The sequence below is a fragment of the Streptomyces sp. NPDC050423 genome, assembly GCF_040655445.1.
GTDB lineage: Bacteria > Actinomycetota > Actinomycetes > Streptomycetales > Streptomycetaceae > Streptomyces.
In genome coordinates this window covers 49,675-94,684 of the sequence record NZ_JBFAJY010000033.1, presented here as the reverse complement: position 1 = coordinate 94,684, position 45,010 = coordinate 49,675, and the positions used below count along the sequence as shown (strand labels likewise).

Here is a 45,010-nt window from a genome sequence, read left to right as displayed (position 1 = left end):
CCTTTGTACTCACCCGCAGAACATTCTCTGAGGCTTTCCTCCGGGCGCTTCCCTTCGGTCTTGCGTTTCCGACTCTATCAGACTCTTTCGTGTCCAATTCCCGGTCGAAGCGGGATTGCTTTCATTGCCTTCGGGGAATTTCGCTTTCGCGCTTTTCCCTTTCGGCGAGTCCGACTCTATCAGGCCTCTCCGGCCCGATTGACCAGCCCCAGCAGACATGCCGGTGCCGACCTCGGGTTAGGGTTTGGGCTTGATAGTCGCCGCCGACCCCCGACTCAATGTCGCGTTGGGGTCAGGCAGAAGTACGACAGTACAGGCTGCCGAGAGGCGAGGCAAATCGTTTCCGGTGCACCCCTAGGTCCTCGAACCGCCAGGACTCAGGCGGAACCGGGACTTCCCATGACTTACGCTGCTGAGCAGTACGCCGCCCTCCTACCAAAGCCCTGGCGGCGCCATAGAAGCTCCACTCTGGGAGGCTCCCCATGACCACTGTGACGTCCCCTCTTGCCGGACGCGCCATCGGGCTCGCCGCGGTGCCCGACCCGGTCTTCTCCGGCGCGATGGTCGGTCCCGGTACCGCCATCGACCCCGTACGCGAGCCGTCGGAGGCCGTGTCGCCGGTCGACGGAATCGTCGTCTCCCTCCACCCGCACGCCTTTGTGGTCGTGGACGGCGAGGGACACGGGGTTCTGACCCACCTCGGTATCGACACCGTCCAGCTCAATGGTGAGGGCTTCGAGCTCCTGGTGAACAAGGGTGACACCGTCACGCGCGGCCAGAGCATCGTTCGTTGGGACCCGGTCGCCGTAGAGGCGGCCGGCAAGTCCCCGATCTGCCCCGTCGTGGCGCTGGAGGCAACTCCCGATTCCCTCTCCGACGTCGTCGAGGACGGCGACGTGAAGGTCGGCGACGCATTGTTCGGCTGGCAGTAACGCGTTCGGCGCAGTGACAGCCGGCCGGATATCCATCGCGGGGACATCGTCCACCGCACAATCGGAGACAGGTGAAATGGAGACAACGCTGCGGGGCGTAGGCGTGAGCCACGGTGTGGCGATCGGCGAGGTACGGCACATGGGCACGGCAGTGCTCGAACCGCCGGCCAAGCAGATCCCTGCGGAGGAGGCGGAGCGCGAACAGGGGCGGGCGCGGCAGGCCGTGGAAGCTGTGGCGGCCGACCTCGTCGCACGCGGCAACCTGGCCGGCGGCGAGGCCCAGCACGTGCTGGAGGCCCAGGCCATGATGGCCCAGGACCCCGAGCTCATGGCTGATGTCGACCGGCGCATCGCTGTCGGCAGCACCGCCGAGCGGGGCGTGTACGACGCGTTCGCTTCGTACCGGGCGCTGCTGGCCAGTGCCGGGGAGTACCTCGCGGGCCGTGTCGCCGACCTCGACGATGTGCGCAATCGGATCGTGGCCCGGCTGCTCGGTGTGCCGATGCCGGGTGTGCCCGACAGCGACGAGCCGTATGTACTGATCGCGCGGGACCTGGCTCCCGCCGACACGGCGCTGCTCGACCCCACGCTGGTGCTCGGCTTCGTCACCGAGGAGGGCGGACCGACCAGCCACAGCGCCATTCTGGCGCGGGCGCTCGGGGTGCCCGCCGTCGTGGCGCTCCCCGGCGCCGGGGAGCTGGCCGAGGGCACGGTGATCGCGGTGGACGGCAGCACCGGCGAGATCTTCGTCGAGCCGAGCGCCGAGAAGCGGGCGGAGATGGAGAGCGCCGCGGCCGCGCGGAAGGCCGCGTTGTCCACGTCGACCGGTCCCGGTGCGACGTCCGACGGCCACAAGGTGCCGCTGCTCGCCAACGTCGGCGGGCCCGGCGATGTGCCGGCGGCCATCGAGGCGGGTGCCGAGGGTGTGGGGCTGTTCCGCACCGAGTTCCTCTTCCTCGACGACAGCAAGCAGGCGCCGTCCGAGGAGAAGCAGATCGCGGCGTACCGCGCCGTGCTTGAGGCGTTCCCCGAGGGGCGTGTCGTGGTGCGGGTGCTGGATGCCGGTGCGGACAAGCCGCTGGACTTCCTGACTCCGGCGGACGAGCCGAACCCGGCGCTGGGTGTGCGCGGGCTGCGCAGTCTGCTGGATCACCCCGATGTGCTACGGACCCAGCTGACCGCGCTGTCGAAGGCGGCCGAGGGGCTGCCCGTGTACCTGGAGGTCATGGCGCCCATGGTCGCGGACCGTGCGGACGCCAAGGCGTTCGCCGACGCGTGCCGCGAGGCCGGGCTGAACGCGAAGTTCGGTGCGATGGTCGAGATTCCGTCGGCCGCGCTGCGCGCCCGTTCGGTGCTTCAGGAGGTGGAGTTCCTGTCGCTGGGCACCAACGACCTGGCGCAGTACACCTTCGCGGCGGACCGTCAGGTGGGTGCGGTGTCCCGGCTGCAGGATCCGTGGCAGCCGGCGCTGCTGGATCTGGTGGCGATGTCGGCCGATGCGGCCAAGGCCGAGGGCAAGAGCTGTGGTGTCTGTGGTGAGGCTGCCGCCGATCCGCTGCTCGCCTGTGTCCTGACCGGCTTGGGAGTGACGTCGCTGTCGATGGGCGCCGCTTCCATTCCTTATGTGCGCACCACGTTGGCGAAGTACACGCTCGCGCAGTGCGAGCGGGCGGCGTCCGCCGCGCGTGCGGCGGACTCCGCCGAGGAGGCGCGGGTCGCCGCTCAGGAGGTGCTTTCGGGCGAGTAGGGCCGCAGCGCCCGGACGCTGAGGAGAAGGGGCTTCCCGCCGATGGTGGCGGGGAGCCCCTTCGGCTTGTCAGTGGTGGGGTTCCGGCTCGTCGGCGCCGATGTCGAAGCCCGCGCAGTACTCCACGCCGGACTCCGGGGAGACCGGTTCCCCGGTGTCGGCATCGGTGCAGTAGGCGCTGAAGACCTCGCCCGCGGTGAGCGGGGTGAGGCCGCCGCGGATCAGCCGCCAGCCGTGCACCCGGTCCGGGATGCCGGGTGCGCTCGTCCGCAGGACGACTCCCCCGCGGCTTTCGAGGGCGATGCCGACGGCCAGCACGGTCACGAATTCGGCTCCTTCCGCCGAGTCGAGGCCGGCCGGCCCGCTCATGTCCCGTTCGGTGTGCAGGGCGGCGAGCAGTTGCTCGTTCTCCGTGGGGGTGCTGCAGACCAGGTGGTGGGTGCCGGGGCCCGCTGTCTCAAGGGTGCGCAGCAGGAGGTGGGACGCCCGGTCGAACGCCGCGCGGCCGACGTCCTGGCCGCAGTCGGCGCACTCCCCCAGACCGGCCAGGTGCATCGTGGCGTACTCCCAGGTGGCCCGGCGTACCGCCCGGGAGACGAGGAGCGGGATCAGGGTGTCGAGTGGCTGTCCGGTGTAGGTGACGGTGGCTCCGATCGCCGCGATCTCGGCGGTGAAGCGGCTGCGGCTCGCCGGGGAGTCGGCCGCGATGTCCGATTCGGCGCAGAACTCCGCGTACTCCTCCGGGTCGAAGAGGGCGACCGTTGTGTGCATGCCCTGCGCGGCGAATGTTTTGAGCAGGCCTTCCACCTGCTGGAGGTAGACGCAGTGGTCGTCGAAGGCGAACGTGGCGTAGTGCCGCATCACCGCGAAGTCCTGTTCATCGGTCAGGAGGCCGATGGTGCTCGGTGCTTCGCGGCGCAGCGTGCGTCGCATGGTGGCGCCGGTCCGGCCGTGGATCGTGGCCCGCTTGCTCCTGGTCTGCTTGTTTCCGGTCTTCCTGTTTCCGGCCTGCTTGTTCCTGGTCTGCGCCATGATTCCCCCAGTGCGCTGTCGATCATTGCTCACTCAGCGTAATCACGGGTACTGACAGTGCCGTCCGTCAGCGGCGCCTGCGCGCCAGCTCCTCGTAGAAGTGGAGGAGTTCCAGGTTGTCGATCGAGCCGGGGTTGACGGCCTTGGCCAGGGCCGTTCCCTGGAGCAGGCGCTTGACCGGAACCTCGATGCGCTTGCCGGTCAGGGTGTGCGGGATGCCGGGGACCTCGATGACCTCGTCCGGGACGTGGCGCGGGGAGAGGTTCTCGCGGATGGTGCGCTTGATGGCGGCGCGCAGTTCGTCGTCGAGCGCGGCGCCCTCGGCGAGGTGGACGAAGAGGGGCATCCAGTAGCCGCCGTCGGGCTCCTCCAGTCCGATGACGAGCGATTCACGAATCTGCGGGAGGCGCTCGACCGCTTCGTAGATGTCGGCGGAACCCATGCGTACACCCTGGCGGTTGAGGGTGGAGTCGGAGCGGCCGTGGATGATGACGGAGCCGCGGTCGGTGATCGTGATCCAGTCCCCGTGGCGCCAGACCCCGGGGTACATGTCGAAGTAGCTGTCGTGGTAACGGCTGCCGTCGGGGTCGTTCCAGAAGCGGATCGGCATGGACGGCATGGGCTTGGTGACGACGAGTTCACCGACCTCACCGGTCAGCGGGTTGCCCGCCGGGTCCCAGGACTGGAGGTCCGTGCCGAGGCCGGGGGCCTGGAGCTCACCGATGTGGACGGGGAGGGTGGGGACCGCTCCGGCGAAGCAGCTGCAGACGTCGGTGCCGCCGCTGACGGACGCGATCCACAGCTCGTCGGCCACTTCGTCGTGGAGCCAGCGGAACCCGTCGGGCGGGAGCGGGGAACCGGTGGTGGCGACGCACTGGACACGGGAGAGGTCGAAGTCGCGCCCCGGGTGGATGCCGGCCTTGCGGCAGGCCATGACGTAGGCGGCGGAGGTGCCGAACAGCGTGGCGCCCGCCTGTTCCGCGACGCGCCACTGGGCGCTGATGTCCGGGTAACCGGGGCTTCCGTCGTACAGCACGAGTGTGGTGCCGGTGAGGAGGCCGGAGACGAGGAAGTTCCACATCATCCAGCCGGTGGAGGTGTACCAGAAGAAGCGGTCCTCGGGGCCGAGGTCGCAGTGGAGGCCGATCTGCTTGAAGTGTTCGAGCAGGATGCCGCCCTGGGACTGGACGATGGCCTTGGGGAGGCCGGTGGTGCCGGAGGAGTAGAGCACCCACAGCGGATGGTCGAAGGGGACCTGCTCGAAGACGGGCTCGGTGTCCGCGGCGATGAGGGCGGACCATTCGAGGGCGCCTTCGGGTGCGTCGGTGCCCAGCAACGGGATGTGGACGACGGCGCGCAGGGTGGGGAGTTCGCGGCGCAGCTCGGCGACGGTGTCGGCGCGGTGGTGTTCCTTGCCGCCGTACCGGTAGCCGTCGACGGTGAACAGGACCACGGGCTCGACCTGCTGGAAGCGGTCGAGGACGCTGCGGGCGCCGAAGTCGGGGGCGCAGGAGGTCCAGACGGCTCCGACGGCGGCGGTGGCGAGGAAGGCGACGACCGCTTCCGGGATGTTGGGAAGGTAGCCGCTGACCCGGTCGCCGGGGGTGACGCCGAGTGCGCGGAGCTCGGCGGCGAGCGAGCCGACCCGGCGGCGGAGCTCGGACCAGGAGGTGGGGTTCTGGGTGTGGGCCTCGTCCACGTGGAGCAGCGCGGGCGCGTCGGCGCGCAGGGGGTTCTCGGCGGTGCGCAGCGCGTGTTCGGCGTAGTTGAGGGTGGCGCCGGGGAACCACTGGGCGCCGGGCATGGTGCGGTCGCCGAGGACGTTCTCGTACGGCGTGGAGAACCGTACGTCGAACCACTCGGCGACGGCCTGCCAGAAGGTGTCCAGTTCGTCGACCGACCAGCGGTGCAGCGCTGCGTATCCGCCCTCGGCCGGTGCTCCGTGGCGCTCGGCCGCCCAGTTCTGGAAGCGGGTGACGGCCGCGGTCGCGATGCGGTCCGGGCCGGGCTGCCAGAGGGGGGCTTCGTCGGCTGCTGAGGTCATGGGTCGGCTCCTGGCTGTACGGGTACGCCGGTCGGCGTGGGGTCGCGCGCACGTGCTGGGGTGTGCGCGTGAGGCGGCTTTCACGGACGATGCCATGTGATCGTCTTTCGCACCAGGGCCGCCCGCCCATGACCGCGTGTCCGGATATGTGGTCCGGCCACGTCCGGCCGGATCCGGCCGTATCCGGCCCGTGGGTGAACGGAAGTTGAACAGAACCCGTTCCCCTCTCGCCGGATGGCAGGGTGAGCCGCATGAACGGTCGTGACCTGGTGCGCTCGGTGAAGTCGGTGGGTTCGAAGCAGGGACTGCGTACGGTGCGCTCGGCGTGGCGGCGCTCGCGGGCGGATGCGCGGGCGTTGCCGTCGCGCGGCCCGGAGCGGGCAAGGGTACCGGGGACCGTGGTGGGGGCGGAGCCGGGGCCGGGCGGTGGTGTGGTGCGGTTCGCGCGTTCGGAGCTGAGTGTCCGGGTGGCTGCGGGGGGTGCGGTCTTCTGGGGGTGGGACGGGGCGGAGCCGCTGCCGTCGTACGCCCTGCCGGGGCCGGCTCCCGACGCGGATCCGCGGGCCGTTCTGGAGCCGGACAAGGACGGCGGATGGCAGGTGGTGTCGGAGCGGCTGACCGTCGCGGTGTCCCGGCACGGGGCGGTGGAGCTGCGCACTCCGGGCGGCGTGGTGCTCCGGCGTGAGCTGCCGCCCCGGTGGTGGGAGCCGGTGGCCGGCGGGTCGGCGCGCTGGGTTCAGCGGTCGGAGGTCCCGGCCGACGCGCGGTTCTTCGGGCTCGGCGGGCGAGCGGGCGGGCCTCGGCTCCGGGACGGCGTGTACGGGTTGTGGAACACCGATCCGGGCGGACGGTTCGGGCCGGACGACGACCCCCTGTACCTGACGATGCCGGTCCAGCTGGTGGTCTCGGACGCGGGGACGCATCTGGTCTTCCACGACAACTCCTGGGCGGGCCGGGTGACGCTGCGCGAGGGGGCGGAGGGCGCCGGTTCCGGTCACGACCGTCCGGGGATGTCCGAGGTCCGGATGGACGGCGGGCCGCTGCGCTGCTGGGTGGTGGCGGGCACGCCGGCCCGGGTGCTCCAGGGCTGGACGGCCCTGACGGGCGCGCCGGCGCTGCCGCCGTCCTGGGCGCTGGGTCCGCAGCACGCCCGCTGGGGCTTCGGGAGCGGGCGGGAGGTGCGGCGGATCGTGTCCGGGTACCGGGAGCGTGGGCTGCCGTTGTCCGTGCTGCATCTGGACATAGACCACTACGACGCGCACCGGGTGTTCACGGTGGATCAGGAGCGGTTCCCCGATCTTCCGGGGCTGGCCGAGGAGTTGCGCGGGGACGGGGTGCGGCTGGTGTCGATCGTGGACCCGGCGGTGCCCGCCGCGCCGGGGAACGCGGTGTTCGACGGCGGCAGGGCGGTGGGGGCCTCGGGTGCGTTCGTGCGGGACGCCCGGGGCCGGATCGTGCGCGGGGAGGTGTGGCCGGGTGAGTGCGTGTATCCGGACTTCACCGATCCGCGGGTGCGCGAGTGGTGGGGCGGGCTGTACGGGGAGCGGCTGGCGCAGGGGTTCTCCGGTGTCTGGCACGACATGAACGAGCCGGTGTCGTTCGCGGCGTTCGGTGACCCGACGCTGCCCCGTTCGGCGCGCCACTCGCTGGAGGGGCGCGGCGGCGATCACCGGGAGGCGCACAACGTGTACGGCCTCGCCATGGCGCGCGCCGGGTACGAGGGGTTGTGCCGGCTGCGCCCGGACGAGCGGCCGTTCCTGTTCTCGCGGTCCGGGTGGGCGGGGATGCAGCGGTACGGGGGCACCTGGTCCGGTGATGTGTCGACGGGCTGGCCGGGGCTGCGGGCCTCGTTGGCGCTGGTGCTGGGTCTCGGGCTGTGCGGGGTGCCGTACTCGGGCCCGGACGTGGGCGGGTTCGACGGGTCGCCGTCGCCGGAGATGTATCTGAGGTGGTTCCAGCTGGGGGCGTACCTGCCGTTGTTCCGTACGCATTCGGCGATCGACGCGGGCCGGCGGGAGCCGTGGGAGTTCGGGCCCCGGGTGCTCGACGCGGCCCGGGAGGTGCTGCTGGAGCGGGAGCGGCTGCGCCCGTACTGGGTGACGCTGGCGGAGCTGGCCCGGCTGACGGGTGCGCCGTACGCGCGTCCGTTGTGGTGGGGTGCGCCGGGCGACCGGGCGCTGCGGGAGTGCGAGGACGCGTTCCTGCTGGGGGACGCGTTGCTGGTGGCGCCGGTGCTGGGGCCGGGGGTGGGTGAACGGGCGGTGCGGCTGCCGCCGGGGCGCTGGTACGACACGGTGACCGGTGCGGTGTACGAGGGGCCGGGTCAGGTGGTGGTCGAGGCGCCGTTGTCGCGGGTGCCGGTGCTGGCGCGGGCCGGCTCTGTGATTCCGGTGCGGGGTGCGGACGGTGGGCTGGAGCTGGAGGTCTGGGCCCCGGTGGAGGGGCGCGGCGGTGGCGGTTTCGTGGTCCGTGACGCGGGGGACGGCTGGGAGCCGGCGGTGGTCGAGCGGTACACGACGCGGCTGGCGGGCGGGCGGGTCGTGGTGGAGCGGGACGGTGAGGAGGGGCTGGTGGACTGCCCGGTGCGGGTCCGGGGGCTGTGAGCGCGCTCAGCGGTAGCGGCCGGCGAACCAGGAGCGGACGGCCTCGGTGTGCAGGGGGAAGGCCAGTTCCTCGGGGGCGTGCAGGACTTCGTGTCCGGAGGTCTCGTCGGTGGGTGCGGACGGCGGGAGGGCGGCGGCCGGCCGGGGCGGGAGCAGGCCGAACAGGAGCAGATGGCCGTCCGGTGAGCTGAGGGCATCGGCGAGCCGGACGTCGTCGCGGTGGGCCTCGATGCCGGTCTCCTCGTGGAGTTCGCGCACGACCGCGTGCTTCCAGTCCTCGGCGTGGTCGACGAAGCCGCCGGGGAGGGCGCGTCCGCCGAGGCAGGGTTCGATGGTGCGGGTGATGACGACCAGTCCGGTGCCGTCCCGGTCGGTGACGGGGAGCAGGGCGACGGCGACCGGGAGCGGGTTGCGGTAGGCGGTGGCGCCGCAGACGGTGCAGGTGCGGGGCCAGGCGTCCGGGAACGCCAGGGCGGTGTGCGGGGCTCCGCAGCTGTCGCAGTGGGAGTTCTTCACGTGCTTCTCGCGCTTCTCGGGCTTCTCGGGCTTCTCGGGCTTCTCGGGACTTCTATTCGTCTCGGACACGCGCGGACTGTATCCGATCACCTGACCGGTGCCGCCGGAGTGATGGACGATGTGCTCATGACAGGTCTTGCTTCCGCTCTCCGTGTCCTGGCAGCCGCTGCCGCCACCCTGCTCGCCGTCACCGCCGCCGCCCCGGTGGCGCAGGCGAGGCCCGAGCCCAGGGCTCCCGCCGAGTTCGTCGCGCTGCGTGCGGTGGATCCCACGATCATCCAGGAGATGCGCTATCCCACCGGGCACGACTTCATGGGCGAACCGGTGGACGGTTACCGCGAGTCCCTCTGCATCCTGACCCGGCCCGCCGCCCAGGCCCTGCACCGGGCCCAGCTCCGGCTGCTGCGCCAGGGCTACTCGCTGAAGGTGTACGACTGCTACCGGCCCCAGCGGGCCGTGGACCACTTCGTACGGTGGGCGAAGGATCTCGACGACGAGACCATGAAGGGCGAGTTCTATCCGCGGGTCGACAAGACCCGGCTGTTCGCCGACGGTTACATCGCGGAGAAGTCCGGACACAGCCGGGGCAGCACCGTGGACCTGACGCTGGTGAGGCTGCCGGCCCGGCCGGCCCCGCCCTACCGGCCGGGTCAGGAGCTGGTCCCCTGCTACGCACCGCAGGCCGAGCGTTTCCCGGACGACTCGATCGACATGGGCACCGGATTCGACTGCTTCGACACGCTCTCGCACACGGACGATCCGCGGATCCAGGGCGTGCAGCGCGCCAACCGGCAGTTCCTGAAGAAGACGCTCACCGACGCCGGATTCGTCAATCTGGCCGAGGAGTGGTGGCACTACACCTTCAGGCCGGAGCTGTTCCCCGACACCTATTTCGACTTCCCGGTGGCCCGTCGGTCCGTCGCCGGTCGCTGAGACCGAGGAGGAGAAACGGGTGACTGGGACCACCCCCGTGGGTTCCGGCCACCCGTTCTCCTTCTCGGACGCGAATCGGCCGTATCCGGTTGCCGTTCCAGCCATTACGGTGCCCGTATGTCACAGCAGACGTTCGATTCGTACGAGGAATTCTGGCCCTATTACGTCGCGATGCACTCCAGGGCGGCGACCCGCTGGGTCCATCTGACCGGCACCCTGACCGGGCTCGCGGTCACCGCCTACGGCCTGGCGCGCGGCCGCAAGCGGTATGCGGCGGCGCTGCCGCTGATCGGGTACGGGACCGCCTGGCCCGCCCACTTCCTGATCGAGGGGAACAACCCGGCCTCCTTCGGCCATCCGGCCTGGTCATTGCGCGGCGACGTGCAGATGATCCGGATGATGCTGGCCGGCCGCGACCGGGAGCTCGCGGAGACCGCTGCCAAGTGGCTCGCCGACAACAGCTGACCGTGGCACACTTCTGACGTTCCGTCAGATTCAGTGCTGGGGAGGAACTTTGCCGCGCAAGCACATACCCGTGGTGGCCGGGTGGTTCACCGAGGACGGCACCGATGAGGACTTCCGGCTGCTGGGCACCCGCTGTCCGCTCTGCTCGTCGGTCTTCTTCCCCCGTCAGGACGGCTTCTGCCGCAATCCGGGCTGTACCGGCGGCGAACCGGTCGAGGTCCCGCTGTCCCGGAGCGGCACGGTCTGGTCGTACACCGATGGCCGCTACCGGCCGCCCGCCCCCTACCCCTCGGACCCGGACGTGCCCTGGGAGCCGTACACGCTGGTGGCCGTGGAGCTCGCGGCCGAGCGGATGGTGGTGCTCGGACAGGCCGCGCCGGGGGTCGGCGTGGCGGATCTCGCGGTCGGGATGACGGTCGAGGTCGTGCCCGGGGTCCTCGGTCCGCGATCCGGCGACGGCACGGAGGACGGCGCGGTGTGGACGACCTGGCACTGGCGGCCCGTGAACACCGGCTCCGGGGACGGGGACGGGGACGGTGTGCGATGAGCGGCGACGTGGCGGTTCTCGGGGCCGGGATGCACCCGTGGGGCAAGTGGGGGCGCAGCTTCGTGGAGTACGGCAGGGTGGCGGCCCGCAACGCGCTCGCCGATGCGGGCGTCGGCTGGCCGGACGTGCAGTCCGTGGTCGGTGCGGACACCGTGCGAGGCGGATACCCGGGGTACGTGGCCGGGGCGACGTTCGCGCAGGCGCTGGGCTGGCAGGGCGCCCGGGTCACCAGCGTGTACGCGGCGTGCGCGTCGGGCGCCCAGGCCGTCAACACCGCCAGGGCGCAGATCCTGGCCGGTATGGCGGACGTGGTGCTCGTGGTGGGGGCGGACGCGGCGCCCAAGGGGTTCTTCGCCCCGGCGGGCGGCGAGCGGCCCGACGATCCGGACTGGCTGCGGTTCCGGGTGCTCGGCGCGACGAACCCCGCGTACTTCGCCCTCTACGCCCGTCGCCGGATGGCCGTCCACGGGGACACCCCGGAGGACTTCGCGCTGGTCAAGGTGAAGAACGCGGCGGCCGGCGCGCTGAACCCCAATGCCCGCTACCGGGCGACCGTGAGCGCCGAGCAGGTCGCGGCGTCCGCGGTGGTCGCCGATCCGCTGCGGCTGCTCGACATCTGCGCCACGTCCGACGGCGCGGCGGCGCTGGTGCTGTCGAGCATGGAGTTCGCCCGGCGTCACGGGGCCGCGGACCCGGTCCGCATCCGTGCCGTGTCGACCGTGACGCCGACGTACCCGAAGGCGGTGCTCGATCTGCCGGACATCGCCACTGATTCGGCGGTCGCCGCAGAACCGGCGAGCGGGAGTTTCCGCGCCTCGATCGCACGGGCGGCGTACGAGGAGGCGGGTATCGGGCCCTCGGACCTCTCGCTGGCCGAGGTGTACGACCTGTCCACGGCACTGGAGCTGGAGTGGTACGAGGACATCGGGCTGTGCCCGGCCGGTGACGGCGCGGCCCTCGTCCGGGAGGGGGCGACGGCGCTCGGCGGGCGCATCCCGGTGAACCCGAGCGGCGGGCTGGCGTCCTTCGGCGAGGCCGTGCCCGCGCAGGCGATCGCCCAGGTCTGCGAACTGACCTGGCAGTTGCGCGGCACGGCGGGGGAGCGTCAGGTTCCGGGGGCGCGTGCCGGGATCACCGCGAACCAGGGGCTGTTCGGCCACGGCTCGGCGGTGGTCGCGGTCCGCTGACGGGCCGTGCCCTCAGCGCTTCGTGGACGCACGACGCGCGGCACGTCCCCTGTGGGCGGGGGTACGTGCCGCGTGCTGCCGCCGGCCGCAGGTGCCACCCGGCCGGCTCAGGGGCGGACTACGTCGTGGCCGGTTCGCGCGGCGCGTCCGCGCGGGCCAGCGCGTGTTCGACGACGGCCACCAGTACGTCCCGTACGGACGACCGGTCCCGCGCGTCGCACACGAGCACCGGTACCTCCGGATCCAGGTCCAGCGCCGCCTGCACCGTCCCGGTGGGGAACCGGTCGGCGCCCTCGAAACAGTTGACGGCGACGGCGAAGGGGATCGCCCGGCGTTCGAAGTAGTCGACCGCCGCGAAGCAGTCCTCCAGGCGCCGGGTGTCCGCGAGGACGACCGCCCCCAGCGCACCCTGGGCGAGTTCGTCCCAGAGGAACCAGAACCGGTCCTGCCCCGGGGTGCCGAAGAGGTACAGCACCAGGTCCTCGCGGAGCGTGATCCGCCCGAAGTCCATAGCCACCGTCGTGGTGGTCTTCGCCTCGACACCCTCCAGGTCGTCCACGGGACGTCCCGCCTCGGTCAGCCTCTCCTCGGTGCGCAGCGGCCTGATCTCACTGACCGCTCCCACCATGGTCGTCTTGCCCACGCCGAAGCCGCCCGCCACCAGGATTTTCAGGGTAACGGGCTCCACGGGCCGCCTGCTGCGGCTAGAGCGCCCGAAGGCCATTGATCACCTCGCGAAGAATGTTCACGTCCGGCAGCTCGGCCGGCGGAACGGGACGGGTCACATGCACCAGCTCGTCCTCGACGAGATCACCGACCAGCACCCGGACCACCCCGACGGGGAGGTCCAGACCGGCCGCGAGCTCGGCGATCGACTGGGGCATGCCGCTGCACAGTTCGACGATCTCCACGTGTTCCGGGGAGAGCATCTGGTCCCGGCCGGGATCGTCGGCCGCGGGTTCGGGGACGACGATCGCGATCAGGTCGAGACGGTGACGGGACGCGCTGCTGGTACGTCCCCGCGTCATCGCGTACGGACGGACGACCGGCCCCGCGTCGGCGTCGTACCAGCGCGAGGACTGCGGACCGCCGGGGGCGGCCGGGGAACGGGAGGAGTCGGCGCTCATGCCATCCACTCACCCTCCGGAGGGCAGACCGGTCGACCTGGGGGAGCTGGCCAGGTGGGCGCCCACACGCTTGACCATCAGCGTCATCTCGTACGCCACCTGCCCGACGTCCGAGTCGGAGTCGGCGAGCACGGCCAGACAGCTGCCGTCACCGGCCGCGGTGACGAACAGGAACGCCTCGTCGAGCTCGACGACGGTCTGGCGGACCCGGCCGGCGTCGAAGTGCCGCCCGACCCCCTTGGCGAGGCTGTGGAACCCTGAGGCCACGGCCGCCAGGTGCTCACCGTCCTCCCGGGTCAGGTCCTTGGACGCGCCGGTGGGGAGACCGTCGCTGGAGAGAACCAGCGCCTTGCGGATACTGGCGACGCGCTCGACGAGTTCGTCGAGGAGCCAGTTGAGTTCGCCGGACCCCTGGCGTACTGAGTTGAGTGCTGCGGCGTTCGGTGCGGTCATGGACCGTCCCCTCCCGGAGTGGTTCCTTGTGCTGTGTCACCGGGGCCGGTCACGTCCTCGGCGTTCTGGAGGCGGCCGCGCTGCCAGCCGCGCTGGAGCGACGCCATGCGGCTGCGTACCTCGTCGGCGTCGCGTTCGATGTCCTCCACCGTCTCCACCGGGTCCGGCTCGGCGGTGCGGCCGACGGATCCCTCGCGGAGCTGCGGGGCGAGACTGGCCTGCCGGACCCTGCGGGGCAGCCCGCCGACCGTCTCGGGAGCGGGCGCCGGGGTCCGCGCGGGTGTCGACGGACGGGGCGCCGGCACCGAGGGCCTGGCCGCCGGGGACATGGCGTGCTCAGTACGGGTCCGCGAGCCGTTGGGGTGCCCGGGTTCGGTGGGCCGGCCGCGGTCCGCGGACCGGACGGGTCCGGGCGCCGGGCGCGTGCGGTCCGGGTCGGCGGCCGTGGGATGGGCCCGGCCCGCCTCGTCGATCCGGCGGCCCCGGTCGGTGACCAGGGTCGGCGGTGTGCGGCGGGGCAGCGGCCGGACGCCGTCCGGGCGCAGCTCCCGGACGCCGTCCGGGTCCTCGCTCTGGTCGGCGGCCTGCTGGTGCTGATCGCGGTCGCCGTCGCGGCGGAGCTCACGGGCCCGGAAGATGCCGCCTCGTTCGCTCTCGGTGTCCTCCAGGTCGGACACACCGTCGAGCACCGGGTCGAGCCCCGGTCCGGCGACGGCTTCGAGTACGGGGTCGTGGGTGAAGTCCAGTGGGCCGACCGGTCCTTCGAGCTCCACCGGACCGTCGAGCAGCGCCGGGTCCGCCAGTCCGGTGGGCACCGGCGAGAGGCCGGCGGGCCTGCTGCTCCGCGGACGGCCGCCGTCCTTGCCCGAGTCCTTGCCGCTGCCCGCCGCGTCGCCGCCCGGCCTGCTGCTGGCGATCGCCCTCTCCGACCTGCGGTCGAGGCGGAATCCGGTGCCGTGTGCCTCCGGGGCGTCGGTGAGCAGCGCCGCCGGGATGAAGACGACCGCGGTGGTACCGCCGTAGGGGGAGGTCTGGAGCGAGACCCTGACGTTCTGCCGCTGGGCCAGCCGGCTGACGACGAAGAGGCCGAGCCGGTCGGTGTCGGACAGCTCGAACTCGGGTGTCTCGGCGAGTCGGAGGTTGGCGTCCAGGAGGAGTTCCGCGGGCATGCCGAGCCCGCGGTCATGGATTTCGAGGGTGAACCCGTTGGCGACGCGCTCGCCGTGCACCTGGACCGCGGTGTGCGGGGGCGAGAACACCGTGGCGTTCTCCAGGAGCTCCGCGATCAGGTGGGTGAGGTCGGCGACGGCCGGGCCGCCCACACCGATCCTCGGCAGCCGGCGGACCTCGATCCGTTCGTAGTCCTCCACCTCGGCGACCGCGGCGCGCACCACGTCCATCAGCTGGATGGGCTTGCGCCACTGCCGTGACGGTGCGGCTCCCGAGAGGATCACCAGGCCCTCGGCGTGGCGCCGCATGCGCGTGGTGAGGTGGTCGAGACGGAACAGGTCGGCGAGTTCCTCGGTGTTCTCGGTGCGGCGCTCCATGGTGTCCAGGAGCGTCAGCTGGCGGTGCAGCAGCACCTGGTTGCGGCGGGCGAGGTTGACGAACACCTCGGACACCCCGCGACGCATGTCGGCCTGCCTGACGGCGGCCTCGACGGCGGCCCGTTGCAGGATATTGAGTGCCTGCCCGACCTGGCCGATCTCGTCCCGCTCGTAGTGGAGGTGCGGGGACTCGGTCTCGACGTCGATGTGTTCGCCCGCCGCGAGACGCCGCATCACACTCGGCAGGCGTACCCCGGAGACCTCGTGGGCGTCCTTGCGCAGGCGTGAGAGGTCGCGGATGAGTTCGCGGCCGATGCGCACGGAGACGAACACCGAGACGAGCAGGGCCAGGAATCCCAGTACGCCGGCGACACCCGCCTTGATCAGGACGCCGTAGCCGGCGGGCCTGCCGCGGTCCTGGAAGCGGTTGTTCATCTCGGTCGAATCGTTGGCCAGCCGGTCCAGGACCGGCGGGGCCACCTCCTGCCAGCGTGCGACATCCACCTCGCGGGGGTCCTGGGTGGGCCCCTGGGCGATGAGCTTGCCCTCGGCGGAGCGCAGCGGCTCACTGTCCGGGCTCGCCCAGTACTGCTCGACACGGCGGCGCTCCGAGGCGGGAAGCGCTTCGAGGTTGATCTCGTACAGCAGTCCGCGCTTGGCGATGAGGTCGGAGATCTGCCGGAGTTCGGGGGCCGTCAGCCGTCCTGCGAGGAGCCCCGACGCGACGAGCGCGTCTTCCCGGGAGAGCATTTCGCGGGCGCGCGAGATGCCCGTCAGGGCACGGACCTGCTTGTCCATCGACACGTTCTCCATGACGTGGAGGCCGGTCAGAAAGCGGTAGCAGGGGTCGATGAGGCCGTTGTAGTACTCCATCGCCCTGGCCCGGTCGATGGTGCGCTTGTCGACGGAGTCGCGGAGCGACTGCAGCCCCTCGACCGCGCCCAGGATCGAGCTGAGCTGGGTCGCGGCGTCGGGGCGCAGGGCGTCGCGGATGTCCTTGTGCCCCGCGCTGCTGTTGACCTGCTTCACGACCCGGTCGGTGGCGGCACGCTGGCGGCGCAGGACCGGCAGGGCGTCGGAGGCGCGCGGGTCCGCGAGGAAGACGAGGGTCTGCCGGCGCTCGTTCTGGACGGCCCGGACGGTGTCCTCCAGGGGGTGGCCGATCTTCTCCACCACGGTGCTCGCGCTCATCAGCTGGGCGGCCTCCCGGCCGGTCAGATAAGTGGCGAAGCCCCACAGTGCGGTGAGGGAGACGAGCGGCACCAGAAGCAACGCCACGATCTTCCGGCGGATGGACTTTCCGCGAAAGCGCATGGCCTCCCCCAGCTCGGCACCGCAGGGCGGTGATGGTGTTCCGTCAACAAACGGCGCGAGCCTACTACCGACACACAGACAACTCGAAGGCACGTCCGGACGATTTTCGGCCGCCTTACTGGGAGTTGACCATGAGTTGTCCCGGTATTCCTGGAGATGAAATTCGTGAAAGCGACAGAAGAGACCAGCCAGAGCCCCACATTCCTCCCCGCGCCAGTTGGCTGGAATTATTCGTTCCGTGACGGTTCGGGGGAATCTTCACAGCCCGGCACTCGTCTGTCTGTACGGGGGCAGGGGGACTGCAGGGGCGCATCCGGCAGGATGGGACGGCCCGTCCGCGTAGAAACCGCTCATGCCGGGCAGCAACCCTGAAGTCGGACAGCGGTGGGGAGTTGAAAGTCGTTGGACACGGAAGAGCGTCATGGCGCCGCGGAGTCGGTGCGGGTCCGGGCGGCGAGGGGTGCGGCGCCCGCGGGGGCGGGCCGTCCGGTGATTCCGCGGCAGCAGCTCTGGGTCGAGGAGCCCGCGCTGCGGCGGCGGATGCCGGACCCGGTACGCACCGCGGCCGTGCGGGCCGTTCTGATCATGTCGCTGACGATCATCCAGGCGATGGTGGCCTTCCTGGCCACGGTGACAGGGTCCTGGCTGGCCTTCCCGATGGTGCTGAGCAGCGTGGCCAGCACGGTGGGCGCGACATGGTCGGTACTGGATGTGTGGGTCACCCGGCAGGTGTGGAATCAGCGCAACGGCGTCGTGTCGATTCCGAGCAGTTCCGCCCGGCGGCTGCGCCGCGAGAGGCGCCGGGCGAGGCGGGCCGCCCGGACCGGGCAGCGGGACGGTACGCGAATACGCCGCCGCTCCGCGGGCCGCAGGCTGTCCCGGGCCTGAACCCCGCCGTGGCGGCCACGCCGGGAGGGGACGGGCCCACACCCAGGTGACCGCACCTGCGGTCTCAGCCGGTGCTCTCGTCCGTGCTTTCCGCCTCGGTCCGTGCCGGAAGCGCGTCGGGCGCCGGCGCGGTGCGCTTGAACATCCGGGTGGCGGTGATCTCCCCGTGGACCGTCTCGACACCGGGGTCCTGCTGCGGCAGTCCGGGGCGCAGATGCTCCTCGACGCTGATGTACTTCAGCCCGGCCCGCAGGTCCGCGTCATTGCGCAACCTGATCACCAGCGGGAATTCGGCGAGCGCCGTCGTGTCGAACAGCCCCGTGGTGTAGAGCAGTTGTACGCCGAGCGCGTCCGACACCGCACGCTGGAGCTCCAGCAGATAGGTGGCGTTGGCGCGACCGATGGGGTTGTCGAGGAAGAGCGTGCCCGCGTGCTGGGGCTGGTGCCGGTCACGGCCCCGGTCGTTGCTGCGCAGTGCGGCCATCGTGCAGTACAGGGCGATGGCCGCGGTCAGCAGCTGACCGCCGGAGAAGACGTCGCCCATCTGCCCGACCGGTACGCGCTCGGCGCGCAGCACCGCGTCCGGCTTGAGGATCTCCACGGCGATGCCCTTGGGCTCCAGTGCCGCCTGTACACCTCGCAGCAGCAGGGACATGCCGTCCCGGCGCAGGTCGGAGTTCTTCTTCAGGGCCGCCTTGGTGGCCTCGTCGACGACCTCGCCGAGCCGTTCGGTCAGGGTGGCCTGGTCGGGTTCCTCGAAGCGGATCCGGAGGAACTCCTGGCCGGACCACTCCCCCAGGCCCTCGGGGAGCCGGGAGAGCCGCTGGGCGGAGCGGAGCGTGGTGAGCGCGGAGTCCACGAGGCCGCGCAGCCGGTCGACGATGGAGTCGCGGTTGCGCTCCAGCTGGGTCAGTTCATCGGTGAGGACCCGCAGCCTGGGGGCGAAGGCGATGGCCCACTTCTCCGCGTGATCGGGCAGCGCGGCAGCCGGGAGTTCACGGATCTGCTGGCGGGCCGGGGTGCGGACCTGTTCGTAACGGGTCGAGTTGGCGTGCCGGACCAGCACATCGCTCGTCTCCCGGACAGCCGCTTCCGAGGTGGACAGGTCGGCGGCGCAGCCGCGCAGTGAACGGCGTGCATCGGCGGCGGACTGCCGGGCCTCGTCGAGGCTGCCGGGGTACGGCTCGGGGGTCTCGGGCTCGTCGTCGCCGTGGTCCCTGAGGAGGTCGCGCAGGAGGGCGGCGGTCTCGTCGAAGCCGCCTGCCGAGTCCTCGGCCGTGCGATGGGCGTGCAGCAGCTCGGCGTGGGCGGCCCTGGCGGTGTCCAGGGCCGCGGTGGCGGAGGTGAGTTCGCCCGTGGCGGTGCGCAGGAGGACCTGGGCCTGTCCGGCGTCGGCGGGGACCTGCTCGTCGGGGAGTTCGGTGTGGAGGCTCTCGCCGTCGGCGGGGGCCAGCCGTTCGGCCTCGCCGCGCAGCCTGCCCAGTTGCTCGCTGGCGGCCGACGCCCGGGTCTCCAGGAGCTGGACCAGGGACTCGGCGCGGGCGGCCGCCGCCTGCCGGGATGGGCCGTCGGCGCCGTCCGTTCCCTCCAGGAGCTGGGCGGCCCGGGTGCGGACCTTGTTGGTGAGCCGGTCCAGCTCGGCCAGTGCGGCGCTCTCGTCGCTCTCGGCGCGGGCCTGTTCGGCGCGCAGGTCGGCACCGACGCCCACCTTCTCGTAGAGCTGGGACGCCGCCCGGTAGGCCTCGCGCAGGGCGGGCAGCGCGTGGCGCGGGGCGTCCGGCGCGGGCTCCGGGATGTGCTCGGGCGCGCCGGCGATCTCGGCCCGTTCGGCGCGCAGGGCGCGGGCGGTGCGGCGGGCGTCGTCGGCGGCGCGCTGGGCGGCCCTGCGGTCCTCGTCGGCGGCTCTGGCACGGTCAAGGCAGACGGTGGCGCGGCCCTCGGACTCCGCCGCCTCGTCGACCAGTTCGCGCAGCTTCACCTGCCATCCCGCCCGTTCGCGGAGGCGGAAGGCGAGTCCGGCGAGTGCGTCGGCGGCCCGGCGGGCGCGCTGGGCGGCCTCCTGGCGCTCGTCGCGGACGCGGGCGGTGTCCGCGGCGGCCTCGTCGGCCTCGGCCCGCACGGTACGGGCCTCGGCGAGCGCGGCCTCGGCCCCCTCGACGGCCGTACGGGCGGTGCCGGCCGCTTCCGCCAGTTCGGCGAGTGTGCCGGGCGGGCAGTCCAGGCGCCAGGAGCCGATCCGGGCGGCGAGCGCGCGGTCCGCGGCGAGCCGGGCCGCGAGGGTGCGGATGTCCTCGTCGCGGGCGGCCGTGCGGCCCCTGAGCGCGTGCCGCTCCTCGTCGGCGGCGTGTTCGTCGTGCATGGCCGGGTTCGGCGGGACGAGGAACACCCCGTCGCCGTTCCCGGCGGAGCCTGTGCCGGGCTCCGGAACGGGCGCCAGCAGGGCGGCGGCGGTGCCGACGGCCACGGCCGAGCGCGGCAGCAGGGCGGCGGCGCCGAGGACCTCACGGGCGCGGGCGTGCGCGTCCGGGTCGGTGATCACTACGCCGTCGACGAGTTCGGGCCGGGCCGCGAGCACGGCCGCGTGGTCGGCGGGGTCGACGGCCTGGGCGAGGTAGCGCCAGCCGGGCAGGGCCGGGATGCCGTGCTCGCCGAGATACTCCACGGTGGCCAGGACGTCGGGGCCGGGCGGCAGCAGTCCGCCGTCGCCGAGCGCGCCCAGGATGCGGGAGTCGTCGGCGGCCGCGGTGCGCAGCTCGAAGAGGCGTCGCTCGGCGGCGCTGACGCCCTGGTCGAGGAGCTCACGCAGCTCTTCGGCGTTGCGGTCGAACTCGGCTGCGGTGAGCGGCTGTTCGGCCGGACGGGGCTGCCGGGCCGTGACGGTGTGGGTGCTGTGCGCGGCCGGTTCGGTCCCGTCGGCGCCGGAGGCGCCCCCCTCCGCGTCCGGGGCTTCCTGCCGCGGTCCCTGGTCCTCGGCACCCGCCTCCGCCCCGGATTCGGGTCCGGTGGCGCCCCGCCGCGGCCGGGGTACGCCGCCGGCCTGCGCCGTGGGCAGGCCGAGCAGATCGGCGAGGCGGTGCTCGGCGGCGATCGACTCGGCGGCCCTGAGCTCGGCCTCGTAGGCCTGTTCGGCGGCCCACGCGCCGTCGGCGGCCCGCGCCGCGGCGAGTTCGGCGCGGCTCTCGGTGGCCGCCGCCTGCCTGGACCGGTCCGCCGCTGCCCCGGCGGCCTCGCGCGCGGTGTCCCAGGCGGCCACCGCGGACTGTTCGGCGTCGTTCGCCGCGAGGGCCGCGCGGGCGGGGTCCGCGTTCGGTGCGGTGTCGTCGAGCCAGCCGGCCCGGACCGCCTCGGCGGTCTCCTGCTCGACCTCGGAGAGGCGCTGGCGGAGGTGGCCGGCCTCGCTGCGGGCGCGCTGGGCCTCGGTGGCGGCCGTGGTGGCGTCACGGTGCGCGGCCTCGCCCGAGGTCTGGAGCGTCTCGGAGCGCTCCTCCTCCTCGTTGGCCACGCTCTCGCCCGCCTCGGCGGCGGTGTGCAGGGCCCGTACGAGATCGGCCGCTGCGGTGGCTCGTGCGGCCAGCGCCGGGGCGGCGTCGCGCTCGGCCTCGCGGATCGCGACGGCGACGCGGGCGGCGCGGTCGGCGGCGGCGCGGTGGCGCAGCACGGCCTCGGCGGCCTGCCAGGCGGAGTGCAGGGTGCGGGCGTCGCCCAGCTCCCGGCGCTGGGCCGCCGCGCTCTTCTCCGCCGCGGTGAGGGCCAGGGAGGCGTGCCGGTAGGCGAGTTCGGCGGCGATCAGGGCGGCCCGGCCACGGGTCTGCTCGGCGCCGGTGACGGTGTGGGCCGCGCCGGTGACCTGCTGGGCGAGCTCCGCGGTCCGGCCGCGCTCCAGGCCGGCGCGGGCGGAGAGCCGGCGGGCCAGCGTGCGGGTGCGGCGCTCGGCACCGGCGTGGATGTCCCGGGTCCGCGAACGCGCTCCGGCGGCCTCCACGATGCGGCCGAGCAGCTCGACGGAGCCCGCGGTGAAGTCGCGCTCGGCGGTGAGTTCGGCTCGGCGGCCCAGTTTGTTGCCGAAGCCGCTGACGAGGTCGGCGAGGCCGTCTGTGTCGCGGGTGTCGGTGACGGCGCGCAGCAGCAGGTCGGTGAAGTCGGAGTCCTTCTTGACGGCGAAGAGTCCTGCGGCCTCGCCCTCGTCGGCGTTCATCTCGCGCTGATAGCGGAAGAGTTCGGGGTCCAGGCCGATCTCTCCGAGGTGCTCGTTCCAGCGGTCGTGGATCTCTTCCCAGTGCACGTCGAGGTGCTGGTAGAACTTGCCGGCCTCGGTGAGGGCGTCCCGGAAGCCCTTCATGGTGCGCCGCCTGCCACGGGCACCGGAGACGCCTTCGGCGGGGCGGCCCACCGAGGTCGCCTCCGCGACGGGCAGCGAGTCGAGGCTGAGTCCGGGGCCGGGCCGGAAGGAGTACCACGCCTCGGCGAACTTCCTCGGGTCGTTGGAGACCTGGCGTCCACGCCATTCGCTGACCTTGCCGACGACGACGCACTCGCCGGTCAGGGTGTGCTGCCACTCCAGCGCGACATGCCCGCAGTCCTCGGCGAGCAGGAACTTGCGCAGTACGCCGGAGCTGGCGCCGCCGAGGGTGTTGCGGTGGCCGGGCAGCATCACCGAGAAGATCAGCTTCAGCAGAACGGACTTGCCGCCGCCGTTCTCCAGGAAGAGCACTCCGGCGGGGGCGGGGCGGCGGGGCGGGCCGACCGGTTCCTCCTCGAAGAACTCCGCCTGCGCCGGTGCGGGGTGGGGCACGGGCGCGCCGACCCCGCGCAGGTCGAGCACGGTGTCGGCGTAGCGCGCACCGGCAGGCCCGATGGAGTAGAGGCGGACCCGGGACAACTCGTACATGGCGGCGGACTCTCGTCGTTCAGGCAGCGGGAGGGAGGCGTCGGTGGCGGTGGCCGACCGTGCGGTGGCCGGTCAGCCGTGGAAGGGCAGGCCTGCGTCGGCCGCCAGCTCCAGGTCGTCGGGGTCGGGTGGCGGCAGCAGCGTCGCCGATCCGTCGGTGACGGGGACCACTCCCAGCTCCAGCAGTTCGGCCATGGCGGCACCGCCCGCCATGTCGCGGACCTGGAGCTGGTAGCGGGCGGTGGTGCGGAAGGCTCCTCCGGCGTCGTCCCCGGTGCGCTGGAGGAAACCGGAGTCGGTGAGGAAGGCGACGGCCTTGCCGACGATGCCGGTGGTGGATCCGGCCAGCCGCCGGGCGTCCTTCGTCGCTCCGGTGGAGCTGCGCCGGGCGTAGATCCGCCAGCCGGCCTCCAGGCCGGGGGCGTCACTGGCCGGGTCGGTGTTGTCGCCGTGCTCGTCGGCGCGCTCCTCCAGGCGGTGGCACGCCTGGCGTACGAAGGCGTCGACGCCGTTGACCGTGATCCGGCCGATGTACGCGTCGTCGGCGAGGTCCTCGGGGCGCGGGAAGGCCATCGCGGCGACGGCCAGGTGGGCGAGGCCGTGCAGGAAGCGGTCGGCGGAGTCCGGCGAGGCCCGGCGGGCGTAGTCGCCCATGCGGACGGCGAAGACCGAGTCCTCGCCCGCCGTGACGGCCATGCCGGCCCGGGTGGACACCTCCAGCACGATGAGGCCGAGCCCGGTGGCCACGGCGTCCGCGAGGCGGCCGAAGGCCGGCTCCTCCCGGTAGCGGCGCAGCAGTTCGGCGTACTCGGCGTCGCGGGCGGGCAGCAGCTTGGGCTGGAGCCCGAAGGCGACGAGCCGGGCGGCGTCGGCGGCATCGGCCGGGGTGACGGCGGCGGGTGCGGACGGCTGCGTGGAGGCGGTCCGGTCGGCCGGATACCCGGCGCTCTGCTCGCTCCACGCGTCGGCGTGCTCTGCGCGGTGGTCGCTCACGACGGGCGCTCCTTGCTGCGGACGGTCTTCGGTACGGGTACGGGTACGGGTACGGGTACGGGTACGGGTACGGGTACGGGTACGGGGTGGGCGGTTCTGATGCTCGCGACCGTCCCGCCCTCTGGGTGCGGGACATTGCCGGTGTTCGCGGCCGCGGGCCGGAGGCGAGCGGCCCGGACGGGCACCGCCCGGGAGAAAGCGGTCCGGAAGCGAGCGGCCCGGACGGGCCGCGGGCCGCTCACGCCGCCTCCGAGCGGTCCGCTGCCCTGCCGGCCGCGTCCAGCAGGGCCATGCCCACGATCAGGTCGGCCCCGCCGAACTCGTGGTCCTCCAGCTGGGTTCCGTCGTCGACGGAGAAGAGCAGGCGGCGCTCCCCCTGCCGGTAGGCGGTGCCCACCGGCGGGCTCGCCGCGTGCACCGCGAGCAGGGCGACCAGGTAGGGGAGGTCCGCGTCGCGCCGTCTGGCCTCTGCCAGCAGCCCGGAGAGGCGGCGCGGCGCGTCCGGCTCCAGGTCCAGCAGCTCCATGGCGCTCGCCAGCTGCTCCTCGCTGAACCGGCTGTCGGCCGGGGTGGCGATCAGATCGGGTTCGGGCATCTCGGCGCCCAGGTGTTCGCGCTCCAGCGGCGGGGTCAGCAGCATGTCGACCAGATCGCCCACCCGTACCGAGGTGGGGGTGCGCAGTCCCGTGCCGTGGGCGAAGAACGCGTCGGTGGCCCGGATCGCCTGCTCGACGGGGAGTGGCAGCAGCGGTGCCAGCAGTTGTCCGTACAGGTCGAGACCGGTCCGGACGGCCGGTGCGGCGAACGCCTGCCGGTCCTGCTCGGCACGGAACAGCGGTCCGGCCTCCAGCAGACGGGACTGCAGCTGGGTGTGGCGGCGGATGCAGTCCTTGACGATGTCGACGAGCTCGGCGGCGCGCCGCTTGTGCTCGGGCTCCTCGGCCTCGTCACGGGCCTTGCGGATGTTGGTGAGGATGGCGTTCTCGTGGCGGTAGCGGTCGGCGACGTGGTCCAGCGCCTCGGCGATCATGTCGGGCACTGCGTTGAGCCAGTCGACCGCCCGGACGTTGCGCCGGGTCGCGTCGAGTGTCTTGCGGAGGGTCTCGGCGTACTGCACGGTCCGGTAGCGGGCCTGCTCGGCGGCGAGCTGCGCATCGGCGAGGCGGCCGCGGCTGATCAGGACCTCCAGCTTCACCTCGGCGGCGATCTGGGCGCTGGTGACGTCCGTGTCGAGGGCGCCGACCAGGACGTTGACCGCCTCGTCGGTGGCCCGCAGATAGACGCTGCCGCCGTATCCGGGGACTTCTTCGATCAGTTTGAAGTCGTAGTCGCGGCGCACGTACGTGCCGTCCGGGCCGAAGGTGCCGTAGACGGCCCGGAAGCCCCGGTCGACGCTGCCGACGTTGATCAGGTTCTCCAGGACCCAGCGGGCGACCCGTTCGTGCTCGGCGGCCGGGCGGTGCGGGGCCTGCGCGGCGACGCGCGGGAGGAGTCTGGCCACTATCTGGTCGTGGTCCGCGCCGGTGTCGAAGTCCATGTTGAGCGTGACGTGGTCGATCGCGGCGAGAGCGACCTCCGCCATCGCGTAGACGGTGTACTCACCGGCGAGGTTCGCCTTGCGCACGTCGAGGTCGTGCAGCGGCGCGGTGCAGGCGAGGGCACGCAGCCGCCGCGAGAGCCCCTCGTCGGCGGCCGGGCCCGGTGCGGGCCGCGGCCCCGCGCTGAGCTGGGGCGCAGCGTTTTCCGTATAGGCAGGCGAAGTCACGCTGCACAGATTAGGTCCTCGCACTGACAACGGTCGAAACGGCGCAGAAGCGGCTGGTTGCCCCGGAGTCGGTCATGCCCTTCCGGCCGGCCCCGTGGGACCCGGACGGCTCCGCTCCGCGGCCCTCGGCACCGGGTCCCACCACCGGCCGCGGCAGGTCCCGCGCGCCGCGCCGCGCGCCCCCCGACGCGCAACGCCCCTGCTGTTCGTACCCGGTCAGACGGCGGGTGCGTCCGGACCGATCCTGCTGCGTACGGCTGTCTGCACCTCGGCCTCCTCGGCCGGGTCGGCGGCCAGCCGGCGCAGCCGCTCGGCCACCCTGATGTCTCCGGTCTCCGCGTGGCGAGCGGCGACTTCGCGGGTCGTCTCCTCGCAGTCCCACAGGCACTCGACGGCGAAGCCGGTGGCGAAGGAGGGGTCGGTGGCGGCCAGTGCGCGGGCGGCTCTGCCCCGCAGGTGGGAGGAGGACGTCTCCCGGTAGACGTGGCGCAGGACGGGAGCGGCGCAGGCGATGCCCAGCCGTCCGGTGCCGTCGACCAGTGTCCACAGGCGGGGGGCGTCGGGCCCGTCGCCGCGTACGGCTTCGCGCAGGGCGCCGAGGACCAGCGAGGCGTCCTGTGCGCCGCCGCGGCCGGCCAGTACACCCGCCGCCGAGGCGCCGAGCGCGTCGGGCCGCCGGGCCCAGCGCCGGGCCCGGTCGACGGCGGCTTCACCGCACATCCGCTCGAAGGCGGCGACGGCCGCGTCGGCGACGGTGCGCGAGGAGCTGACCGCCGCGGCCTCGATCAGGTCGAGCACGACGGGGTCCTGGGCCTCGGTCAGGTAGTGCAGGGCGGCGCACCGGGCGCCCTCGGGGCCGCTGCGGGCGGCCTCGACGATCACGGGCCGGTCCTCAGGTCCCGCGACGGCGGAGAGACAGCGGGCGGCCGGTACATGGAGGTCACTGCCGCGGTCGAGCCCTTGCTGAGCCCAGTCGAAGACGGCCTGGACGCTCCAGCCGGGGCGAGGTCCTCCGGGCCGCATCTGGCGCTGCCAGCGGTCGAACGAGCCCTGTTCGGAGGCGGCCCTCACCCGGGCGCCGACCGCTTCGCGCGGATCGTCGGCCCAGAGCCGCCAGGGCCGGGGTTCGAAGGCGTCGCGCACGGCGGTGGCCAGTTCGGCGGAGCCCTCGGCGTCCGTGCCGAAGCGGGCGAGCACGGGCACGGCGAGGGACCGGAGGCCGGCGTCGTCGTCGCGCAGGGCCAGCTCGTCCAGGGCCCAGGCCCAGTTGGAGCCGGTCGCGGCGTAGCGCCGCAACAGGGCGAGGGCGTCGTCGCGTCCGTACGAGGCGAGGTGGCCGAGCACGGCGAGGGCCAGGCCGGTCCGTGACTCGTCGGTGTCGAGGTGGTCGTCGGGATCACCGAGGTGTCGTTCGATCTCCTCGATGCCGCCGTCGAGGTCGAGGTAGAGGCGCGCGTAGTAGAGGGAGCGGTTCTCCACCTGCCAGTCGTGACGCGGATCGCTCAGGACGCAGTGGTTGAGAGCCGCCAGGGCCTCGGGGCGCGGTGCGGCGAGCGCGTGGAGCGTGCCGTCGCCGCGGCCCCTCTGCAGCAGGCCGAGCAGAGTGCCGCTCGGCGCTATGAACGGATCAAACATGGGAAAAGCCTCACATCAAGCTGTCGACGCAACCGGGGACTGTGCAGTGCCGCGTGCCGGACAGGCACTGGGCCGTGTCGGCGAAGTCCCGTCCGGCACGCGCCACGCCCTCCGGGCGTACGACGGGACTTCGCGGACACGACCTAGACCGCGCAGCGACATGATCGGCCGACCGCCGTCTTCTGCCTGGTGCAGACCATCTTCCTCTGCCTCTCGTCGGTGGCCCGAACCGGGCCCGCGACGTCATGATGACCCACCCATTTCGCCACCGCGACCACATTTACGGCGGACCCGGTCAGCGGGAACCGAAGAGTTCCAGCAGGTCGACCTTGCCGAACATGCGTGCGGTGTCCAGGGCGGAGGGTGTTCCGGCCGCCGGATCGGCCCCTGCGGCGAGCAGGGCCGCGATCACCGCGTCCTCGCCCTTGAAGACGGCTCCGGCGAGCGGCGTCTGCCCCCGGTCATTGGCCCGGTCCGGGTCCGCGCCGCGACCGACCAGTGCCGTGACCGCGGGCGCGTGCCCGTGATAGGCGGCGAGCATCAGCAGCGAGTCGCCCCGGTCGTTGGTGAGGTTCGCGGGAACACCGGCGTCGACGTAGGCCGCGAGCGCGTCGGTGTCGCCGCGGCGCGCCAGGTCGAAGACCTTGGTCGCCAGCTCCACCACCTCGGGATCAGGGGTTTCGCTCATCGGGGGACCGCCCTTCCATTAACCGAATTCTCCGCCGCCGGCCTGCCGGAGCATGCACCCTGAGGCCGTATGAGTGAATCGACAGGGTACTGCCCGGACGCACACATACCCCGGCCCGCCCATGGCAAAAGATCACGTCGAGTGACGGCGGAGCGATACGCGACACCGCGAACCCCTCCGGCCCGCACTCCGCTGTCCGCCAGTCCAGTGAAAAACCTGCTTTTTCACCCACTTGCACCTTTTATCCTATAGATACTTCCGGTGACCCTGGAAGGACTCATGGTGACTGTCCCCCCAACCAGGAGAACCACTCATGATCCTTTCCATGTCAGGCGTCGTCATCCTCGGCATCATCGTCTTCCTGTTCTTCAGGAAGGACGGCCTCAAGGCCTCGCACGCCCTCGTCACCGCCCTGTTCGGCTTCTATCTGGCCGGCACCGCCATCGCACCGAGCATCACCGCGGGCGGTGCGAGCCTCGCCGGTCTCTTGGGCGGGATCAAGTTCTGACGTACCGCTCCCGCTCCCACCCCCATCAGGAGACAGACGTGGCCCGGCGACCACTCCCCCGCATTCTGAGCAGCGGCAGCGCTTCGATCACTCGCAGTCGCGAGTTCGCGCGCACGGCCGCCGACAGCGCCACCGATGTGCTCCATCCGCTGATTATGATCACCCGTGGTCTGCGGCTGCTGGCGGGTGCAGGGCGGCAGAAGTGGGCCGCGACGCCCAAGGACCGGCGTGGTCCCACGCTGTTCCTCGTCGCGGCCTGCGTACTCGTGGTCGCGCTCGTCCCCTACGGGTCGTTCATGGCCCTGGTCGCGGTGATGGCCGCAGCCGCGTGGAAGGGACGGGCACGCACTCCCGTCAGAACCGGCCCGGACGAGGCGGAGACCGGGCGCCTGCAGGCTCTGTACGAGGCGCTCGTGCCGTACTTCTCCACGCCCGACGACCCCAGTCCGCTGTTCGCCCACGGCGGCGACTGGGACCAGGTCTTCAACGACTACGAGTTCGACGGCGACGGCCGGGTCTCCCGGCTCCGGGTGAGGTACCCCGCGTACTTCACCGACAGCGAGGCCGCCTCCCGTGCCCGGATCGAACAGCTGCTGCACGCCAAGTCGGGCCGCGGCCGGGAGTACCGGTTCAGCTGGGACGAGGAGGGCAACCAGCTCGTCATGAGCGTGCTCGACGCCCTGCCCACCTCGATCGCCGCCCAGCGCTTCGTCATCGCCCCCGGCGAGACCGTCCTCGGCTTCACGGACGACGACGCGGTGCAGCGCACCGTCCCGGTGAGCGACGGGGACGAGACCCGGGACGCACCAGGAGTCGTCTGGCGGACCGGCGCACGCACCACGGAGCCGCATCTGCTGATCGCCGGACAGCCAGGCAGCGGCACCACCACCCTGATGCGCTCCATCGCCCTCCAGGCCCTCCAGCAGGGCGACATCCTGATCATCGAGGGCAGCGGCATCGGCGAGTACGCCTGCTTCAACGGCCGCGAGGGCGTGCTCGCCGTGGAGTGCGGGGCGGCCGGGGCGCTGGCCACCCTGGAATGGGCGGCGCACGAGACGGAGCGCCGGCTGATCGAGGCCGGCCGGGCCCGGCAGTCCGGCCATGCCGCCCCCGAGGACACCAGGCGCCCGCTCTGGATCCTGCTGGACCGGCCCAGCGTGCTCGGCCACCTGGCCGCCGCCGACGGCGGGCCCGACCCGCAGGAGCTGCTCCACGTCCCGCTGCGGCACGGCAGGGCCGCCAACGTCACCGTGGTGATGACCGAGCAGTTCGACAGCCTGGACGGCCTGAACGACACCGTGCGGACCCACACCCGGGCCCGGGTGGTGCTCGGCCACTGCTCCCCCGCACAGATCGAGTCCGTCCTGGGGCTCGAGCCGCACACCACCCCGACCCCGGACGTCCCGCCCGGCCGCGGGTACGCACGGCTCGGCGCCGGTCCGGTGCTGCGCATCCAGGTGCCGGCCACGCCCGATCCGTACGACGACGCGACGAGCGAGGCGCAGCGGCAGACGGTGCTCGGCCTGCTGCCCGAACGGCGGACGGCGATCGAGGCGAGCGCGCCCGACCCCGCGACGGCAAAGACCGCGACCGCTCCCGTCGCCATGGAGTCCGTGGCCGTCAGCGACTGACGGATGTGGAAGCGAGGGAGGGCCCGCGGATCAGGTGATCCACGGGCCCTCCCGCACTTCCGCCCTGGTGACCGCTCAGGCGACGAACGTCCGGGGCGCCTCCGCGCCCGCGCCCGCCCCCGAGCTGACCAGCTGAGCGGCGGCAGCGAGCCGCAGGGCCGCCTCGTCCGCCACCGGCCCGCCGACCGTGAACGGCAGCCGGACGTATCCCTCGAAGGCGCCGTCGACACCGAACCGGGGCCCGGACGGCACCCGCACCCCGACCCGCTCCCCGGCCACCGCGAGCCGCGAGCCGGAGAGGCCGCCGGTGCGCACCCAGAGCGTGAGACCGCCGCGCGGCACGGTGAACTCCCAGTCCGGCAGCTCCCGCCGCACGGCCGTGACCAGCGCGTCCCGGTTGCCACGCGCCTGCTCCCGGCGGATCTGCACGGCCTCTTCCCAGCCGCCGGTGCGCATCAGCCAGTTGACGGCCAGCTGTTCCAGGACCGGGGTGCCCATGTCGGCGTAGGCGCGGGCGGCCACCAGGCTGCGGATGACGTCCGGCGCGGCGCGCACCCAGCCGATCCGCATGCCGGCCCAGAACGCCTTGCTGGCCGACCCGACGGTGAGCACGGTGCTGCCCGCCGGGTCGAAGGCGCAGACCCGGCGCGGCATCCGCACGTCGTCGTCCAGGTGCAGTTCGTGCATCGTCTCGTCGACGACCAGGACCGTACCGGCCGAGCGGGCGGCGTCCACCAGCGCACGGCGCCGGTCCTCGTCGGCGAGGGCGCCGGTGGGGTTGTGGAAGTCCGCGACGACGTACGCGAGCCGCGGGGCCGCGTCCCGCAGCACCTGGCGCCACCGGTTCATGTCCCAGCCGCCGAGCCCCTCCTCCATGGCCACCGGCACCAGACGGGCGCCCGCCTCCCGCATCAGCTGGAGGATGTTGGCGTAGCTCGGGGACTCCACCGCGATCCGCTCGCCGCGGCCCGCGAACAGGTGGCAGATGGCGTCGATCGCGCCCATCGCACCGGTGGTGACCATGATCTGCTCCGGCATCGTCGGGATGCCGGCGGCGGTGTACCGGTCGGCGATCATCTGCCGCAGCGCGGGCAGCCCCGCCGGGTAGTCGCCGTGGGTGTGCGCGTACGGGGCCAGCTCCTCCAGGGCGCCCTGGACGGCCCGGGTCAGCCATGGTTCGGGGGCGGGCAGCGAGGCACAGCCCAGATCGATCATCGATCCGAGTGCCTCGGGGGGCAGGGGCTCCAGGCCGCGGGCGGGCAGCGGGTTGCCCGCGGGCACCGCCGTCCAGCTGCCGGCCCCGCGCCGGGACTCCAGGAAGCCCTCGGCCCGCAGCGCCTCGTAGGCCGCGGCGACCGTCGTACGGCTGACGGCCAGGGCGAGCGCCAGTTCCCGTTCCGCGGGAAGCCGGGCGGCGACCGGGACCCGGCCCTCCAGGACGAGCAGCCGGATACCGTCGGCGAGCGCGCGGTAGGCCGGCGGCTTGCGGTTGCCGGGGCCCGTCGGCCTGGGCTGCTGGGCGTGGAGCTGCCGGGCGAGCTGTGCCGCACCGACCGCCGAAGTCCACTGCGCCATGAGAATCAGTCCACCTTCCTCGGATTGGCCATGGTTGGCAGTCAATCCCCTGCCACAGAGTGACACGCAGCAGTCCACTACCACCACACCAGGGGGCACCACTTGTCCACCACCGACGCCCCGCGCGGAACGCACCTCACCCGACGGCTGATCCAGCTGTACACAGGCCTGGCGCTGTACGGAGCGAGTTCGGCGCTGCTGGTCGTCGCCGGACTCGGCCTGGAGCCGTGGGGGGTGCTCCACCAGGGGCTCGCCGAGCGCACCGGGATCACCATCGGCGTCGTCTCGATCATCATCGGCGCGATCGTGCTGCTGCTGTGGATTCCGCTCCGGCAGCGGCCGGGACTGGGCACCGTCTCCAATGTCTTCGCGGTGGGGATCGCGATGGACGGCACGCTGGCGCTGGTCCCCGATGTGCACGGGCTCGCCGCGCGCGCCGGGGTGATGGTGGCGGGCATCGTGCTGAACGGTGTCGCGACGGGGCTGTACATCGCGGCCCGGTTCGGCCCCGGGCCGCGCGACGGGCTCATGACCGGGCTGCACCGGCGCACCGGCCGCTCCATCCGGCTCGTCCGCACGGCGATCGAGGTGGCGGTCGTGGTGACCGGATTCCTGCTCGGCGGTTCCCTCGGCGTCGGCACGGTCCTCTACGCCCTGGCGATCGGCCCGCTCGCCCAGTTCTTCCTGCGCCTCTTCGCGATCTCGGACAACGGCGGCACCACGGCCACCGCCCCGACACCCGGGCAGGCCATACTGCCGCAGTGACTTCCGTACGCCACCCCTATCTGGACCACCCCGCCCCGCTCGCGTTCGCCCACCGGGGCGGGTCGGCGGACGGGATCGAGAACACGGCGGCCGCGTTCCGCCGGGCCGCCGACGCCGGGTACCGCTACTTCGAGACCGATGTGCACGCCTCGGCGGACGGCCGGCTGGTCGCCTTCCACGACGCCACGCTGGACCGGGTGACGGACGCCCGGGGCCGGCTGTCGGAGCTGCCGTGGAGCGCGATACGGCAGGCCCGGGTGGCGGGCCGCGAACCGCTGCCGTTGTTCGAGGAGCTGCTTGAGGCGTTCCCGGAGGCCCGCTGGAACGTGGACATCAAGGCCGGGCCGGCCCTCGAGCCGCTGGTGGACCTGATCCGCCGGACGGACGCCTGGGACCGGGTGTGCGTCGGCTCGTTCTCCGAGGCCAGGGTCGCCAGGGCGCACCGGCTGGCGGGCCCGCGGCTGGCCACCTCCTACGGAGTCCGCGGTGTCCTGGGCCTGCGGCTGCGCTCGTACGGCATCCCGGCGGCGCTGCGCGCCGGCGCCGTGTGCGCGCAGGTGCCGGAGAGCCAGGGCGGCGTCCGGGTCGTGGACCGGCGCTTCGTGCGGGAGGCGCACGCGCGGGGGCTCCAGGTGCATGTCTGGACGGTGAACGAACCAGAGCGGATGGCAGCGCTCCTGGACCTCGGTGTGGATGGCATCATGACCGATCACATCGAGACGCTGCGTACGGTGCTGAGCGAGCGGGGGGCCTGGGCCTGACGCCGGCCCGGTGACGTCTCCACGGGGAGAGACGAGGGGTGTGCGATGAGCGCCGAGACCGCGGATGCCGCCGAACCCGCCCAGGGCACGCCCGCGGCGGCCGATCCCGGCGAGCGCCGGCGCGAGCAGCGCGGCTGGTACTTCTACGACTTCGCCTGCTCCGTCTACTCGACGAGCGTCGTCACCGTGTTCCTGGGGCCGTATCTGACCTCGGTCGCGAAGGCTGCCGCCGACGCCGACGGCTACGTCCGTCCGCTCGGCATCCCGATCCGTGCCGGGTCGCTGTTCGCCTACACGATCTCGGCCTCCCTCGTCGTCGCGGTGATCCTGATGCCGATCGTGGGCGCGGCCGCCGACCGTACGGGCCGCAAGAAGCCCCTGCTGGCGGCGGCCGCGTACGTGGGTGCCACCGCGACGGCCGCGATGTTCTTCCTGGACGGCACCCGCTATCTGCTCGGCGCGTTCCTGCTCATCGTGGCGAATGCCGCGATATCCGTGTCGATGGTCCTCTACAACGCCTACCTGCCGCAGATCGCGGAACCCGACGAACGCGACGCGGTCTCCTCGCGCGGCTGGGCCTTCGGCTACACCTCGGGGGCGCTGGTCCTCGTCCTCAACCTGATCCTCTACACGGGTCACGACTCCTTCGGGCTCTCCGAGTCGGACGCCGTCCGGATCTGTCTCGCGTCGGCCGGCGTCTGGTGGGGCGCGTTCACCGTCGTACCGCTGCGCCGGCTGCGTGACCGGCGGGTGGCGCCGGGCGGCCGCGGAGCGGTCGGGTCCGGGTGGCGGCAGCTGATGGCGACCCTGCGCGACATGCGCCGCCATCCGCTCACCCTCTCCTTCCTGCTCGCCTACCTCGTCTACAACGACGGCGTGCAGACGGTGATCTCGCAGGCCTCGGTGTACGGCTCCGAGGAGCTGGGCCTCGACCAGACGACGCTGATCACAGCCGTCCTGCTGGTCCAGATACTCGCGGTGGCCGGAGCGCTGGGGATGGGCCGGCTGGCCCGGGTGTACGGCGCGAAGCACACGATCCTCGCGTCCCTGGTCGTCTGGACGGCGATTCTCGTCGCCGGATACTTCCTGCCCGCCGACGCGCCGGTGTTCTTCTACGCGCTGGCCGCGGCGATCGGCCTGGTCCTCGGCGGCAGCCAGGCCCTGTCACGCTCGCTCTACTCGCATCTGGTGCCGCGCGGCAAGGAGGCGGAGTACTTCTCGGCGTACGAGATGAGCGACCGCGGGCTGAGCTGGCTGGGGCCCCTGGTGTTCGGGCTCGCGTACCAGCTGACCGGCAGTTATCGGGATGCGATCATCTCGTTGGTGATCTTCTTCGTGGCCGGTTCCGTGCTGCTCGCGAGGGTGCCGGTACGGCAGGCCGTGGCGGCGGCCGGGAATCCCGTTCCCGAACGGATTTAGACGTTGAAGTAAAAGGCCGGTAGTGTACGCCTTTGGCCTGCCCGGAGGACCGTTACTGCCAGTGGAAGAATCCAAACCGTTGGGTGACAACTTCTGCCAGATGTGACAAACCGGGCGTTGGCGGGTACTTGAACCCTGGCAAACCTGAATACTCAGCGGCACGACGGGCGACGCATGACCGGCAACGGGAATCTTTGCCGCCGACCGGACGTTGAGCCGGATGACGACGACAGCGACACCTGTCCTGTGGGCGACAAGCCCGGGAGGCACGATTCATGAGTGAGCGAGCTCTCCGCGGCACGCGACTTGTGGTTACCAGCTACGAGACGGACCGCGGCATCGATCTGGCCCCGCGCCAGGCGGTGGAGTACGCATGCCAGAACGGACATCGATTTGAGATGCCGTTCTCGGTAGAGGCGGATATTCCGCCGGAGTGGGAGTGCAAGGCGTGTGGCGCCCAGGCACTCCTGGTGGACGGGGATGGCCCCGAGGAGAAGAAGGGCAAGCCTGCGCGTACGCACTGGGACATGCTCATGGAGCGGCGCACACGCGAGGAGCTGGAGGAGGTGCTGGCCGAGAGGCTGGCGGTTCTGCGCTCCGGAGCCATGAATATTGCCGTGCATCCGCGGGACAGCAGGAAGTCTGCCTGACCGTGTAGCACAGCACTGAGACAGAGCCGCGGGCCGCGACACATCACGTGTCGCGGCCCGCGGCTCTGTTCTGTCCGTGGGCGGGGCACCGGCAGGAACGCCCTCAATCGCCGGAGGGGCTTGATCCGGACGGGCTTGATTCTGCCGCTTGCGGTTACGGCGCCAGGGGTGGGCGGGGGTTCTCGTCGGGGTGGGAGGGGTCGTCGCGGATGACCTCGCCCTGGACGACCTTTCCGTCGGGCCTGTGCATCCGGGCCTGCTGAAAGGCGTCCGAGAGGCCACCGGGGGCCGCAGCGCGCATCCGGCGCTCCAGCGACCGCTCCGCGTACCTGCTGAGCCCCGACCGGACCGGCGGCACCAGGAGCAGCAGTCCGGCGACGTCCGAGATCATCCCCGGAATCATGATCAGCAGCCCGCCGAGCATGAGGAAGCCGTTGCCCCTGCTGCTCGGCGGAGCGGGTGAGGAGCCATCGGCGCCCGGCTGGCCCGGCACCTGCTGGAGCGTCTCGGTGAGGTTGCGGAAGGCGCGGCGGCCGGCCGACTTCATCACCACGGCTCCGAGCACAACGCCCGCGGCCAGGAGCAGCAGGACGGTGAACCCGCCCGCCACGTCCGCCACCACGATGAGCAGCCAGATCTCCAGCACCGCCCAGGCGGCGATGGCGAGAGGTACGAAGGTCCGGGCGCGCGAGCGCCGACGGGCGGTCGGGGGCGGTGTGCCGGTCGTCATGCCCCCAGTGTGCCTGGCCACGGGTCCGAGCGCCGTAAGGGGGTGCCGATCATCGCCCCGGAGTCGTCAGGGCGTCCGGCGTCCGAGCACCCGGTTCGTACGGGTGGTGACACCCCAGGCGGTGACCCGCCAGAGCGCCTCGACGAGGATGTCCCGGCTCATCTTGGAGTCACCGATCTCGCGGTCCACGAAGGTGATCGGGACCTCGACGACGTGGTAGCCGGCCTCGATCGCGCGGCGTGCCAGGTCCACCTGGAAGCAGTAGCCCTGCGAGGCGACCTCGTCGAGGCCGATCCCCTTCAGGGTCTCCGTGCGGAACGCCCGGTATCCGCCGGTGACGTCCCTGGTGCGGAGCCCGAGCATCAGCCGCGAGTAGGTGCTGCCCCCGCGGGAGATCATCTCGCGGGACTTGGGCCAGTTGACCACGCGCCCGCCCGGGACCCAGCGCGAGCCGAGCACCAGGTCGGCGCCCTTGAGGGCGGTGAGCAGCCGGGGCAGTTCCTCGGGCTGGTGGGAGCCGTCCGCGTCCATCTCCACGAGCACGCCGTAGTCGTGTTCCATCCCCCAGCGGAAGCCGGCGAGATAGGCCGCGCCGAGCCCTTCCTTGCCCTGGCGGTGCAGCACATGGACCCGGTCGTCGCCGGCGGCCAGCTCGTCGGCCAGCTTGCCGGTGCCGTCGGGACTGTTGTCGTCGGCGACCAGGATGTCGGCCTCCGGTACGGCGGCGCGCACCCGGCTGACGATCGGCTTGATGTTCTCGGCCTCGTTGTAGGTCGGAATGATCACCAAGGTTCTGCCGAGCGGGCCGTATCGCCTCTGACCGCCGTCGTTCACTTACTGCCCCTTAAGTCCGTACGCAGGTGCACACCATATCCAGCGTGACGGGGCCACAGACCGACCTGGTCGAGGCGGCCCGGAGCGCGGCGGCGGACAGAAGAGCGGAAGTACGGACAGAACTGCGGATCGGGGCCCGGCGTCCTTCGGGCCGACCTGGGACCCGCCGGCTGCGGGTCGGCCCAGAGCCGTTGTCTACTGAACGTCCGGGCCCCACCCGGGTCGCACCCTCCGTCCGGCTGAAACCTTCCCTCGCCCCCGAGGCGCGGGCGCTGAACCTGGCTGTCAGCGGTGGTGCGCCGGTGCGGCACACCACCCCATGACTCAGCGGCGTTCGACGACTGCGTGGAGGTTTAACCGGTCGGACGTCCTGTGGTGGACTCGGCCGAACCTACCGGCCGGTGGGCGCATTCTGTCAATAGTTGCCTGACCTGCATCGTTTACCGAACTTGCCTGGTCAGTACCGGAGATCCCCAGGTCGCGGGAGAACCGGGGCACCTTCGGTCGGCGGTACGAAATGTCCGCACGTCACTCGTTCGGCCGTACGTAGACAGTTTGTCCGAAGACGACCGTGCGCAGGCAGACCGGGAGTTCGGCCCCCGGACTGAGGTCCGGCAGTCCGGGCGTCCCCGACCTGGGATCCGTCGACCAGCGGGCGACCCGGTCGTCCGGGGCCTGGACCACCAGTTCCTCGGTGCGCCAGACCGCGTAGTCGGCCGGGGCGCCCGGCACCAGGGTGCCCGCGTCGTCGCGGCCGACGGCCCGCCAGCCGCCCCTGGTATGGGCGGTGAAGCCGGCCCGCACGGAGATCCGGTGCTCGGGCGTCCGGTGGAACGCGGCGGCCCGCACGGTCCCCCACGGGTCCAGCGGGGTCACCGGGCTGTCGGAGCCGAAGGCGAGGGGCACACCGGCCCGCAGGAGGGCCGCGTACGGGTTCAGGGTCCTCGCCCGCCCAGCACCCAGCCGTCGGACGTACATGCCCTCCTCACCGCCCCAGGCGGCATCGAAGGCGGGCTGGACGGAGGCGGTGAGCCCCAGGTCCGCGAAAGCGGCGACGGTCTCGGGGGTGAGCATCTCGGCGTGCTCGACCCGGTGCCTCGCGGCCCGGACCCGGCCCAGGCCCACCTTCTCGGCGGCCGCCCCGATGCCATCGACGACGGCGCGGAGCGCGGCGTCGCCGATGGCGTGGAAGCCCGCCTGCAACCCGGCCTCGGTGCAGGCCGCGACATGGGCCGCGATCTGCCCGGCGTCCAGATGGGCGGCGCCGGTCAGCGGGGCGTCGGCGTACGGCTCGTGGAGGCAGGCGGTGTGCGAGCCGAGCGAGCCGTCGACGAAGAGGTCCCCGGCCGCGCCCACCGCGCCGAGCTCCCGGATGCGCCGGGCGTCCTTCCCGTCGGCGACCTGTTCGGCCCAGTAGCCGAAGACCCGCGGTCCGTGCTGCCCCGCGGCGAGCTTCAGCAGGGCGGTGAAGTCCTCCTCGTCGGAGATGTCGGGGCCGCCGCACTCGTGGACCGTGCCGATGCCCAGGGCCGCGGCTCTGCGCAGCGCGGCACGCTGGGCGTCGGCGCGCTGCCCCGGCGAGACTGCGCCGTGGGCGGCCGCGCGCACCGCGTGGTGGGCGGCGGCGGTCAGCGGCTCCTGCGGGTGGTAGCCGGTCATCGAGGCGATCCGGGGGACCAGGTCCAGCAACGCGGTACTGGCGACCGCCGAGTGCACGTCGATCCGGGGCAGGTAGACCGCCCGGCCGCCGGCCGCCGCGTCGAGTTCGGCGCGTGAGGGCGGCCGCTGCTCGGGCCAGCGCGTGGCGTCCCAGCCGTGCCCCAGGACCACCCGGTCGGCGGGGTGCGCCGCCACGTACGTCCGCACCAGAGCGAGGGCCTCGTCCAGGGTGCGGGCACCGGAGAGGTCGAGGCCGGTGAGGGCCAGTCCGGTCGACGTGGTGTGGACGTGGGCGTCGGTGAACGCGGGGGTGACCAGCGCCCCTTCGAGGTCGATCACCTCGTCGACGCCGTCCGCGAAGGCGTCGGCGGCCCCCTCGGAGCCCACCCAGGCGACATGGCCCCGTTCGACCACCATGGCGGTGGCAAAGGGGTCGGCGGGGCTGTGGACGTCTCCACCGCGCAGCAGCACGGTGCGGTGTTCGCTCTGGGGGGCGGTGCTCTCGGTCATGGGACCAGTCTCCCGCCTGCCGGGTCCCGCCCCGTGCGCGACCCCTCAGATCTGCGGCGGCCGCGCCTCGTACGGCGTGGACAGGACGACCGTGGTGCGGGTGGAGACACCGGCGAGCGTGCGGATCCGCGTCAGCAGGTGCTCGAGCTCCAGCGGAGTCGCGACCCGTACCTTCAGAATGTAATTCTCGTCACCCGCGACGCTGTGGCACGCCTCCAGCTCCGGGACACCGGCGAGCCGCTCGGCGATGTCGTCCGGGGCGCTCGGGTCGAAGGGCTTGACCGAGATGAACGCGGTCAGCGGCAGGCCGACGGCTTCGGGGTCGACGACCGCGGCATAGCCCCGGATCACCCCGCGCTGCTCCAGCCTGCGGACCCGCTGATGAACGGCCGAGGTGGACAGGCCAGTGGCCTTGCCCAGGTCGGTGTAGCTCATCCGGCCGTCCTTGACGAGCAACTCCACGATTTGACGGTCCAGCTCCTCCATATGGATCAATCTATGGCCCCGGGCGCCTCCAGGCACAGCCGCGGGAGCTGCTGAAGGGGCACCCGAGACGGTCATGTGATGAATGCCACAGGTTTACGGGTCGGTAGCCGGGCGCCTCGCGGTTACGGCCGATCCACGACGGGAAGTGCTTGTTTTGGCCGAGGCCGCGGCGCCTTGTCGGCCCACCCGAGGGGGGAATTTCCCATGCAGAGCCTGAAGCTCACCGGACGTACCGAACCGGAACCCGTTGATCCTTTCGAGGACACCGATCCCGACGTGTACGACACACTTGAGATGTACCGGGTCACCTGCCCGGACTGCGCGCAGCCGATCGCTCTCCTGGCGGACGAGGACGCGCTGCCGGAGCACGCCCTGTGCCCGACTCCGTGGAACCCGTTCGTCCTGACGGTGTGCGCCGGGACCGGCCGCCCGGCGTCGAAGTCGCGGCCCGCCGATGAGTCGCCCGACGTCCAGGAGCAGGAGACGGCCCTGCTGTTGACGCTCCCTCAGGGGCTCGACTGGAGGATGCAGCCCTTCTCGCACGCCGGGGGCGACGGCTCGCACCCGCTCCGGGTGGCGCACCAGCTACGGCGCGACGCCGCCTGAGCCCGCCTCCCGCCCCTGCGGTGCCGCGAGCCTCCTGACGGGAGGACCGCGCTGCACCACGACGGCCCGACCGGCGTGGTGCGGGCAGCGAACGGTTCTCCGGCGCGCCGGAGAACCTGGCGAACGGGCGCCCGAATCGGCCGGGCAGTGACCCGGCCCCGCCCCGCGGCGTTGGCCTGGCATGACCCTGCCGCACTCCACGACCGGCCCCGGTCGCCGCCGTCTCGCCGTTCCGGCCTCCGAAGAATCGGTTCCGCAGCCCGGATCGTCACCGGCGCCGCAGTCCGAGCCGCCCCGCCCGGCGCCGCGCCCGGTGCCCCACTCGACCGATCCGCCCATCTACCGGGCGATGCTCCGGCACTGGGAGGGCACCGGCAGGACCCTGCCGGGCCGCCATGACCAGGAGTGGAACCGGATCATGACGATGCCCGTGTGGTCGGACCGGCCGCTGCGGGTCAGTGCGTCTCAGGACCCGCGAGATGGCGGGCGATGACCATGCGCTGGATCTGATTGGTGCCTTCGACGATCTGCAGCACCTTCGCCTCGCGCATGAGCCGTTCGACGGGGAAGTCCAGCGTGTAGCCGTATCCGCCGAGCACCTGGACGGCGTCGATGGTGACCCGCATCGCGGCATCCGTGCAGAACAGCTTGGCCATGGCCGCCTGCCGCGAGAACGGGCTGCCCGCGTCACGCAGCCTGGCCGCCTCCAGATAGAGCGCCCGGCCCGCCTCGATCTGGGTGGCCATGTCGGCGAGCATGAACCGCAGCCCCTGGAAGTCCGCGATGGGGCGGCCGAACTGCTTGCGTCCGGTGGCGTAGGCGACGGCCTCGTCCAGCGCCGCCTGGGCCACACCGATGGCGCAGGCGGCGATACCCAGCCGGCCGGAGTCGAGCGCGGACAGCGCGATGGCGAAGCCCTGCCCCTCCTCGCCGATCCGGCGCGCGTCCGGGACCCGTACGCCGTCGAAATGGAGCTGGGCGGTGGGCGAGCCCTTCATCCCCATCTTCTTCTCGGGGAGGGCGGCGCTCAGCCCCGCCGCGTCCCCGGGGACGAGGAAGGCGGTGATTCCGCGGGCACCGTCGACGCCCGTACGGGCGAGCACGGTGTAGAAGTCGGCGATACCGCCGTGGGTGATCCACGCCTTGGTGCCGGTGATGACCCACTCCTCCCCGTCCCGTACGGCCTTCGTCCGCAGCGAGGCGGCGTCGGAGCCCGAGGCGGGCTCCGAGAGGCAGTAGGCGCCCAGCAGGCCGCCCCCGAGCATCGACGGAAGGTGTTCGGCCTGCTGCTCCTTGGTGCCGTAGCCGGCGACCGCGTGGCAGGCGAGGGAGTGGACGCTCACGCCGAGCCCGACGGTGAGGCGGGCGGCCGCGAGCTCTTCGAGGACCTGGAGGTACACCTCGTACGGCTGGTCGCCACCGCCGTGGGCGGAGTCGTACGGCAGCCCGAGCAGGCCGGACTCGGAGAGCAGTGTGAAGACTTCGCGCGGGAACCGGCCGGCGTCCTCCTCCTCGGCCGCCCGCGGCGCGATCTCCCGCTGGGCGATGTCTCGGACGAGCGCGATGAGCTGCCTGGACTCCTCGGTGGGCAGACGGCGTTCCACTGATTGCGGGGCACGGTCGGACATGACGGCGCTCTCCTCCCTGTCGGGCGTTGCGGCGGTCGCGCGCGCGGGGTGTGAGCGGCGCCGCCGGGGGATCTCCGGGCGGGGCCCGAAAAGACTGCGGCCCAGCCGATGTTGCCCTCCCGGATCACGAGAGGTGCCGGTCAGAGGCTGTGGCGGCTTGAGTATGCCCGATCGGACGGTATCCGTCACTGGGTGACAGAACTCTTCGGCCACGGCAGACGGCAGGCGGCGGCCATCAGGCATCCATCACCGGAATTGGTCCGAACCATTGACCCAACTGGTCTAGTCCATCTACGGTTCCCTGCGAACCAGCTTTCCGCGTTCATGCCAATTCTGCGAGCGTCGAACGCCGGTCATCCACCGGCAAGTCCCCTCCCCCACGAGGAGCAACGATGATCGGACCGCATCGCCCGGGAGCTCGTCTCCGGGCGTTCGCCGCTGCCGCCTGTACCGCCGCCCTGAGCGCCGCCCTGCTGGGTGTCGCGGGCACTGGATCCGCCGGCGCGGCCCCCGCCGACCTGAAGGCCGCCTCCGCGGCAGCGCCCGCCGCCCCCACAGCGGCCGGCAGCAAGGTGGTCGGCTACTTCACCGACTGGGGTGTCTACCAGCGCAATTACCACGTCAAGAACATCGAGACGTCGGGCTCGGCCGACAAGCTCACGCACATCAACTACGCCTTCGGCAACGTCCAGGGCGGCAAGTGCACGGTCGGCGACTCCTACGCCGACTACGAGAAGGCGTACACGGCCGACCAGTCCGTCGACGGGGTGGCCGACACCTGGGACCAGGAGCTGCGCGGCAGCTTCAACCAGCTCCGCAAGCTGAAGAAGCTGCACCCCGACCTCAAGATCCTCTGGTCGTTCGGCGGCTGGACCTGGTCCGGCGGCTTCGGTGAGGCCGCGCAGAACCCGGCGGCGTTCGCGGACTCCTGCTACAGCCTGGTGGAGGACCCCCGTTGGGCCGATGTCTTCGACGGCATCGACATCGACTGGGAGTACCCCAACGACTGCGGTCTGACCTGTGACACCAGCGGCCGTGACGCCTACGGCAACCTGCTGTCCGCCCTGCGCTCCAAGTTCGGCGCGAACAACCTGGTCACCTCGGCGATCAGCGCGGACGGCTCCGACGGCGGCAAGCTCGACGCCGTCGACTACGGCGGCGCAGCGCAGTACGTCGACTGGTACAACCCGATGACGTACGACTTCTTCGGCGCCTGGGACGCCCAGGGCCCGACGGCGCCGCACTCCCCGCTGAACTCCTACCCGGGCATTCCCAAGGAGGGCTTCAACAGCGACGCGGCCATTTCCAAGCTGAAGGCCGAGGGCGTTCCCGCGTCGAAGCTGCTGCTCGGCATCGGCTTCTACGGCCGCGGCTGGAGCGGCGTCACCCAGGACGAGCCGGGCGGCACGGCGACCGGCGCGGCCCCGGGGACGTACGAGGCGGGCATCGAGGACTACAAGGTCCTCAAGAACAGCTGCCCCACCACCGGCACGGTCGCGGGTACCGCGTACGCGCACTGCGGCACCACCTGGTGGAGCTACGACACCCCGGCCACCATCGGCACCAAGATGGACTACAAGAACCAGCAGGGCCTGGGCGGCACCTTCCTCTGGGAGCTCAGCGGTGACACCACCGACGGCGAGCTGATCAAGGCGATCAACTGACGTCGCCGCGGCGGGCATGACGGGGGCGGGGAGCCGGGCGGACTCCCCGCCCCCGTCGCGTCCCCCGTCAGGTCACATGAGACCGATCTGCGTGACGAACATGGCGATGACGACGACGAGTGTCCAGCCCAGGATGTTCTCCAGCAGCCCGGAGCGGTCCCCGGGCCCGCCCGTCCGCGTGCGCCGGCGGGCAGGGGTGGTGGTTGCGGCGGCAGTCGCGGTCATGGCATCTCGTTCGGTCGGCCGGCAGTCGGTATCCCCCGAGGACCCGACCACAGTGCCAGCAGGACGGGCCCCCGGGGTAGAGACCCGCGTCACTGCTCCGGAGGAGCCGCACCGCGTCAGCGGACCCCGCCGGCGGCCGGAGCCCGGCGCTGGGCGGGTGTCGGGGGCGCAGCGAAGCGCAGGTAGCTGACGCCGCCTGTGTCCGAGGCCACACCGGCGCTCGCGCAGTAGCGCTCGGAGCCGACTCCACGCCTACCGTGAGCGACGGCGGCTGTCAGTCCGTAAGATTCCGGGTTCTTCGACCGTGGGCCCCTCGCTACCCTCCGAACCACCCGTCACAGGGCCCCTCTTCACCCTCATCGTACTTCCGACCAGGAGGTCACCTTGACCGCGCAGCACCCCACCCGCAGAAACCTCCTCAAGTCCGCCGGCGGACTCACTGCCGCGATGGCGCTGGGTGCCGGAGGGATGCTCTCGGCGGCGTCGCCGGCCGCGGCGGCCGGCGACGGTTTCGGACTGCGCATCGTGGACCACAACGAGAGCGACTACCGGATGTGGTACTACCGGTTCGCGACGGACGCGATCGGCTGGAATCCCGGTGTCAACGTGCTGCTGCCCGACGACTACCACACCAGCGGCCGCCGCTATCCCGTTCTCTACCTGTTGCACGGCGGCGGTCTCGACCAGGACTTCATTACGTTCGACCGACACCGCATCCGCGAGATGACCGCGGGCAGGCGGCTCATCGTGGTCATGCCTGATGGCGGCCACACGGGCTGGTACTCCAACCCCGTCAGCTCGAACGTCGGCCCGCGGAACTGGGAAACCTTCCACATGTCCCAGCTGATCCCGTGGATCGATGCGAACTTCCGTACCTACGCCGAGTACAACGGCCGTGCCGTGTCAGGGTTCTCCATGGGCGGCTTCGGCGCGCTGAAGTACGCCGCCAAGTACTACGGCCACTTCGCCTCGGTCAGCGCCCACTCGGGCCCGGCCAGCCTCCGCCGGGAAGGCGGCATCGTGGCCCACTGGGCCAACCTCTCCTCTGCGGCCGTGGACCTGGGCGGCGGCACGATCTACGGCGTGCCGCTGTGGGACGAGGCCCGGGTGAACGCCGACAACCCGGTGCAACGCATCGAGAGCTACCGGAACAAGCGGATCTTCCTGGTGGCCGGCACCAGTCCCGACCCGATCAACTGGGCCGACGTGGCCAACGAGGGTCATGTGCTGCGCGGCCAGCAGGAGTTCAAGAGCCTGCTGCGCAACTCGGGGATCCCCTTCGAAGATCGGGAAGTGGCAGGAGGCCACTTCATCCGGCCCGAATTGCTGCAGAACGACATCGACGGCGTCGTCGCCCACCTTCGCAAGGCGTAACGGGAGGAACTGACATGCTGTTCAGCCGTTCCCGGCTACTCTCCGGACGCGCACTGCGCGTCCTGCTCGCCGCGACCGCGGCCCTGGTACCCGCACTGGTGCTGACATCGTCGACGGCAGCCCACGCCGTCGACTTCGCGGCGTGCCCGGCTACCGGCATCGTGTCCCAGCACTACGGCGACGACCACAACGGCGTCGACATCGCCAACGACTACGGAACGCCGATCTACGCCGTGGGTGATGGCGAGGTGATCGATTCCGGTAGCGCGAGCGGCTACGGTCAGTGGATCCGCATCCAGCACGCCGACGGCCGAATCTCCGAATACGGGCACATGTACCAGCGAGACGTGTTTGCCGGCGAACACGTCACGGCCGGTCAGCGGATCGCTCTGATGGGCTCCGAAGGCAACTCGACCGGTCCCCACCTGCATCTGCGGATCTGGGGGGACCCGTCCGCCTCATACGGTATCGACCCCGAGCCCTACCTCGCCGGGCGCGGCGTGGTGCTGCCCTGCACCCCTGGCAGCGGTCCGCGTCCCACGCCTTTGGTGTATCCGGCGGAGTCCGGCCGGGTGGTGTCGGCGCGGTCGGCCGACGGGCGGCTGGAGGCGTTCGCGGCAGGTGCCGACGGCGTGTATCACGCGTGGCAGCTCCAGGCGAACGGTGACTGGTCGGCATGGG

General features: G+C 72.0%; 37 protein-coding genes. 18 read left to right on the top strand and 19 right to left on the bottom strand.

Features of this window, described 5'->3' with window-relative positions:
- The first annotated feature begins 482 nt into the window (after window positions 1–482).
- Both AB0I52_RS23585 and ptsP read left to right on the top strand, forming a co-directional pair.
- Complete coding sequence (locus tag AB0I52_RS23585) at window positions 483–932, top strand: PTS glucose transporter subunit IIA (RefSeq protein ID WP_363075604.1); 450 nt, start codon at window positions 483–485, stop codon at window positions 930–932.
- Between the two features lie 76 nt (window positions 933–1,008).
- Window positions 1,009–2,679 (top strand): phosphoenolpyruvate--protein phosphotransferase, encoded by a 1,671-nt coding sequence (ptsP, locus tag AB0I52_RS23580; RefSeq protein ID WP_363075602.1) that lies wholly within the window; start codon window positions 1,009–1,011, stop codon window positions 2,677–2,679.
- 69 nt (window positions 2,680–2,748) lie between these two features.
- Here ptsP and AB0I52_RS23575 read toward each other — a convergent pair whose 3' ends face one another.
- The gene (locus AB0I52_RS23575; protein ID WP_363075610.1) at window positions 2,749–3,612 is read right to left on the bottom strand and encodes a hypothetical protein; all 864 of its coding nucleotides are present in this window, start codon (window positions 3,610–3,612) and stop codon (window positions 2,749–2,751) included.
- Window positions 3,613–3,778: 166 nt separating this feature from the next.
- Complete coding sequence (locus AB0I52_RS23570; RefSeq protein ID WP_363075600.1) at window positions 3,779–5,755, bottom strand: acetoacetate--CoA ligase; 1,977 nt, start codon at window positions 5,753–5,755, stop codon at window positions 3,779–3,781.
- A gap of 251 nt (window positions 5,756–6,006) precedes the next feature.
- On the opposite strand from AB0I52_RS23570, the gene AB0I52_RS23565 reads away from it, so the two are divergent.
- Window positions 6,007–8,358: a TIM-barrel domain-containing protein gene (locus AB0I52_RS23565; RefSeq protein WP_363075598.1), complete on the top strand. Its 2,352-nt coding sequence runs from the start codon at window positions 6,007–6,009 to the stop codon at window positions 8,356–8,358.
- Between the two features lie 6 nt (window positions 8,359–8,364).
- On the opposite strand, the gene AB0I52_RS23560 is transcribed toward AB0I52_RS23565, so the two are convergent.
- A complete protein-coding gene (locus AB0I52_RS23560) occupies window positions 8,365–8,874 on the bottom strand; it encodes an NUDIX domain-containing protein (RefSeq protein ID WP_363075608.1) in 510 nt (169 codons plus the stop codon).
- A 126-nt stretch (window positions 8,875–9,000) separates the two neighbouring features.
- Between AB0I52_RS23560 and AB0I52_RS23555 the strand changes: the two genes are divergently transcribed.
- The 4 genes from AB0I52_RS23555 (at window position 9,001) to AB0I52_RS23540 (ending at window position 12,006) form a co-directional block, all read left to right on the top strand.
- Complete coding sequence (locus AB0I52_RS23555) at window positions 9,001–9,807, top strand: M15 family metallopeptidase (protein ID WP_363075596.1); 807 nt, start codon at window positions 9,001–9,003, stop codon at window positions 9,805–9,807.
- Window positions 9,808–9,924: 117 nt separating this feature from the next.
- Complete coding sequence (locus AB0I52_RS23550; protein WP_363075594.1) at window positions 9,925–10,272, top strand: DUF962 domain-containing protein; 348 nt, start codon at window positions 9,925–9,927, stop codon at window positions 10,270–10,272.
- A 49-nt stretch (window positions 10,273–10,321) separates the two neighbouring features.
- Complete coding sequence (locus AB0I52_RS23545) at window positions 10,322–10,819, top strand: benzoylsuccinyl-CoA thiolase (RefSeq protein ID WP_363075592.1); 498 nt, start codon at window positions 10,322–10,324, stop codon at window positions 10,817–10,819.
- Window positions 10,816–12,006 (top strand): lipid-transfer protein, encoded by a 1,191-nt coding sequence (locus AB0I52_RS23540; RefSeq protein ID WP_363075590.1) that lies wholly within the window; start codon window positions 10,816–10,818, stop codon window positions 12,004–12,006. The genes AB0I52_RS23545 and AB0I52_RS23540 overlap by 4 nt, the downstream gene beginning before the upstream one ends.
- A 118-nt stretch (window positions 12,007–12,124) precedes the next feature.
- Here the strand turns inward: AB0I52_RS23540 and AB0I52_RS23535 are convergent, their stop codons facing one another.
- Genes AB0I52_RS23535 through AB0I52_RS23520 form a run of 4 tightly spaced genes read right to left on the bottom strand, consistent with a single transcriptional unit; the run spans window position 12,125 to window position 16,447 of the window.
- Window positions 12,125–12,730 (bottom strand): ATP/GTP-binding protein, encoded by a 606-nt coding sequence (locus AB0I52_RS23535; RefSeq protein WP_363075588.1) that lies wholly within the window; start codon window positions 12,728–12,730, stop codon window positions 12,125–12,127.
- A complete protein-coding gene (locus AB0I52_RS23530; RefSeq protein ID WP_123469697.1) occupies window positions 12,711–13,133 on the bottom strand; it encodes a DUF742 domain-containing protein in 423 nt (140 codons plus the stop codon). Before AB0I52_RS23530 ends, AB0I52_RS23535 begins: the two co-directional genes overlap by 20 nt.
- A 9-nt stretch (window positions 13,134–13,142) precedes the next feature.
- Window positions 13,143–13,586 carry a roadblock/LC7 domain-containing protein gene (locus tag AB0I52_RS23525; RefSeq protein WP_363075586.1) on the bottom strand — a complete coding sequence of 148 codons (444 nt, stop codon included), beginning with the start codon at window positions 13,584–13,586 and terminating at the stop codon, window positions 13,143–13,145.
- The gene (locus tag AB0I52_RS23520; protein WP_363075584.1) at window positions 13,583–16,447 is read right to left on the bottom strand and encodes a nitrate- and nitrite sensing domain-containing protein; all 2,865 of its coding nucleotides are present in this window, start codon (window positions 16,445–16,447) and stop codon (window positions 13,583–13,585) included. Before AB0I52_RS23520 ends, AB0I52_RS23525 begins: the two co-directional genes overlap by 4 nt.
- A 489-nt stretch (window positions 16,448–16,936) precedes the next feature.
- On the opposite strand from AB0I52_RS23520, the gene AB0I52_RS23515 reads away from it, so the two are divergent.
- Window positions 16,937–17,335: a hypothetical protein gene (locus AB0I52_RS23515; protein WP_363075606.1), complete on the top strand. Its 399-nt coding sequence runs from the start codon at window positions 16,937–16,939 to the stop codon at window positions 17,333–17,335.
- Window positions 17,336–17,399: 64 nt separating this feature from the next.
- On the opposite strand, the gene AB0I52_RS23510 is transcribed toward AB0I52_RS23515, so the two are convergent.
- The 5 genes from AB0I52_RS23510 to AB0I52_RS23490 all read right to left on the bottom strand — a co-directional run bounded on the left by AB0I52_RS23510 (window position 17,400) and on the right by AB0I52_RS23490 (window position 27,304).
- Entirely contained in the window at window positions 17,400–22,223 is a 4,824-nt protein-coding gene (locus AB0I52_RS23510) for a hypothetical protein (protein ID WP_363075582.1), read from the bottom strand.
- 72 nt (window positions 22,224–22,295) lie between these two features.
- Window positions 22,296–23,216, bottom strand: a complete 921-nt coding sequence (locus AB0I52_RS23505) for a hypothetical protein (RefSeq protein WP_363075580.1) — start codon at window positions 23,214–23,216, stop codon at window positions 22,296–22,298.
- A gap of 238 nt (window positions 23,217–23,454) precedes the next feature.
- The gene (locus AB0I52_RS23500) at window positions 23,455–24,981 is read right to left on the bottom strand and encodes a hypothetical protein (RefSeq protein ID WP_363075578.1); all 1,527 of its coding nucleotides are present in this window, start codon (window positions 24,979–24,981) and stop codon (window positions 23,455–23,457) included.
- Window positions 24,982–25,197: 216 nt separating this feature from the next.
- The gene (locus AB0I52_RS23495; protein ID WP_363075576.1) at window positions 25,198–26,616 is read right to left on the bottom strand and encodes a HEAT repeat domain-containing protein; all 1,419 of its coding nucleotides are present in this window, start codon (window positions 26,614–26,616) and stop codon (window positions 25,198–25,200) included.
- 295 nt (window positions 26,617–26,911) lie between these two features.
- Window positions 26,912–27,304 (bottom strand): ankyrin repeat domain-containing protein, encoded by a 393-nt coding sequence (locus AB0I52_RS23490; RefSeq protein ID WP_363075574.1) that lies wholly within the window; start codon window positions 27,302–27,304, stop codon window positions 26,912–26,914.
- A 313-nt stretch (window positions 27,305–27,617) separates the two neighbouring features.
- Between AB0I52_RS23490 and AB0I52_RS23485 the strand changes: the two genes are divergently transcribed.
- A complete protein-coding gene (locus tag AB0I52_RS23485; RefSeq protein ID WP_018103962.1) occupies window positions 27,618–27,812 on the top strand; it encodes a hypothetical protein in 195 nt (64 codons plus the stop codon).
- Window positions 27,813–27,850: 38 nt separating this feature from the next.
- Window positions 27,851–29,443, top strand: a complete 1,593-nt coding sequence (locus AB0I52_RS23480) for an ATP-binding protein (RefSeq protein ID WP_363075572.1) — start codon at window positions 27,851–27,853, stop codon at window positions 29,441–29,443.
- A gap of 75 nt (window positions 29,444–29,518) precedes the next feature.
- On the opposite strand, the gene AB0I52_RS23475 is transcribed toward AB0I52_RS23480, so the two are convergent.
- A complete protein-coding gene (locus tag AB0I52_RS23475; RefSeq protein WP_363075570.1) occupies window positions 29,519–31,018 on the bottom strand; it encodes a PLP-dependent aminotransferase family protein in 1,500 nt (499 codons plus the stop codon).
- A 102-nt stretch (window positions 31,019–31,120) separates the two neighbouring features.
- Here AB0I52_RS23475 and AB0I52_RS23470 point away from each other — a divergent pair, with 102 nt between their 5' ends.
- The 4 genes from AB0I52_RS23470 (at window position 31,121) to AB0I52_RS23455 (ending at window position 34,613) form a co-directional block, all read left to right on the top strand.
- Window positions 31,121–31,783 (top strand): hypothetical protein, encoded by a 663-nt coding sequence (locus tag AB0I52_RS23470; RefSeq protein WP_363075568.1) that lies wholly within the window; start codon window positions 31,121–31,123, stop codon window positions 31,781–31,783.
- Window positions 31,780–32,544 carry a glycerophosphodiester phosphodiesterase gene (locus tag AB0I52_RS23465; RefSeq protein WP_363075566.1) on the top strand — a complete coding sequence of 255 codons (765 nt, stop codon included), beginning with the start codon at window positions 31,780–31,782 and terminating at the stop codon, window positions 32,542–32,544. Before AB0I52_RS23470 ends, AB0I52_RS23465 begins: the two co-directional genes overlap by 4 nt.
- Before the next feature lie 45 nt (window positions 32,545–32,589).
- The gene (locus AB0I52_RS23460) at window positions 32,590–33,963 is read left to right on the top strand and encodes an MFS transporter (protein WP_363075564.1); all 1,374 of its coding nucleotides are present in this window, start codon (window positions 32,590–32,592) and stop codon (window positions 33,961–33,963) included.
- Between the two features lie 275 nt (window positions 33,964–34,238).
- The gene (locus AB0I52_RS23455; protein ID WP_250970851.1) at window positions 34,239–34,613 is read left to right on the top strand and encodes an RNA polymerase-binding protein RbpA; all 375 of its coding nucleotides are present in this window, start codon (window positions 34,239–34,241) and stop codon (window positions 34,611–34,613) included.
- 154 nt (window positions 34,614–34,767) lie between these two features.
- Here AB0I52_RS23455 and fxsA read toward each other — a convergent pair whose 3' ends face one another.
- From fxsA to AB0I52_RS23435, 4 genes are all read right to left on the bottom strand, one after another.
- Window positions 34,768–35,343, bottom strand: coding sequence for an FxsA family membrane protein (fxsA, locus tag AB0I52_RS23450; RefSeq protein WP_363075562.1), 576 nt, complete (start codon window positions 35,341–35,343; stop codon window positions 34,768–34,770).
- A 66-nt stretch (window positions 35,344–35,409) separates the two neighbouring features.
- A complete protein-coding gene (locus AB0I52_RS23445) occupies window positions 35,410–36,177 on the bottom strand; it encodes a polyprenol monophosphomannose synthase (RefSeq protein ID WP_363075560.1) in 768 nt (255 codons plus the stop codon).
- A gap of 528 nt (window positions 36,178–36,705) precedes the next feature.
- On the bottom strand, window positions 36,706–38,346 hold the full coding sequence (locus AB0I52_RS23440; RefSeq protein WP_363075558.1) for an amidohydrolase: 1,641 nt from the start codon (window positions 38,344–38,346) through the stop codon (window positions 36,706–36,708).
- A 45-nt stretch (window positions 38,347–38,391) separates the two neighbouring features.
- On the bottom strand, window positions 38,392–38,832 hold the full coding sequence (locus AB0I52_RS23435) for an Lrp/AsnC family transcriptional regulator (protein ID WP_362965609.1): 441 nt from the start codon (window positions 38,830–38,832) through the stop codon (window positions 38,392–38,394).
- 204 nt (window positions 38,833–39,036) lie between these two features.
- Here AB0I52_RS23435 and AB0I52_RS23430 point away from each other — a divergent pair, with 204 nt between their 5' ends.
- Entirely contained in the window at window positions 39,037–39,438 is a 402-nt protein-coding gene (locus AB0I52_RS23430; protein WP_363075555.1) for a hypothetical protein, read from the top strand.
- Window positions 39,439–39,893: 455 nt separating this feature from the next.
- Here AB0I52_RS23430 and AB0I52_RS23425 read toward each other — a convergent pair whose 3' ends face one another.
- A complete protein-coding gene (locus tag AB0I52_RS23425; protein ID WP_363075553.1) occupies window positions 39,894–41,066 on the bottom strand; it encodes an acyl-CoA dehydrogenase family protein in 1,173 nt (390 codons plus the stop codon).
- A gap of 392 nt (window positions 41,067–41,458) precedes the next feature.
- On the opposite strand from AB0I52_RS23425, the gene AB0I52_RS23420 reads away from it, so the two are divergent.
- Window positions 41,459–42,730, top strand: coding sequence for a glycoside hydrolase family 18 protein (locus AB0I52_RS23420; RefSeq protein ID WP_363075551.1), 1,272 nt, complete (start codon window positions 41,459–41,461; stop codon window positions 42,728–42,730).
- Between the two features lie 72 nt (window positions 42,731–42,802).
- On the opposite strand, the gene AB0I52_RS23415 is transcribed toward AB0I52_RS23420, so the two are convergent.
- Window positions 42,803–42,955 carry an SCO1431 family membrane protein gene (locus AB0I52_RS23415; RefSeq protein WP_363075549.1) on the bottom strand — a complete coding sequence of 51 codons (153 nt, stop codon included), beginning with the start codon at window positions 42,953–42,955 and terminating at the stop codon, window positions 42,803–42,805.
- A gap of 384 nt (window positions 42,956–43,339) precedes the next feature.
- Here AB0I52_RS23415 and AB0I52_RS23410 point away from each other — a divergent pair, with 384 nt between their 5' ends.
- Together AB0I52_RS23410 and AB0I52_RS23405 are read left to right on the top strand one after the other, a co-directional pair.
- Entirely contained in the window at window positions 43,340–44,329 is a 990-nt protein-coding gene (locus AB0I52_RS23410; RefSeq protein ID WP_363075547.1) for an alpha/beta hydrolase-fold protein, read from the top strand.
- Window positions 44,330–44,343: 14 nt separating this feature from the next.
- Window positions 44,344–45,010: peptidoglycan DD-metalloendopeptidase family protein (locus AB0I52_RS23405; protein WP_363075545.1), on the top strand; the 667-nt coding region annotated here is incomplete at its 3' end.

Excerpts from the sequence above, each read along its gene's own strand:
- AB0I52_RS23585 (WP_363075604.1), top strand. The coding sequence starts at position 483 with ATGACCACTGTGACGTCCCCTCTTGCCGGACGCGCCATCGGGCTCGCC.
- ptsP (WP_363075602.1), top strand. The coding sequence starts at position 1,009 with ATGGAGACAACGCTGCGGGGCGTAGGCGTGAGCCACGGTGTGGCGATC.
- AB0I52_RS23575 (WP_363075610.1), bottom strand. The coding sequence starts at position 3,612 with ATGCGACGCACGCTGCGCCGCGAAGCACCGAGCACCATCGGCCTCCTG.
- AB0I52_RS23570 (WP_363075600.1), bottom strand. The coding sequence starts at position 5,755 with ATGACCTCAGCAGCCGACGAAGCCCCCCTCTGGCAGCCCGGCCCGGAC.
- AB0I52_RS23565 (WP_363075598.1), top strand. The coding sequence starts at position 6,007 with ATGAACGGTCGTGACCTGGTGCGCTCGGTGAAGTCGGTGGGTTCGAAG.
- AB0I52_RS23555 (WP_363075596.1), top strand. The coding sequence starts at position 9,001 with ATGACAGGTCTTGCTTCCGCTCTCCGTGTCCTGGCAGCCGCTGCCGCC.
- AB0I52_RS23550 (WP_363075594.1), top strand. The coding sequence starts at position 9,925 with ATGTCACAGCAGACGTTCGATTCGTACGAGGAATTCTGGCCCTATTAC.
- AB0I52_RS23540 (WP_363075590.1), top strand. The coding sequence starts at position 10,816 with ATGAGCGGCGACGTGGCGGTTCTCGGGGCCGGGATGCACCCGTGGGGC.
- AB0I52_RS23535 (WP_363075588.1), bottom strand. The coding sequence starts at position 12,730 with ATGGCCTTCGGGCGCTCTAGCCGCAGCAGGCGGCCCGTGGAGCCCGTT.
- AB0I52_RS23530 (WP_123469697.1), bottom strand. The coding sequence starts at position 13,133 with ATGAGCGCCGACTCCTCCCGTTCCCCGGCCGCCCCCGGCGGTCCGCAG.
- AB0I52_RS23525 (WP_363075586.1), bottom strand. The coding sequence starts at position 13,586 with ATGACCGCACCGAACGCCGCAGCACTCAACTCAGTACGCCAGGGGTCC.
- AB0I52_RS23520 (WP_363075584.1), bottom strand. The coding sequence starts at position 16,447 with ATGCGCTTTCGCGGAAAGTCCATCCGCCGGAAGATCGTGGCGTTGCTT.
- AB0I52_RS23510 (WP_363075582.1), bottom strand. The coding sequence starts at position 22,223 with ATGTACGAGTTGTCCCGGGTCCGCCTCTACTCCATCGGGCCTGCCGGT.
- AB0I52_RS23495 (WP_363075576.1), bottom strand. The coding sequence starts at position 26,616 with ATGTTTGATCCGTTCATAGCGCCGAGCGGCACTCTGCTCGGCCTGCTG.
- AB0I52_RS23490 (WP_363075574.1), bottom strand. The coding sequence starts at position 27,304 with ATGAGCGAAACCCCTGATCCCGAGGTGGTGGAGCTGGCGACCAAGGTC.
- AB0I52_RS23485 (WP_018103962.1), top strand. The coding sequence starts at position 27,618 with ATGATCCTTTCCATGTCAGGCGTCGTCATCCTCGGCATCATCGTCTTC.
- AB0I52_RS23475 (WP_363075570.1), bottom strand. The coding sequence starts at position 31,018 with ATGGCGCAGTGGACTTCGGCGGTCGGTGCGGCACAGCTCGCCCGGCAG.
- AB0I52_RS23460 (WP_363075564.1), top strand. The coding sequence starts at position 32,590 with ATGAGCGCCGAGACCGCGGATGCCGCCGAACCCGCCCAGGGCACGCCC.
- AB0I52_RS23455 (WP_250970851.1), top strand. The coding sequence starts at position 34,239 with ATGAGTGAGCGAGCTCTCCGCGGCACGCGACTTGTGGTTACCAGCTAC.
- fxsA (WP_363075562.1), bottom strand. The coding sequence starts at position 35,343 with ATGACGACCGGCACACCGCCCCCGACCGCCCGTCGGCGCTCGCGCGCC.
- AB0I52_RS23440 (WP_363075558.1), bottom strand. The coding sequence starts at position 38,346 with ATGACCGAGAGCACCGCCCCCCAGAGCGAACACCGCACCGTGCTGCTG.
- AB0I52_RS23435 (WP_362965609.1), bottom strand. The coding sequence starts at position 38,832 with ATGGAGGAGCTGGACCGTCAAATCGTGGAGTTGCTCGTCAAGGACGGC.
- AB0I52_RS23430 (WP_363075555.1), top strand. The coding sequence starts at position 39,037 with ATGCAGAGCCTGAAGCTCACCGGACGTACCGAACCGGAACCCGTTGAT.
- AB0I52_RS23425 (WP_363075553.1), bottom strand. The coding sequence starts at position 41,066 with ATGTCCGACCGTGCCCCGCAATCAGTGGAACGCCGTCTGCCCACCGAG.
- AB0I52_RS23420 (WP_363075551.1), top strand. The coding sequence starts at position 41,459 with ATGATCGGACCGCATCGCCCGGGAGCTCGTCTCCGGGCGTTCGCCGCT.
- AB0I52_RS23415 (WP_363075549.1), bottom strand. The coding sequence starts at position 42,955 with ATGACCGCGACTGCCGCCGCAACCACCACCCCTGCCCGCCGGCGCACG.